General features: G+C 29.8%; 56 protein-coding genes (2 of these 56 only partly in view). 21 read left to right on the top strand and 35 right to left on the bottom strand.

Features of this window, described 5'->3' with window-relative positions; translation table 11 throughout:
• Positions 1-52, bottom strand: the 5' end (the start) of a protein-coding gene (locus H9W90_RS11100) for a GAF domain-containing protein (RefSeq protein ID WP_187481665.1). Its footprint begins 401 nt before the window's first position; only the first 52 of its 453 coding nucleotides appear in the window; its start codon is at positions 50-52; the stop codon falls past the left edge of the window.
• Between the two features lie 52 nt (positions 53-104).
• Here H9W90_RS11100 and xrtF point away from each other — a divergent pair, with 52 nt between their 5' ends.
• The 5 genes from xrtF to H9W90_RS11075 all read left to right on the top strand — a co-directional run bounded on the left by xrtF (position 105) and on the right by H9W90_RS11075 (position 4,262).
• Positions 105-644, top strand: a complete 540-nt coding sequence (xrtF, locus tag H9W90_RS11095) for an exosortase family protein XrtF (protein WP_187481664.1) — start codon at positions 105-107, stop codon at positions 642-644.
• Positions 641-1,072, top strand: a complete 432-nt coding sequence (locus H9W90_RS11090) for an exosortase F system-associated membrane protein (protein ID WP_187481663.1) — start codon at positions 641-643, stop codon at positions 1,070-1,072. The genes xrtF and H9W90_RS11090 overlap by 4 nt, the downstream gene beginning before the upstream one ends.
• A gap of 44 nt (positions 1,073-1,116) precedes the next feature.
• On the top strand, positions 1,117-1,521 hold the full coding sequence (locus tag H9W90_RS11085) for an HYC_CC_PP family protein (RefSeq protein WP_187481662.1): 405 nt from the start codon (positions 1,117-1,119) through the stop codon (positions 1,519-1,521).
• A 73-nt stretch (positions 1,522-1,594) separates the two neighbouring features.
• Complete coding sequence (locus H9W90_RS11080) at positions 1,595-3,838, top strand: TonB-dependent receptor (protein ID WP_187481661.1); 2,244 nt, start codon at positions 1,595-1,597, stop codon at positions 3,836-3,838.
• A 16-nt stretch (positions 3,839-3,854) separates the two neighbouring features.
• Positions 3,855-4,262, top strand: a complete 408-nt coding sequence (locus H9W90_RS11075) for a heavy-metal-associated domain-containing protein (protein WP_187481660.1) — start codon at positions 3,855-3,857, stop codon at positions 4,260-4,262.
• Between the two features lie 50 nt (positions 4,263-4,312).
• Here the strand turns inward: H9W90_RS11075 and H9W90_RS11070 are convergent, their stop codons facing one another.
• The 6 genes from H9W90_RS11070 to H9W90_RS11045 form a co-directional block, all read right to left on the bottom strand.
• A complete protein-coding gene (locus H9W90_RS11070) occupies positions 4,313-5,425 on the bottom strand; it encodes a CNNM domain-containing protein (RefSeq protein ID WP_187481659.1) in 1,113 nt (370 codons plus the stop codon).
• A gap of 86 nt (positions 5,426-5,511) precedes the next feature.
• The gene (locus H9W90_RS11065) at positions 5,512-6,450 is read right to left on the bottom strand and encodes a DUF3078 domain-containing protein (protein ID WP_187481658.1); all 939 of its coding nucleotides are present in this window, start codon (positions 6,448-6,450) and stop codon (positions 5,512-5,514) included.
• Between the two features lie 44 nt (positions 6,451-6,494).
• Positions 6,495-7,373, bottom strand: coding sequence for a DUF3078 domain-containing protein (locus H9W90_RS11060; protein ID WP_187481657.1), 879 nt, complete (start codon positions 7,371-7,373; stop codon positions 6,495-6,497).
• A 53-nt stretch (positions 7,374-7,426) separates the two neighbouring features.
• Entirely contained in the window at positions 7,427-7,936 is a 510-nt protein-coding gene (locus H9W90_RS11055; RefSeq protein WP_187481656.1) for a DUF2480 family protein, read from the bottom strand.
• Between the two features lie 61 nt (positions 7,937-7,997).
• A complete protein-coding gene (locus H9W90_RS11050; protein WP_187481655.1) occupies positions 7,998-8,318 on the bottom strand; it encodes an SUF system Fe-S cluster assembly protein in 321 nt (106 codons plus the stop codon).
• 17 nt (positions 8,319-8,335) lie between these two features.
• A complete protein-coding gene (locus H9W90_RS11045) occupies positions 8,336-8,755 on the bottom strand; it encodes a SufE family protein (protein ID WP_187481654.1) in 420 nt (139 codons plus the stop codon).
• A 72-nt stretch (positions 8,756-8,827) separates the two neighbouring features.
• On the opposite strand from H9W90_RS11045, the gene H9W90_RS11040 reads away from it, so the two are divergent.
• The 3 genes from H9W90_RS11040 (at position 8,828) to H9W90_RS11030 (ending at position 14,779) form a co-directional block, all read left to right on the top strand.
• Entirely contained in the window at positions 8,828-9,754 is a 927-nt protein-coding gene (locus H9W90_RS11040) for a PfkB family carbohydrate kinase (protein WP_187481653.1), read from the top strand.
• An 82-nt stretch (positions 9,755-9,836) separates the two neighbouring features.
• Positions 9,837-11,735, top strand: coding sequence for an amidophosphoribosyltransferase (locus H9W90_RS11035; RefSeq protein ID WP_187481652.1), 1,899 nt, complete (start codon positions 9,837-9,839; stop codon positions 11,733-11,735).
• 74 nt (positions 11,736-11,809) lie between these two features.
• Positions 11,810-14,779 carry a DUF8693 domain-containing protein gene (locus H9W90_RS11030; RefSeq protein WP_187481651.1) on the top strand — a complete coding sequence of 990 codons (2,970 nt, stop codon included), beginning with the start codon at positions 11,810-11,812 and terminating at the stop codon, positions 14,777-14,779.
• Positions 14,780-14,887: 108 nt separating this feature from the next.
• Here H9W90_RS11030 and H9W90_RS11025 read toward each other — a convergent pair whose 3' ends face one another.
• The 4 genes from H9W90_RS11025 to H9W90_RS11010 all read right to left on the bottom strand — a co-directional run bounded on the left by H9W90_RS11025 (position 14,888) and on the right by H9W90_RS11010 (position 18,617).
• A complete protein-coding gene (locus tag H9W90_RS11025; RefSeq protein ID WP_187481650.1) occupies positions 14,888-15,751 on the bottom strand; it encodes a sigma-70 family RNA polymerase sigma factor in 864 nt (287 codons plus the stop codon).
• 306 nt (positions 15,752-16,057) lie between these two features.
• Positions 16,058-17,170 (bottom strand): alkene reductase, encoded by a 1,113-nt coding sequence (locus H9W90_RS11020; RefSeq protein WP_187481649.1) that lies wholly within the window; start codon positions 17,168-17,170, stop codon positions 16,058-16,060.
• A 5-nt stretch (positions 17,171-17,175) separates the two neighbouring features.
• A complete protein-coding gene (locus tag H9W90_RS11015) occupies positions 17,176-17,562 on the bottom strand; it encodes a cupin domain-containing protein (protein WP_187481648.1) in 387 nt (128 codons plus the stop codon).
• A 98-nt stretch (positions 17,563-17,660) separates the two neighbouring features.
• Positions 17,661-18,617 (bottom strand): polysaccharide deacetylase family protein, encoded by a 957-nt coding sequence (locus H9W90_RS11010; RefSeq protein WP_187481647.1) that lies wholly within the window; start codon positions 18,615-18,617, stop codon positions 17,661-17,663.
• 103 nt (positions 18,618-18,720) lie between these two features.
• Between H9W90_RS11010 and H9W90_RS11005 the strand changes: the two genes are divergently transcribed.
• Positions 18,721-19,572, top strand: coding sequence for an AraC family transcriptional regulator (locus H9W90_RS11005; RefSeq protein ID WP_187481646.1), 852 nt, complete (start codon positions 18,721-18,723; stop codon positions 19,570-19,572).
• Between the two features lie 38 nt (positions 19,573-19,610).
• On the opposite strand, the gene H9W90_RS11000 is transcribed toward H9W90_RS11005, so the two are convergent.
• Positions 19,611-21,959, bottom strand: a complete 2,349-nt coding sequence (locus H9W90_RS11000; protein WP_187481645.1) for a TonB-dependent receptor — start codon at positions 21,957-21,959, stop codon at positions 19,611-19,613.
• Positions 21,960-22,204: 245 nt separating this feature from the next.
• On the opposite strand from H9W90_RS11000, the gene H9W90_RS10995 reads away from it, so the two are divergent.
• On the top strand, positions 22,205-22,600 hold the full coding sequence (locus tag H9W90_RS10995; RefSeq protein ID WP_187481644.1) for a nuclear transport factor 2 family protein: 396 nt from the start codon (positions 22,205-22,207) through the stop codon (positions 22,598-22,600).
• A gap of 120 nt (positions 22,601-22,720) precedes the next feature.
• Here H9W90_RS10995 and arfB read toward each other — a convergent pair whose 3' ends face one another.
• From arfB to H9W90_RS10970, 5 genes are all read right to left on the bottom strand, one after another.
• Positions 22,721-23,125: an alternative ribosome rescue aminoacyl-tRNA hydrolase ArfB gene (gene arfB, locus H9W90_RS10990; protein ID WP_187481643.1), complete on the bottom strand. Its 405-nt coding sequence runs from the start codon at positions 23,123-23,125 to the stop codon at positions 22,721-22,723.
• A gap of 135 nt (positions 23,126-23,260) precedes the next feature.
• Positions 23,261-23,920, bottom strand: a complete 660-nt coding sequence (locus H9W90_RS10985) for an AAA family ATPase (RefSeq protein WP_187481642.1) — start codon at positions 23,918-23,920, stop codon at positions 23,261-23,263.
• Positions 23,881-24,513 carry a nicotinamide riboside transporter PnuC gene (pnuC, locus tag H9W90_RS10980; RefSeq protein ID WP_187481641.1) on the bottom strand — a complete coding sequence of 211 codons (633 nt, stop codon included), beginning with the start codon at positions 24,511-24,513 and terminating at the stop codon, positions 23,881-23,883. The genes H9W90_RS10985 and pnuC overlap by 40 nt, the downstream gene beginning before the upstream one ends.
• Positions 24,514-25,239: a phosphoglycerol geranylgeranyltransferase gene (locus tag H9W90_RS10975; protein ID WP_437440061.1), complete on the bottom strand. Its 726-nt coding sequence runs from the start codon at positions 25,237-25,239 to the stop codon at positions 24,514-24,516.
• A gap of 54 nt (positions 25,240-25,293) precedes the next feature.
• The gene (locus H9W90_RS10970; protein ID WP_187481640.1) at positions 25,294-25,920 is read right to left on the bottom strand and encodes a 4'-phosphopantetheinyl transferase family protein; all 627 of its coding nucleotides are present in this window, start codon (positions 25,918-25,920) and stop codon (positions 25,294-25,296) included.
• A gap of 62 nt (positions 25,921-25,982) precedes the next feature.
• Between H9W90_RS10970 and ahcY the strand changes: the two genes are divergently transcribed.
• The 4 genes from ahcY to H9W90_RS10950 all read left to right on the top strand — a co-directional run bounded on the left by ahcY (position 25,983) and on the right by H9W90_RS10950 (position 30,652).
• On the top strand, positions 25,983-27,296 hold the full coding sequence (gene ahcY / locus H9W90_RS10965) for an adenosylhomocysteinase (RefSeq protein ID WP_187481639.1): 1,314 nt from the start codon (positions 25,983-25,985) through the stop codon (positions 27,294-27,296).
• A gap of 236 nt (positions 27,297-27,532) precedes the next feature.
• Entirely contained in the window at positions 27,533-28,003 is a 471-nt protein-coding gene (locus H9W90_RS10960) for a DUF1569 domain-containing protein (protein ID WP_187481638.1), read from the top strand.
• A gap of 28 nt (positions 28,004-28,031) precedes the next feature.
• Positions 28,032-29,462, top strand: coding sequence for an SLC13 family permease (locus H9W90_RS10955; RefSeq protein ID WP_187481637.1), 1,431 nt, complete (start codon positions 28,032-28,034; stop codon positions 29,460-29,462).
• Positions 29,463-29,650: 188 nt separating this feature from the next.
• Positions 29,651-30,652 carry a prolyl hydroxylase family protein gene (locus tag H9W90_RS10950; RefSeq protein WP_187481636.1) on the top strand — a complete coding sequence of 334 codons (1,002 nt, stop codon included), beginning with the start codon at positions 29,651-29,653 and terminating at the stop codon, positions 30,650-30,652.
• A gap of 5 nt (positions 30,653-30,657) precedes the next feature.
• On the opposite strand, the gene H9W90_RS10945 is transcribed toward H9W90_RS10950, so the two are convergent.
• The 11 genes from H9W90_RS10945 to lpdA form a co-directional block, all read right to left on the bottom strand.
• Positions 30,658-33,459, bottom strand: coding sequence for an FIDD domain-containing protein (locus H9W90_RS10945; protein WP_187481635.1), 2,802 nt, complete (start codon positions 33,457-33,459; stop codon positions 30,658-30,660).
• Positions 33,460-33,479: 20 nt separating this feature from the next.
• Complete coding sequence (locus tag H9W90_RS10940; RefSeq protein WP_187481634.1) at positions 33,480-35,015, bottom strand: YifB family Mg chelatase-like AAA ATPase; 1,536 nt, start codon at positions 35,013-35,015, stop codon at positions 33,480-33,482.
• A 58-nt stretch (positions 35,016-35,073) separates the two neighbouring features.
• Entirely contained in the window at positions 35,074-37,653 is a 2,580-nt protein-coding gene (locus H9W90_RS10935; protein ID WP_187481633.1) for a phosphoenolpyruvate carboxylase, read from the bottom strand.
• 152 nt (positions 37,654-37,805) lie between these two features.
• A complete protein-coding gene (locus H9W90_RS10930) occupies positions 37,806-38,189 on the bottom strand; it encodes a hypothetical protein (RefSeq protein ID WP_187481632.1) in 384 nt (127 codons plus the stop codon).
• 53 nt (positions 38,190-38,242) lie between these two features.
• On the bottom strand, positions 38,243-39,556 hold the full coding sequence (gene tilS, locus H9W90_RS10925) for a tRNA lysidine(34) synthetase TilS (RefSeq protein WP_187481631.1): 1,314 nt from the start codon (positions 39,554-39,556) through the stop codon (positions 38,243-38,245).
• A 22-nt stretch (positions 39,557-39,578) separates the two neighbouring features.
• On the bottom strand, positions 39,579-40,070 hold the full coding sequence (locus tag H9W90_RS15460) for a serine aminopeptidase domain-containing protein (protein ID WP_254712479.1): 492 nt from the start codon (positions 40,068-40,070) through the stop codon (positions 39,579-39,581).
• On the bottom strand, positions 40,049-40,402 hold the full coding sequence (locus tag H9W90_RS15455; RefSeq protein ID WP_254712478.1) for an alpha/beta fold hydrolase: 354 nt from the start codon (positions 40,400-40,402) through the stop codon (positions 40,049-40,051). The genes H9W90_RS15460 and H9W90_RS15455 overlap by 22 nt, the downstream gene beginning before the upstream one ends.
• The gene (locus H9W90_RS10915) at positions 40,399-40,641 is read right to left on the bottom strand and encodes a hypothetical protein (RefSeq protein ID WP_187481630.1); all 243 of its coding nucleotides are present in this window, start codon (positions 40,639-40,641) and stop codon (positions 40,399-40,401) included. Before H9W90_RS10915 ends, H9W90_RS15455 begins: the two co-directional genes overlap by 4 nt.
• Positions 40,642-40,751: 110 nt before the next feature.
• Positions 40,752-42,053: an anthranilate synthase component I family protein gene (locus H9W90_RS10910; RefSeq protein WP_187481629.1), complete on the bottom strand. Its 1,302-nt coding sequence runs from the start codon at positions 42,051-42,053 to the stop codon at positions 40,752-40,754.
• A 32-nt stretch (positions 42,054-42,085) separates the two neighbouring features.
• Complete coding sequence (locus H9W90_RS10905) at positions 42,086-43,309, bottom strand: acyloxyacyl hydrolase (RefSeq protein ID WP_187481628.1); 1,224 nt, start codon at positions 43,307-43,309, stop codon at positions 42,086-42,088.
• A 107-nt stretch (positions 43,310-43,416) separates the two neighbouring features.
• Complete coding sequence (gene lpdA, locus H9W90_RS10900; RefSeq protein WP_187481627.1) at positions 43,417-44,817, bottom strand: dihydrolipoyl dehydrogenase; 1,401 nt, start codon at positions 44,815-44,817, stop codon at positions 43,417-43,419.
• Between the two features lie 134 nt (positions 44,818-44,951).
• On the opposite strand from lpdA, the gene H9W90_RS10895 reads away from it, so the two are divergent.
• Positions 44,952-45,425, top strand: a complete 474-nt coding sequence (locus tag H9W90_RS10895) for a heme-binding domain-containing protein (RefSeq protein WP_187481626.1) — start codon at positions 44,952-44,954, stop codon at positions 45,423-45,425.
• Positions 45,426-46,664, top strand: a complete 1,239-nt coding sequence (locus H9W90_RS10890) for a glycosyltransferase (protein WP_254712477.1) — start codon at positions 45,426-45,428, stop codon at positions 46,662-46,664. It begins immediately after the preceding gene.
• Between the two features lie 62 nt (positions 46,665-46,726).
• Here the strand turns inward: H9W90_RS10890 and H9W90_RS10885 are convergent, their stop codons facing one another.
• A complete protein-coding gene (locus tag H9W90_RS10885; RefSeq protein ID WP_187481625.1) occupies positions 46,727-48,742 on the bottom strand; it encodes a M3 family metallopeptidase in 2,016 nt (671 codons plus the stop codon).
• A gap of 179 nt (positions 48,743-48,921) precedes the next feature.
• On the opposite strand from H9W90_RS10885, the gene H9W90_RS10880 reads away from it, so the two are divergent.
• Positions 48,922-51,399: a DUF8693 domain-containing protein gene (locus H9W90_RS10880; protein WP_187481624.1), complete on the top strand. Its 2,478-nt coding sequence runs from the start codon at positions 48,922-48,924 to the stop codon at positions 51,397-51,399.
• A gap of 33 nt (positions 51,400-51,432) precedes the next feature.
• Here H9W90_RS10880 and purE read toward each other — a convergent pair whose 3' ends face one another.
• Genes purE through H9W90_RS10865 form a run of 3 tightly spaced genes read right to left on the bottom strand, consistent with a single transcriptional unit; the run spans position 51,433 to position 53,547 of the window.
• Positions 51,433-51,912: a 5-(carboxyamino)imidazole ribonucleotide mutase gene (gene purE / locus H9W90_RS10875; protein WP_187481623.1), complete on the bottom strand. Its 480-nt coding sequence runs from the start codon at positions 51,910-51,912 to the stop codon at positions 51,433-51,435.
• Between the two features lie 2 nt (positions 51,913-51,914).
• Positions 51,915-53,072 (bottom strand): 5-(carboxyamino)imidazole ribonucleotide synthase, encoded by a 1,158-nt coding sequence (locus H9W90_RS10870; protein WP_187481622.1) that lies wholly within the window; start codon positions 53,070-53,072, stop codon positions 51,915-51,917.
• Between the two features lie 58 nt (positions 53,073-53,130).
• Positions 53,131-53,547 (bottom strand): Rieske 2Fe-2S domain-containing protein, encoded by a 417-nt coding sequence (locus H9W90_RS10865; RefSeq protein ID WP_187481621.1) that lies wholly within the window; start codon positions 53,545-53,547, stop codon positions 53,131-53,133.
• Positions 53,548-53,655: 108 nt separating this feature from the next.
• On the opposite strand from H9W90_RS10865, the gene greA reads away from it, so the two are divergent.
• A complete protein-coding gene (gene greA, locus H9W90_RS10860; protein ID WP_187481620.1) occupies positions 53,656-54,129 on the top strand; it encodes a transcription elongation factor GreA in 474 nt (157 codons plus the stop codon).
• A 105-nt stretch (positions 54,130-54,234) separates the two neighbouring features.
• Entirely contained in the window at positions 54,235-54,621 is a 387-nt protein-coding gene (locus tag H9W90_RS10855) for an HIT family protein (RefSeq protein ID WP_187481619.1), read from the top strand.
• A 187-nt stretch (positions 54,622-54,808) separates the two neighbouring features.
• On the opposite strand, the gene H9W90_RS10850 is transcribed toward H9W90_RS10855, so the two are convergent.
• A complete protein-coding gene (locus H9W90_RS10850; protein ID WP_187481618.1) occupies positions 54,809-55,957 on the bottom strand; it encodes a sensor histidine kinase in 1,149 nt (382 codons plus the stop codon).
• A 78-nt stretch (positions 55,958-56,035) separates the two neighbouring features.
• Here H9W90_RS10850 and H9W90_RS10845 point away from each other — a divergent pair, with 78 nt between their 5' ends.
• Both H9W90_RS10845 and H9W90_RS10840 read left to right on the top strand, forming a co-directional pair.
• On the top strand, positions 56,036-56,896 hold the full coding sequence (locus H9W90_RS10845; protein ID WP_187481617.1) for a flavin reductase family protein: 861 nt from the start codon (positions 56,036-56,038) through the stop codon (positions 56,894-56,896).
• A 13-nt stretch (positions 56,897-56,909) separates the two neighbouring features.
• A complete protein-coding gene (locus tag H9W90_RS10840) occupies positions 56,910-57,281 on the top strand; it encodes a DUF3127 domain-containing protein (protein ID WP_187481616.1) in 372 nt (123 codons plus the stop codon).
• A gap of 82 nt (positions 57,282-57,363) precedes the next feature.
• On the opposite strand, the gene H9W90_RS10835 is transcribed toward H9W90_RS10840, so the two are convergent.
• Together H9W90_RS10835 and H9W90_RS10830 are read right to left on the bottom strand one after the other, a co-directional pair.
• The gene (locus H9W90_RS10835) at positions 57,364-57,609 is read right to left on the bottom strand and encodes a DUF1456 family protein (RefSeq protein ID WP_187481615.1); all 246 of its coding nucleotides are present in this window, start codon (positions 57,607-57,609) and stop codon (positions 57,364-57,366) included.
• Positions 57,610-57,628: 19 nt separating this feature from the next.
• Positions 57,629-57,671: the 3' end of a YqaA family protein gene (locus tag H9W90_RS10830; RefSeq protein ID WP_187481614.1), read on the bottom strand. The gene runs 587 nt beyond the window's last position; 43 of the gene's 630 nt are visible here — the last part of the coding sequence; the start codon falls outside the window, past its right edge; its stop codon occupies positions 57,629-57,631.

Below are 57,671 nucleotides of genomic sequence, written 5' to 3'. Positions count from 1 at the left end.
TTTCAGCAATAATAATCTTATCTATATTTTGTTGTAAAACTTTTATATTCATTTTTGTATATTGGTCTTGTAAAATAGTGCGCTAAAATAAATTAAAATTTGTTGTGAAAAAACATAAAAACATTGTCATTTTTCTAATTAAATTTTTTGTGGTCTACTTTGCCTTGGTCACAATTTATAATTCATACTTACAAACTTCTCAACAAAAAATAGGTGGCTTTAAAGCGTCTTCTATCACAACTATTGTAGCAGAACAAACTGAAACTTTATTAGAGTTTTTTGGTTACCATGCAGATGCTTTGCAGCATGAAGAAGAATTATCTGTTAAGCTTTTAATAGATAATCTATTTGTAGCAAAAGTTATAGAAGGTTGCAATTCTATAAGTATCATTATCTTATTTATTTCCTTTATTGTTGCCTTTTCCGGTTCTATTAAAGCTACAATTATATTTTCAGTTTTAGGAAGTATCTTTATATACATCATTAATGTTTTTAGAATTGCATTTTTAACGGTAATGATTTTTAAATACCCAAAACAACAAGAGTTTTTACACAATTTAGTTTTTCCAGCAATTATTTATGGTACTATATTTTTACTTTGGGTGTTGTGGGTAAATAAGTTTTCTAACCATAAGAAAAGATGAATAAAGTAATTAAAATAATATTATTATCATTTCTTTTATTCTTGTTTTTTATAATAAGAGGTTATTCTGATGAGCTTTTTTACGATCCATTAATTGGGTATTTTAAAAACGATTATTTATACACAAATATGCCAGAAATTAGTGTTTGGCGCTTAATGATAGATATGCTTTTTAGATATGCTTTAAACTCACTAATATCTTTAGCTATTATTTGGGTACTGTTTCAGCGAAAAGACTACATTAAATTTTCTGGATTTTTTCTGATGTTTGCATTTATGGTGCTCATAGTTGTTTTTATACTCTTATTAAGAGATAGGTTCGAGTCTGGTTACCTATTACCTTTTTATATTAGAAGATTCATCATTCATCCATTATTTTTATTGTTGCTTTTACCTGCTTTTTATTATCAAAAATTAAGCAATAGATAATTTAACATCATTTTAAAGTTTCTTATTGTAAATTTGCAATTAGAATGAAACAAGTTTCAACAAAAATAGCATCCACTTTATTAGCATTTTTAGTGCTTTTTTCTACCTTTTCTTTTACGGTAGAAAAACATTATTGTGGAGATTTTTTGGTTGATGTTTCTTTTGTAGGTGAAGCAAATTCTTGCGCTATGGAAATGGACGCTGCTGCAAAAACTATAAAAAAGAAATGTTGTAAAGATGAAGTTCATAAAATTGAAGGTCAAGATGAATTGCAACACAATTCTATTGATAAATTAGACTTTCAGAAAAAACAGTTTTTAACAGCCTTTTTTGTCTCTTATAAAAACTTATTTATAGAAATTGACACAAAAACTAATTTCTACAAAGACTTTTCTCCACCAGATATTCCTCTAGATTATCAGGTTTTATACCAATCTTTTTTAATTTGATTTAATTTTTAACATCTAAAATTCATCTTTTATAGATGATAAAGTTCTTGTTATTAAATAAAAATCAAACAAAATGAAAAAACATATTTTAAGTAGTATTTTACTATTTATACCGTTTATAATTTTCGCTCAAACAAATTTGAAGGGAATGATTATGGACAAAAATAATCCAGAAAATAATTTAGGCGTTTCTGGCGCAAGTGTACATTGGTTAGATACAAATGTTGGTGCAGTTACCAACGAAAAAGGATGGTTTACAATTCCGTATAAAACCGAATATAAAAAATTAGTAGTTAGTTATATTGGTTACAAAACGGATACAATTACTATTAAAAATTTAAAACCAATTCATCATTTTATAACTCCTGAAGGCGATTTAGAGGAAATTACAATCAAAAGTAAAAAGAGTGCAACATTTAAATCGTTTTTAACAACTGCCAATGTTTTTACTGTAAATGCAGAAGAATTGTTAAAAGCAGCTTGCTGTAATTTGGCAGAAAGTTTCGAAACAAATCCTTCTATAGATGTAAGTTTTTCTGATGCTTTAACAGGAACTAAACAGATACAAATGTTAGGTTTAACAAGTCCGTATTTGTTAATTACACAAGAAAATATTCCTTCAGTAAGAGGAGCATCTCAAGCTTTTGGTTTGACTTTTACGCCAGGAACTTGGGTAGAAAGTATTCAAATTACAAAAGGCGCAGGTTCTGTTGTAAATGGTTATGAAAGTATTTCCGGACAAATAAATGCAGAATTGGTAAAACCAGGTTCAGATGCTAAATTCTTTTTAAATGCATATTCTTCTATAAACGGAAGATTAGAATTAAACACACATTTTAATCAAAAAGTTACTGATAAATGGCAAACAGGTTTGTATGTTCATGGAAATTACAGAGGAGAAAAGTTTGATAAAAATGGAGACAATTTTTTAGATGCTCCATTGTCAAATCAAATAAATGTGATGAATCGTTGGCAATATACAGATGCCGAAAAAGGTTGGGTAAGTTTTATAAATGTTCGTTATTTAAATGATGAAAAACAGACTGGAGAAATCAATTTTAATCCAGAAACAGACAAAGGAACTACAAATGCTTGGGGTAGTGAAATTGACACAAAGCGTTTTGAAACTTCGGCAAAATTAGGCTACGTTTTTCCAGAACTACCTTTTCAAAGTATCGGTTTTCAGTTAGCGTACAGCAATCATCAACAAGACTCTTATTTTGGGTTGAATGGGTATGATATTACTCATGAAAGCGTGTATTCTAATATTATTTTCAATTCGATTATTGGTGATACTAGAAACAAATTTAAAACAGGAATAAGTTACACTTATGATAATTATGATGAATTAGTAAATACCAACGATTATAGTAGAGTAGAGAATTCAGTCGGCGCTTTTTTCGAATATGCGTTCGATAATTTAGAGAATTTTAGTTTAACAGCAGGTTTAAGAATAGATACACATAATTTACTAGGCACATTTGTAACACCAAGATTACATTTAAGATATGTTCCTTGGGAAAAAGGAGTTTTTAGAGCTTCTGTTGGAAGAGGAAAAAGAAGTGCAAATATTTTTGCTGAAAACCAACAATTATTTGCAAGTTCTAGACAAATTAATATTGATAATGTAGGTGGTAATATTTATGGTTTAAATCCAGAAATAGCTTGGAATTATGGAGTTTCTTATCTTCAGAAATTTAATTTTTTAGAAAAAAAAGGAGATATTACTTTCGATTTTTACAGAACTGATTTTAGCAACCAAGTTGTAGTAGATTGGGAAGACCCACAAGCAGTTTCTTTTTACGATTTAGATGGAAAAAGTGTTGCAAATAGTTTTCAAGTTGAAGTAAATTATGAGCTTGCAGAACGTTTTAATTTAAGAACAGCTTACAAATATTTTGATGTTTCTACAGATTTTAAAAGTGGGAATTTGCAGAAGCCAATTCAACCTAAAAATAGGTTTTTTGCCAATCTTTCTTTTGATACTGAAGCAAAAGAAAACGGTTCTCAATGGAAGTTTGATGTCACTTTTAATAACATAGGAAAACAACGTTTGCCAAATACAGCAAGTAATCCTACTCAATATCAATTACAAGCTTTTTCAGACAGTTATCAATTGTTGAATTCACAAATTACAAAGGTGTTTTCAGACAAGTTTGAGATGTACGCAGGAGCAGAAAACTTAACAAACGTTCAACAAAAAAATCCTATTTTAGCAAGTGATAATCCTTTTGGCTCAAATTTTGATACTACAATTGTGTATTCGCCAATTTTTGGACGTGCAGTTTATGCGGGATTAAGATTTAAAATTCAGTAAAATAAAATTATAAAAAATGAAAAAAATAATATTTGTATTCAGTTTATTTTTGATTGGTTTTTCAACACAATCACAAGAAGTAAAAAAGAATAAAAACGCTAGAGTTTCTTTTGAGGTAGATGGTATTTGTGGTATGTGTAAAAAACGAATAGAAACGGCAGCTTTAAAAACAAAAGGTGTAAAGTTTGCAATTTGGAGCGTGGAAACTCATCAATTAAGTGTAATAATGGACGAACGCAAAACAGATGTTTCTAAAATTCAGAAAAAGATTTTAGAAGTTGGGCATGATGTTGTGTTAGAAAAGGATAAAAAACTTATTGCAACTACAGAAGCCTATAATTCTGTACATCCATGTTGTAAATACAGAGATGAGGAAATTATTTTAGACCATCAAGGTGAATTAAAAAAAGTAAAGAAGAACTAAATAAGCTCTTCTTTAAACTAATTGAAATAGGGATTCTGTAAAAAGGATTCCTATTTTTTTTCGTCTTCTATAATTCCCATTCTTTTTGCACGATTTTCCCAAGATTTTCTTGCCAAAGCCTGTAAATCTGCAACATTATCGGTTTCATCCATAATTTCTAAACCAAGTAATGTTTCAATTACATCTTCTTGAGAAACAATACCGCTAACAGAACCGTATTCATCTACCACAAGTGCAATATGTTCTTTTTCTTTAATTAATTTATCAAACAAATCTGGTATAGATAATTCTCTATCAGTAACCAAAATATTTCTTTTTATTGAAGCTAAAGTTTCCTTTCCATTTCCATTTATCATTGCCTCTAATAAATTATCTTTTAGAAAATAGCCAGTAACTGCATCTGGATTTTCAGAAAAAACAGGAATTCTAGAAAAACGCAACTTTTTATGTTCATTGTAAAAAGCTTCTATGGTTTGTGTTTCATCTGCAATTTCTAAAACAACTCTTGGCGTCATTACATCATTTACTTTAATTTCTTTAAAACCAAGTAAATTTCTAATTACTTTACTTTCATTTTCTTTAAAAACACCTTCTTTTTCAGCCATATCAGCCATAACTAAAAAGCTTTCTCTGCTTAAAATACTTCCATGACCTTTTCCTCCAATTAGTTTTGTAGTTAATTGTAAAAGCCATAAAATACCTGTGTATTTTAGTGGGAAAATCATCACTTTTAAAGCTTTCGAAGTAAAGTTAGCCAACTGTTTCCAATAAGTTGCACCAATAGTTTTTGGTATAATTTCTGAAGCAACTAGAATTAAAATCGTCATAATTGTAGAAACGATTCCAACCATTACATCTTCAGTAATTTTAATTCCTAAAATTGTTTTTATTTCTGTACCATACATTTCTGCATAGGCAACTTTTGCTTGTACACCAACTAAAATTGCACCAACTGTGTGTGCAATTGTATTTATAGTTAAAATGGCAATTAATGGTTTGTCTACATCTTTTTTGAAAATTTCTAATTGATTAGCATACTCTAAACCTTCACTTTTTTTAAGATTGATAAAAGTGGGAGTAATACTTAACAAAACGGCTTCTAAAATAGAACACAGAAAAGAGAAAAATATAGAAATTGTAGCGAAAATTATCAGTAATGTCATTTATATAAATTTTGAATGGCAAAGTTACAAAATAAAAAACCTCAAAAATTTCTTTTTGAGGTTTCATTAATTCTTAATTTATATTTTTAGAAAGAATAATTCATTCCAAATAAGTAATAAGATTGTAATTTGTTGTCTACAGTATCGAAAGTTGGAGTTGTTCCAGGAACAGTTAATTCTTCATTTACTGCAATAGCATTGCTTAAAGCTTCTTGTTTGTTTTTACGTAAACCAACTTCGAAACCAACACCAATTCCTTTCCAGATTGTATAACCGAAAGAGTTTGTCCAGGTCCAGTTAGATAAGTCAGAAGATTTATAACTTTGGAAAACAGATAAGTTAGATTTTACACTTAATTTACCATATTTCTTGTTATAATCAGCAACAATTTTAGCACCTAAAGAAGATTCGAAAACTGTATCTCCACTACTAAAAACAAAATTGTAGTTTCCTGGGTGCATAACCACAACAAGGTTGTTAGTTGGTGTCCAAGTTAAACCAGCACCAAAATCTAAATATCCAGGATCGTTAAAGTTGTCTATAATAGTTGTTCTGTATTCAGCTAAAGCAGAAAGTGCCCATTTTTTGTTTAGTCTTTTACCATATAAAGAACTAATTGTAAAAACGTCTGTAGCAGTATCAAAACCTTCATCACCAGCAACACCTTTTTCGTCTAATTTTACCCAACCTAAATTAACAGCAGCAGAATTTCTCCAAAAGAAATCTTCTTCTATTAAATTAGCAAAACCATTAACAGTAATACCAATGTTTCCTGCAGATGCAGTTGGAGCTGTTCTAGAATACCAGTTGTTAAAACCAGAAATACTTCCACCAATTGTACCAAAAGCACCTTTTTTCCAACCTGGAAGTGCATCTATTTTAGCTTGTATAGATTTTGCTTCTTTGTCTAGTTTAGAAATTTCAGCTTTTTTAGTGCTTAATTCTTTTTTTAATTCATCAGCAGTTTGTGCAGTTGCAGAAAAACTAATGCAAACCAATAAAAGTAAGATTGATAATTTTTTCATTTTGTTTAATTTTTATTTTTTAAGCGTGCAAAAGTACACTTTTTCTATTTAGACAACATTATTTTTTGATAAGTCACTTTTTTATGAAAAGAATAACTAACACCTAGCCCAAATTCTTCTCTAAATTGGACTCTTTTAGATGCATTAGAATCTATAATTGTATGAAAAGTAATATTCATATGTATGAATTTATTTACTTTAAAAAATAAATTCATTTGGTATTCTATATCTACGTTTTGTGGTTTGTCTAAATAATCTGAATAAACAGCCAAAATATTTTCAATATCTATATTGTCCATAGCTTCAAATTTGTAATAACCAGAAAAGTTAAAACCTAAACCAAAAGCAGTATTTCTGCCTTCTTCTACACCGAATTTTCCTGAAAATTCATCACTTACAAAAGTATACCTTACTGTTGCGGGCGCAATATTGAAACGAAAATCATCCGATTTTTTCCATAAAATACCAGGTCCAATACTTAAATAAGCTGGTGAGAAAATGTCTGAAACAGGTAAAGCAGGAGTTTGTTTGTAATCGTAACCGCGAGAATATTGGGTTTTAAAGTTGGTGAAAAAAGAGAAAAACCAAAAACCTTCAGACTTTATACCTAAAAGTGAATTGTACTCGATTCTATCGTTTGTTTTTCTGTATCCTTTACCACTTAAATGGCTTAATCCGTAAGCTGTAATTAATTTGTTATCCCAGTTCCATTTTCCTTTTTTGTAGTTAAAATCGTAGTTTACATTTAGACTTCCAGCTACATTGTCTTGTCCACCAGAAACCCAGTTAGAAAAATTAGCTTGATTAAAAAGGAATTTAAATCTACCATGAATTTTCCATTTAGGAATACTATCCTTTTTTTTCTCTTGAGAAAAGAAAATTGTTGAAGAAAGCAATAGTAAAATAAGTAATATTTTTTTCATGAAGCCTTAAAAAGCAAGCTACAAAAATAGTAGTATCAATTATAAAATAAAAATTATTTTTTTGATTTATATAGAGGAACTGTAGAGCAAGCTTCACCAAACATTATAGATTTGGTAATTGGTTGCAGTTTTTCAATCAAAAATGCATAAGCAGAATTAGGAATTGGTTTCTCTGCACAACCTTTTATAATTACAGGTGAATCTGCAAAATCTTTGTAATCTACAAATTGTAACAATTCTTGATAAATAACAGTTTCTAGCAATTCTAAATCTCCAATAACCACTTTATTTGCAAAAGGTGTAATTTCTGCAGCAACTAACATAAATGCCCAAGAAGGAATAATTGCATCTACAGAACAAGATACAGCAACAAAAGTATTTTTATATTGAGACCAATCATGGTTTTTTACGGATGCTCTAAAGTCCGTTTCTTTTAAAATTAATTCTTGAAATAACCAGTCTTTTATATCAAACAAAACTCTTTTCCCTTCAGGATAAATTTCTTCTAAATCGAAGGTTTTTAGCTTGCTATTTGCAACTCTGTTTATAATTTCTTCTTGCATTTTTTACTTTTTAGTCTTAAAGTTTTAACTCATCACTCAAAACTTAACGTTCACAACAATATTATAACATTCCCAATTCTAACTTTGCTTCTTCGCTCATCATTTCTTGAGTCCAAGTTGGGTCGAAAGTAATTTCTACTTCACACTCGTTAATTTGCTTTAAAGACTTTACTTTTTCTTCAACATCTCTTGGTAAAGACTCTGCAACTGGGCAATTTGGCGATGTTAAGGTCATTAATATTTTTGCATTGTTTTCATCAGAAACAAAAACATCGTAAATTAAACCTAATTCGTAGATGTCTACAGGTATTTCTGGATCGTAAATTGTTTTTAAAACATTTACAATTTTATCTCCTATTTCTTCTAATTCTTTATCTGTCATTCTGTATGTTCTTAATTTTATAATTTTGTTTGCTGTGCAATTGCATACATTTTAATTTGCTTAATCATAGAAACTAAACCATTTGCTCTTGTTGGACTTAAATGTTCTTTTAAACCAATTTCATCAATAAAATTAGTTTCGGCAGTTAAGATATCTCCTGGTTTTTGTTCTGAATAAACTCGCAATAATAATGCGGCTATACCTTTTGTTAAAATAGCATCACTATCTGCAGAATACTTTATTTTATCTCCATCTAATTCAGAATACAACCAAACTTTAGATTGGCAACCTTTTATTAAATTTTCATCTAATTTATATTTGTCTTCAATAATTGGTAAAGATTTACCAAGTTCAATTATATATTCATAGCGTTCCATCCAATCATCGAACATCGAAAACTCATCAATAATTTCTTCTTGTATTTCTTTGATAGTCATTTTTAAAACTTATTTTTGCACCTTTAAAAGGTATTTTTTGTAAAGTGCAAAATTACGTATAAAATATAAGAAATGAGTAAATTATTAGCAGTTGGTACAGTAGCTTTTGATGCAATTGAAACACCTTTTGGTAAAACAGATAAAATTTTAGGAGGATCAGGAACTTTTGTAGGATTGGCGGCAAGTCAATTTGGAGTAAAAACAGGCGTTGTTTCTGTTGTTGGTGGAGATTTCCCTCAATCATATATAGATATGATGAATTCTAAAGGAATTAATACTGATGGAATTGAGATTGATAAAAATGGAAAAACATTTTTCTGGAGTGGAAAATATCATAATGATATGAATTCACGTGATACTTTAATTACAGAATTAAATGTTTTAGAAACTTTTACACCAGTTGTACCTGAAAGTTTTAAAGACGCAGGTATTGTAATGTTAGGTAATTTACATCCATTAACACAAGCATCTGTTTTAGACCAAATGTCTAAAAGACCAAAATTAGTAGTTTTAGATACTATGAATTTTTGGATGGACATTGCTTTAGAAGATTTACATACTGTTTTAAAAAGAGTAGATGTTGTTACCATTAATGATGAAGAGGCAAGACAATTATCTGGAGAATATTCTTTAGTAAATGCTGCAAAGAAAATTCATACAATGGGACCAAAATATGTGGTGATTAAAAAAGGAGAACATGGAGCTTTATTATTTAATGAAGGAAAAATGTTTTACGCACCAGCATTACCTTTAGCAGAGGTTTTCGATCCAACAGGAGCAGGAGATACATTTGCAGGAGGTTTTTGTGGGTATTTAGCAAAAACAGAAGACGTTTCTTTCGAGAATATGAAGAACGCAATTATTTACGGCTCTAATTTAGCTTCTTTCTGTGTAGAGAAATTTGGTACAGAACGTATGCAAGAGCTTACAGCAGACGAAGTGAAAAATCGCTTACAAGCGTTTAAAGAATTAACACAATTTGATATAGAGTTATCATAAAAAAAATCCGCGTTTAAAAACGCGGATTTTTATTTTTACAACAGCAAAAAACATAACAACACACAACTAAAAATAAATACCAATGAGTGACGCTATTAAACATGAATGTGGAATTGCACTTGTTCGATTAAAAAAGCCTTTACAATTTTATAAAGATAAATACGGTTCTGCTTTTTACGGAATTAACAAAATGTATTTATTAATGGAAAAACAACACAATCGTGGTCAAGATGGTGCTGGTTTTGCAAGTATAAAGTTCAATATGGAACCTGGTACAAGATACATTAGTAGAGTTCGTTCTAACCAATCGCAACCAATACAAGATATTTTTGCGCAAATAAATGAGCGTTTAAATAATGTTTTAGAAGAAAACCCAGACAAAAAAGACGATGTAGATTGGCAAGAAAAGAATATGCCTTACATAGGAAACTTGTTTTTAGGTCATGTTCGTTATGGAACTTTTGGTAAAAATAGTATCGAAAGTGTGCACCCTTTTTTGCGTCAAAGTAATTGGAAACATCAAAATTTAATAGTTGCTGGTAATTTTAACATGACCAATTCTAAACAATTATTAGAAGAATTAGTAGAATTAGGTCAGCACCCAAAAGAGTTTACAGATACTGTAACTGTAATGGAAAAAATTGGACATTTTTTAGAAGAAGAAGTGTCAAGTTTATATCAACAAGCAAAAATAAAAGGATTTAGCAAGAAAAATGCTTCACCTTTTATTGAAGAAAAATTAGATCTACAGAATGTATTAAAAAGATCTGCAAAAAATTGGGATGGAGGTTATGCAATGGCTGGTTTAGTTGGTCATGGAGATGCTTTTGTTTTAAGAGATCCAAACGGAATTAGACCAACTTATTTTTATGAAGATGAAGAGGTTGTTGTTGTAGCATCGGAAAGACCAGTTATACAAACTGTTTTTAATGTTAAGATTGATGATGTAAAAGAATTAGAAAGAGGACATGCGTTAATTATTAAAAAAAATGGAAAAACTTCTATAGAACCAGTTTTAGATCAAAAAGAAAAAAAATCTTGTTCTTTTGAACGTATTTATTTCTCAAGAGGAAGTGATGCAAGTATATATGAAGAACGTAAAAATTTAGGAAAATTAGTTTTTCCGAAGATTTTAAAATCGATAGATTCAGATATTTCAAATACAGTATTTTCTTACATTCCAAATACTGCAGAAACTTCATTTTATGGAATGACAGAAGCTGCTGAAGATTTATTGAATCAACAAAAAACAGCAAAAATTTTAGCTGGAGGAACAAAATTATCAGCTAAAAAAGTTACAGAAATTTTATCTGAAAGACCGCGTTTCGAGAAAATTGCGATTAAAGATGCAAAATTAAGAACCTTTATTGCAGATGATAGTAGTAGAGATGATTTGGTAGAACATGTTTACGATATTACTTATGGAGTTGTAAAACCAACAGATAATTTAGTAATTATAGACGATAGTATTGTTCGTGGAACAACACTTAAAAAGAGTATAATCAAGATTTTAGATAGATTAAGCCCTAAAAAAATAGTGGTTGTTTCTTCTGCTCCGCAAATTCGTTATCCAGATTGTTATGGAATTGACATGGCAAGAATAGATGCTTTTATTGCATTTAAAGCAGCAATTGAGTTGTTAAAAGATACAAAACAAGAACATATTATAGACGAAGTTTATAAGAAATCTAAAGCTCAACAATCCAAAACAGATGATGATATTGTAAATTTTGTAAAAGAAATTTATAAACCATTTTCTGCGGAAGAAATTTCATCCAAAATAGCAGAAATGCTAAAAACGGAAGATATAAAGGCAGAAGTTGAGGTTATTTATCAATCTATAGAAGGTTTGCATGAAGCCTGTCCAGATAATTTAGGAGATTGGTATTTTACAGGAAATTATCCAACTCCTGGAGGTCATAGAGTAGTAAATCAAGCTTTCATAAATTTCTATGAAGGAAATGATAAGAGAGCTTATTAATTTGTAAAGGAGAGAAATTTTTTATATTTTAGTGAATAAGTGTTTTTAAAGTGTAAGATTAACAAATACATCGTATGTTAAAACAACCGCAAAGAGTTTTATATATTGTTTTATTCTTTGTAACAATATTTACATTTTCACAAACAGGACCAGGTGGAGTGGGTCTAAATGATGGCTCTTCGTCGTTGAAGTTTTGGATAAGAACAGATGCTGGTGTTAGCACTACAGGTTCATTAATTAATGGAATTACAAACTCTGCTGGCGTAACTGCTTTAGATATAAGTGAAACAGGAACTCAAAGACCAACTCTAGTGCCTTCTGCAATAAATGGTTATGATGAAATAAGTTTTTCTGGTTCAAACAGATTAAGAACTGGACTTACCTTAACTACAAGTAATTTTGTTACTAATCAAGCATCTTCCTTTATGGTGGCAAGAGCAGATAATACTACACAAACGTCATCAGTTTATACTACAGATCCTTTGGTTGGAAGTACACGTTTTTCAAATCATATTCCTTGGTCTAATACTGTTTATTATGATTTTGGTACTTGTTGCGGGACAACTGCAAGAATTCAAGTTGGTTCACTTGGTGGGCTAACATCTTATTCTTTATGGACTTATGATGTAAATTCTTCCACAGGTAAACAACTTTATAGAAATGGAACTTTGTTACAAAATAGAGCAGGAGTATCAAGCTATACAAATCACGCAACTCAAAGATTTAATATAGGTGCAAATACCTCTGGTACTAATGGCTTTGTAGGTGATGTTGCAGAAGTAATTGTGTTCAGAGAAAAAATAAATACAGCACAACGTATTATAGTAGATAATTATTTAAGCGCAAAGTTTGGCTTAACTTTAAATGTAAACGATTTTTATAATGAAGATACCTCAGGAGGTAACTTCGATCATAAAGTGGCAGGAATTGGTCAAGCAACAGATGGTACAAATCACACAGATTCTCAAGGAACAGGAATTATTAGAATAAACACACCATCTGCATTAAGTAACGACGATTTTTTATTTTGGGGAGAAGATGTAAAAGATGCCGATTATGATTTTTCTACATCAATACAATACACAGAAAGAATAGATACAAAATGGCGAGTAAGCAAACGTAATAATCTAGGAACAGTTACTGTGTCAGTTGCTGCTACAGATATAGATGTAACAGGAAAAGAATCTTGTGCACCATTAAGGTTAGTAGTAGATAATGACAGCGATTTTTCTAGCATTACAAACACCTATACTTTAACCTTAAGTTCTGGTATTTATTCAGCTACAGGAGTTTCTTTTACAGATAATGATTATTTTACTTTAGAATATACAGATCAAATAGTTTTAGATGGCACTACTGCATACAATGGAGCAGGAACATTAAACAAACCAAATAGAACAGATGATTGTTATAAATTATTAGTAAAAACCAATACATTAACACTGTCAGAAGATGCAGATGTAAGAGAAGTAGAAGTAGAAGCAAGTAGTATTTTAGCAGTAGATTCTGGTTTAAGATTACAAGTAACAAATGGTATAAATAATAGTGGAGATATTAGATTGGTTGGTAATTCTCAATTAGTACAAACACATACTGGTACAAATTTAAATACAGGTTCTGGTAATTTATATGTAGATCAAACTGCAACTACATCTTCAGTTTATCACTCTGGTTATTGGTCATCTCCAGTAAGTGCAACAACTGGTGCACCTTTTTCAATAGATGATGTTTTAAAAGATGGTAATGTGCCAACAGCAGCAACGCCAACTGCAGGAGAAGCAGGTAATATAAATTTTAATGGAGCACATGATGGAAATGCATCAAGTCCCATTCAAATTAGCACAAGATGGTTGGCTACTTTTAATAATGCTGCAGATTGGACACGTTTTGTAAGTCCAACAGCAAACGTTTTAACACCAGGTTTAGGTTGGAATATGAAAAGCGTAGGAGCAAAATTTACCTTTAAAGGAAAACCTAATGATGGAGATTATAGCTATTCTATAACCAAAGATAATTTTAGTTTAATAGGAAACCCATATCCTTCTGCTTTAGATTCACAAGCGTTTATAGATGATAATTCTTCTCAATTTAATGGCATTCTATACATTTATGATAGCTCATCAGATAACACACATGTTAGAGGTGCTTATACAGGAACTTACACCACAATTGTTTCTGGAGTTTCTGTTGGCGGTGGTAGATACTTACCAATAGGGCAAGCATTTTTTATAACAAGAGAAGCCGCAGGTACAGGTTCCTTAACTTTTAAAAATTCTCAAAGAACTTTAGTTAATTTAGGAGATACAGCTGGTTTAGTTGCTAGGAGCTCAATAGAAAACGAGCAAATAGAAAGCAAAGAAATGTCAATTTTAAAAATAGGTTTTAATTTCGATTTATCAAGCACAGAAAAACGTACAAGACAACTTGCAATTGCTTTTAGAGGATTAACAGATAATTACGAAAGTGGCTTTGATGCAGAGATGTGGAGTTTACAACCTACAGATGTTTATTTAACTGTAAAAGACAGAGACAACCCGTTTATAATTACTGGAGTAGAAAATTTTAAAAGCTCATTAGCAGTTCCTTTAGTAGTTCAGTTAGACCAACAAAGAAATGTTACTTTTTCGCTTGATGAAATAAATAATATAAATGCTTCAGTTTATTTGTTAGATAATGATTTGCAAAAATTATATAGTCTAGATAATGGACCACAAGTTTTAAATTTACCTGAAGGAAAATATACAGATCGATTCTCTATTGTTTTTTCGAAAAAAATATTAAGCAATGTTAATAGTGAAGTAAATGAAAATTTGATAACTATTTTCGAAAGTGCTAAAGGTCAATTAACTATTAAAAATACTTCTAACTTAAATATTGAAACAATTAAATTGTACAATTTATTAGGAGTTGAGGTAAAAAGTTATGATATAAAAACAAATGTAGAAGAATTAAATTTAGACATAAGCAAAATTTCTAAAGCACTTTACATTGTTACTTTAAAAACAGATAAAGGAATTATTAATAAAAAAATAATTCTAAAATAATTTCTTAAGAAGAATTTTTAATTAACATTTTAAATGTAAAAAGCATCCAATTTATTCTGAATTTATTTCAGTAATTGGATGCTTTTAATATTTTGTATAACCTTTTTTCTAACCTAAATAAGTTCTTAACATTTGTGTTTTAGATTTTGTTTGCAACCTTCTTATAGCTTTTTGTTTTAATTGTCTCACTCTTTCTCTAGATAAATCGAATTCTTCACCAATTTCAGTTAAACTAGAAGCAACTTCATTTCCAATACCATAGTACATTTTAATTACTTTAGCTTCTTTAAAAGTTAAGGTATTTAATGCTCTGTCAATTTCAATACTTAAAGATTGTTTCATTAATTCTTTGTCTGGTTTAGGAGACTCATCAAACTGCAAAACGTTGTATAAATTAGAATCTTCACCATCTTTAAAAGGAGCATCCATAGAAACGTGTCTTCCAGAATTTTTTAAAGACTGCGCAACTTCAGTTTCTGTCATGTCTAATTGCTTTGCAATTTCTTTATTTGTAGGAAAACGTTGTTCATTTTGCTCTAATCTAGCATACACTTTCTTTATTTTACTAATACTACCAATTTTATTTAAAGGTAAACGTACAATTCTAGATTGCTCTGCTAATGCAGACATTATAGACTGACGAATCCACCAAACAGCATAAGAAATAAACTTAAAACCTCTAGTTTCATCAAAGCGTTTTGCTGCTTTTACCAAACCTAAATTCCCTTCATTTATTAAATCGGATAATTTTAAACCTTGTCCTTGGTATTGTTTAGCTACAGAAACAACAAATCTTAAATTTGCGCTAACAAGTGCATCCAAAGCTCTACCATCTCCTTTTTTAATTTTCAAAGCTAATTCTACTTCTTCATCAGCAGTAATAAGCCCAATTTTACTAATTTCTTGAAAATATTTTTCTAAAGATTTTGCGTCACGATTGGTTACTTGTTTTACAATTTTAAGTTGTCTCATATATAAATTTTGATTTTAGGATTATTAAAAAAATACAATAGTTTTTTTGAAAGAAGAATTCTTTTCAAAAAATAATGCGAGCTAAAAAGCAATGAATAAAAATTTACTAGAAAACAGAAATATTAAAATGATAAGATTGATTCTTTGTAACTATTAAACCAATATTATTTCTGAAGTAAATTGAAGTGTTTTGCATGAACTTACAATATACGAAAAAACGAACGGTTTTAAGCATAAATCGTTCGTTTTCTTTTGATTTTGTTCAAAATTGAATAAAAAAGTCAATTTTATTGAATTTTTTACTTTTTACTTTCCTTCATTTAAAAAAGGATAATCTGTATAGCCTCTAGCAGTTCCACCACCAAATAAAGTGTGGTTGTCGCTAATTTCATTCATTTCAGCATTTAATTCTACACGTTTTGGATAATCTGGATTTGTTAAAAATTTTCTACCAAAACCAACCAAATCAACTGAATTATTACCTAATAAATCGTTTGCTTGTTCTGGAGTTTTATTTCCTGTTGCAATAATAGTTTTGCTGAAATTTTCTCTTAATTGAACTCTAAAATCATTCGGAATTTCAGGAGCATCCGCCCAATCTGCTTCACATAAATGAATATAAGTTACACCAATTCTTTCTAATTTTTTTGCTGCAATTTGTATGGTTTCTAAAATTTCAGGATCGGTCATGTCTTTAAAACTGATAAAAGGAGATAAACGAACACCTGTTTTTTCTGTGCCTACTTCTTTAGCAACTGCTTCTGTAATTTTAGTTAAAATGCAGACTCTGTTTTCTTTGCTTCCTCCATAATTGTCAGTTCTTTCGTTAGAATTACTTCGTAAAAATTGGTCTATTAAATAGCCATTTGCACCATGAATTTCTACACCATCAAAACCTGCTTCAATGGCATTTTTTGCACCAATTCTAAATTCTTCAATCACTTGGTTAATGTCTTCCTGCGTCATTTCTCTTGGTTCTTCCACAGGAACAAAAGTTGCATCTCCATTTGGAGAGCCATCAAAAATATAAACAGTTGTTTCTTTTGCAATTTTTGCTGATGGCGCAATTGGTTGTAAACCATTTACTTTAGAACTCGAAACACGACCAACATGCCATAATTGTAAAAAGATTTTACTTCCTTTTTTATGAACTTCGTCAGTTACTAATCTCCAACCATCAATTTGTTCTTGTGTGTAAATTCCTGGTGTTTTTGCATAGCCCATTCCTTGCATAGAAACTTGTGTTGCTTCTGTAATTATAATTCCTGCAGATGCTCTTTGTCCATAATATTCTGCCATTAATTTATTAGGAACATCACCAGGTTGAGATGCTCTAGAACGTGTCATTGGCGCCATTAAAAAACGGTTTTCTAAAGAAATTCCGTTCATGTTATAAGGAGTAAAAAGTGTATTTTTCATAATTATTATTTTTTAAATTCTACAGTGGTAAATAGTAATGTAGATGTACCAATGTTTTCTAAATTGTGTATAAAGTAATTACTTTCGTTTAAATCGTTAAAGTAACTAACGTCGTTTTTTTTATATTCTGTTTCATCTATTCTTCCATCACTATAAAAAGATCTTGATTTTCCAGCAGTAATTGCTGTATAAAAATACGGTTTGGAATGTTTGTGAAAAGGTAAAGATTTTCCTGCCAATAATTGAATATTCCAAACTTTAAAAGTATCGGTTTCTAATAATAATTGTTCGCCAACAACTTCGTTATTTTCTGCAATTTTTAGCGCTTCTTTTAATTCATCTGTCCAAAAAGAACTCCAATTTCCTTTTTTATTAATTTCTATAGTTTTCATTATTATTCCTGATTTTTAGCCCTGATTGAGCGGTTTGTCTGAAATCCTTTTTGCTATTTCTGCAAAAAGATTGAGTAGCGAAAGCAGGTTCCTGGCTTCTAATTATTAAACTTGAATTCAGAATTATCTTCAGGCGTATTTGGGTCGTCTTTTACCATATTTGCAATTTCATCTTTACGCATAAACACAACTCCTGTGTGCTCTTTTGCGTATTTTATAAATTGATCTACTGCATTTACAACTGCTGGAGCTCCACCAATTCTATCGTGCATACTTATAGACATCATGCGTCTTTTTGTTGCGCCTTCTTTGTATAATTGATCAAATTCCATTTTTAATTGTGCTAAATGTTGGTCTGGACTCCAATTTTTTCCTTCGATATTTACAATGTCGTTATTTCTTAAAGTGTAAGGCATTACCACAAAGTTTTTGCCTCTAACTTTTGTCACGAAAGGCTCGTCTCTACTTAAATCGTCTATATGATATAAGAAATCTAATTCCTGCAAAACTTTTAATGTATTTACACCTCTTCGCAACCAATTTGCATTATAACCACGACCTCTTTGGCCTGTGATTGCTTCTACTGTGTCAATTCCTTTTTTGATGAAATCTAGTTCGTCTTTATAACTTAAATTCCATTGATCTTTCCAAGCAATACCATGTGCAGCAATTTCATGACCACCATTTGCAATGGCTTTTGCAACATCTGGATATTTTATAGCAGCTTCACCAACGACATGTGAAGTAACATGAATGTCGTGTTTTTTCCAAAGGTTTAACATTCTGTAAACTCCTTCTTTTGCTCCATAACGAAACCAACTTTCTGCTGGCATATCTACGTTTCCCAATGGTAATGGATTTCCAGAAAAAGGACTTTCTGCACCTTCTGGTTGTCCACCAGTTTCAAACTGCATAGATACTGAAATAACCAATTGCGCTCCATTTGGCCAATAGCTTTTTCCGTTCTTAATTTGATTACTTAATTCCTTTTTAGCATCACAAGCAGAAAATGTTATGAGTATAATAGCAGCTACTGTTTTGTATAATGTTTTCATTTTTTAAATTTATTTCCTTTATAATTACAGTACAAAATTAGAGTAGAAGAACACAAAGGGTGTTGTATAAATACATTGTATATTTGTATAAAACCATTAAAGTGTGATTAAAAGATTTACAATTTTAAAATCTATTGATATTGTTGAGTTTGAAGCTGAAAAAACTTGGGGATATCCAAAGCACAAACACAATTTTTTTGAACTTACCTTTATCTTAAAAGGAAAGGGAAAGCATGTGTTTAACGATAGTGATGTTACTTACGAAAAAGGAGATGTTTTCTTTTTAACACCTAAAGACGAACACGAATTTCTGGTGGAAGAACCTTCTAAATTTGGAATTTTAAAATTTACAGAACAACTTTTTTTAGAAAACACAAGCTTTAATACAGATAAAGATTTAAAGGCACAAGTTGAAGAAATTATTTTTAATGCTTCAATTTCAGATAAAAGTATAAACGCCTATAAAGAAGATAAAAAGCAATTATTGTATTTGTATAAAATGATTAAAACGGAATTAGAAAACCCTAATTTACGTAGTAGAAATATAATATTAGAACTCTTTGGAGCGCTTTTATTAATTATTTCTAGAAATTTAATTTCGAATGTAGATTATTTATCGAACCCAATTTTATCAGAAAAAGAAAAAATTGAAAACATTTTAGGATACATAAGATTGCATCTTTTTGATGCTGATAAAATGAAAATTAAAGCGTTGGCAGATACCTTTAATATGTCTGCAAATTACATTAGCATTTACGTAAAAAAGCAGACAGGAATTTCCATTAAAGACTATATTATAAAATCGAAATTAAAATTAGCGGAAAGACTTTTAAAAGAAAGTAATTTGAATATTACCCAAATTGCCGCAAAAACTGGTTTTGTAGATGTGAGTCATTTTAGTAAAATATTTAAAAATAAATACGGAAAAAGACCAAGCGAATATTACAAAAAATAAAAACCCTTTAAGAAAATCTTAAAGGGTTTTATGTGAATTTAAAACTTTAAAGTAACTCCAACTAAGAAGTTTCTTGTGGCTTGTGGGTAATAACCTGCACCATCTACTGTTGTTGTAGTTCCTGGTGAAGACCAAGTATCATCATAAGTATAATAGTAACCTCTGTCTACATATTCTTTGTTAAAAATATTATTTACCAAAGCAGAGAATACAATTGATTTAAAAATCTTGTTTGGTTCTATCTCATAAACAATATTTAAATCTGAAGTGAAAAATCCGTCTAAAACATCATTATCGGAAATTGCACTGTTAAAATTACTCATGTATTGTTTGCCAACATATTTAGATAAAAATGTAAACTGTAAATTCTCGATAGGTTTAAATACAAACATGTTTCCAACAACAACATCTGGTGAAAATGAAAGGTTTGTATTTCCTAAAGATTCTGGAGTTGTATTGCCATCTCTAGTAATAAAGAAGTCTCTATTTTTATTTGAACTAAATGCCGCATTTGGTTTTATAGAGAATTTTTCTGAAAGTGTAATATCTGCATCAATTTCCAAACCTAATCTGTAACTGCTACCAGAAGTTGCTCTAATTGGTGCGCCAACATCATCTAAAGCACCTGTTAAAACTAACTGATTCTTATAATCCATATAATAGATATTGGTGTTTAATTTAATGTTTTCACTTTTTAAACGCCAACCAAATTCTAAATCGTTTAGAGTTTCAGGAGTTGTAACTCCACCCTCGAAATCGTTTCTATTTGGCTCTCTATTAGCAACTGCAAAAGAAGTATATAAATTATTATTTGGGTTAATTTTATAGGTAAGCCCAAATTTAGGATTAAAGAAACTAAAATCTGTGTTTACATCAATTGCAGCATTTTTAGAAGTAATTCCTTTAGTTTGATAACCAACAAATCTTCCTTGTAAATCTGCGTAAGCAGCTAATTTATCAGAAATATCAAAAGTTGCTTTTGCAAAGATTGAAAAGTCCGTTTTCTTTGCATCAGAAAAATAATAGCGATCTCTAATATTGGTATTTGGTGCTAAATCTTCTCCCCAAATTACTTCTCCAAAATGATCTCCAGAATAATTAGAATACGAAATTCCTGATATAAAATTTAGTTTATCAGTTTTATAATTTGTGTTGAAATTTACCACGTAAAAATCATTATCTAACCAACGTCTTACAATTACATCTGTTCCATCAACAATTAAATTATTAAAATCTGCTGCATCTTCATCTTCTTTATATTGCTCGAAAAATCCAGATCCTTTTGTGTAATTCAAACCAAGGTTTGTAGACCAATTTTTGTTCAATTTTTCATTCCAATGTAATTGATAATGATTCTGATTGTAATCATCAACTTCATTTTCATAAGTATAAGGATTCTGTCTTCTATTTTCTTTTAATTGTGTTGCAGTTAAACCTTCCCAAGCTTGGTAAGTTTTCTCTTTTCCACCAAAGGTTATTGCTTTTATCAACGTATTTTCATCAGAATAACTTCCTTGTAAATAATAAGATTTTAAGTCGGCAAAAGCTCTGTCTACATAACCATCTGAATAAATATTAGACAAACGTCCTGCAACTTCTATGTTGTTGTTCAGTTTTCCAGTACTAAATTTTACAGTATGTTTTCTAGTTCCAAAAGAACCAAAAGAGTTCGAAATTTCTGCAGAAGGTTCTTCTGAAACTGCATCTGTTAAAATATTTAAACTTGCTCCAAAAGCACCAGAACCATTTGTAGAGGTTCCAACACCACGTTGCAGTTGTAAATTTTGAGTTGAGGAAGCAAAATCACCTAAATTCACCCAAAAAGAACCATGACTTTCTGCGTCGTTATAAGGAATTCCGTTTACAGTAACATTAATTCGTTCTCCGTTAGAACCACGAACGCTCATGTACGTATAACCAACTCCAGCTCCAGCATCTGAAGAAGAAACCACAGAAGGCATATAGTTTAGTAATACAGGAATATCCTGACCTAAATTACGTTTTGCAATTTCCTTTTTAGAAAGGTTCGAAAAAGTTACAGGAACATCTGCATTTACACGAACTGCAGAAACCAAAACTTCTTCTAAAACAGTTGCATCTGGATTTAATTGAATTACATATTCTTCATTTTTAGAAATTGTAATTTTTTCAGAAATTGTTTTGTAACCAATAAACGAAACTTCAATTGTGTAAACTCCTTTAGAAAGTTCTAAAGTAAATTTACCCTCAAAATCGGTGGAAGTTCCTTTTTTAGTTTCTTTAACTAAAATTGTTGCTCCTGGCAAAGGTTGTTTGTCTTCATCTACTACTTTTCCTGTGAGTGTAAATGACTGGGCGTTTACAAGTATACTTGTAAACAAGAATAAAAAAAAGATATTTTTTTTCATTTTAAAAATTTTAAAACGAATAAAAAGAGGTAATTATTCTTGTAATTAATATTGAATAATTAGTTATTACAACTTAAAAAAAGTTGCTTTTTTCCTAAACAGCATTACCTGTTCTAGGTTCAATGGGTATGATCTCAGCCGATTAAAGCACCCCTTTATGAGAACGTGGCAAAGGTAATTTGGTTTTTTGAATTACAAAACAACTAAATCATTTTTTTGTAGATTTGATTGTAATAAAAAATAACATGAAGACTTTAGACGGATTAGAAACTTGGCATGCATTTGTAAAAAATAAAAATCATGAAAATTTAAGTGATTTTATAGCAGATGATGCAGTTTTGTATTCGCCTGTAGTTTTTAAACCAATTGAAGGCGGTTTTATGGTTGGTATGTATTTAATGGCGGCTGCAGAAATTATTGCAAATAATAAATTTAAATATGTAAGAGAATTGTGCGATGATGAGAACGCTTTTTTAGAGTTCAAAACAGAAATAAACGGAATTACAGTAGAAGGAATTGACATGATTAAATTTACCAAAGAAGGGAAATTAAAAGAAATTAAAGTAATGATTCGTCCTTTAAAAGCCGTGAATATTGTGCATCAAAAAATGGGGGAATATTTACAAAAAATGAATTCTTAATTTTATTTGAAGCTATTTCCAGCTTTCACTACTCGCTTTTTTTATTCAGAAAAAGAATTAAAAAGAGCTCAAACAAACCGTTCAATCTGGGCTAAACCTGTTTGCCAGGGTATTAGAACCTTAATCTAATTTAGGTTTTTTACGAAGTATTTTTTTAAGAGAAGTCCTTTTATTGTTTTCAATACCTTTTTTAACAGAAGCTTTGCTTGGTTTTGTTTTGCGCCTTTTTTTTGGACGAATTAAATTCGTTTTAATCAATTCTAAAAAACGTTTAATTGCAATTTCTTTATTTCTGTGTTGCGAGCGCGTTTCTTCGCAAAAGAGAATAAGCGAGTTATCTTTCGTTAATTTAGACGAAAGTTTGTTTTTTAAAATCTCTTTTTCATTATCGTTTAAGGATTCAGAATTCTCTAAATCAAAAGTCAATTCAATTTTAGAAGACGTTTTATTTACGTGTTGTCCTCCTGCGCCAGAACTTCTAATGGCTTTAAAATTTAACTCTTTTATGATGTTTTCTGAGTTCATTTTTTTGACTTATAGAGAGAAAAAATAAAGAAAACAGAGAGCTTCTTATATTTTTTCTAAATCTTTTTTTTTAAATAACAACAAACAAGTCTTGTTTCTTGATTCTAAGAGCGAAAGCGGTCTTGTATCTTTTACCTAATAATCATAGGAGTTTCCAAAATCACCCGAGTTTTGATGTAAAAAATGCATATCTAAATCTTGTAAAGTATCAGAAAAAGAATGTAAATTTTTCTTTTCGTTTAAGATTTTATCAATAGCTTTTGTAGCTTTATTAAAACGAGTTTCTTTATCACCTTTTAATAGAATATAGTTTTTATTATGGCTTTTTAAAGCATTTTCGAAAGCAGTAAACATTTCTAAACGTAATTCTGGTCTGTCTCGTAAATCGTCTTCTTCCCAAGGCGTATCTATGTATGTCAATAAATATAAATCGTACTGATTCTCTTTGGCAGCTTCATCTAATTCTTTTTCAACAAATCCGCCGTAATATTCTTCTGAATACACTTTAGTTTCTAATAAATCTGTGTCGCAAATTAAAATTTTATCGGCTTTTTTTGCCAACGAATTTTCTAATTTCATTTGCCCAATAGCAATTGGTAACAAATCATCTTTTTCACAAGTTTTACGCTCGTTATTCCATTTGTCTTGTAAATATTCACGTGCAAATTCTGGAGCCCAAACTGTGTTGTAATGACGAGATAGTTGTTTAGAAAGTGTTGTTTTTCCTGTAGATTCTGGCCCAAATAAAACAATCTTTACGAGATTGATTGGCTCTTGTTTAAGTTCTTTTTCCATGCTAAATAACCAAATATTGCTATAAATGTAAATCCGAAATATTGCAGACTTGTAAATGTAAAACCTTTATAGAAATATAAAGGTACAGAAATGATGTCTCCTAGAATCCAAAACAACCAATTTTCTATTTTACGTTTTGCCATTAACCACATTCCAACAAAGAAAATTGCGGTTGTAATGGTGTCTGCATATGCTACCCAACTTGTCCATTTATCAAAATAATTATAAACAGCATAAACAAAAATTAAGGTAGCAATAAATATAAATACAGATGTTTTTTTCTCTTTAGTAGTTGTCCAAGAAATTGGTGTAACATGGGTTTCATCAACTTTACGAGTCCAAATATACCAACCATAAACACTCATAATAAAATAGTACCCATTAATCATCATGTCTCCTAAAAGTTCCCATTTAAAAAGCAGATATACAAAAATTGCTGTACTAATCATTCCTGTAGGAAAAACCCAAATTTTGTTCTGTTTAGAAAACCATACAGATAAAAAACCAAAAATAACGGCAACAATTTCTAATGTAGTTTCTGTGGTAGAATAGGTTTTATATTGTCCAAAAAGGAAATCGAAAATTTCTTGCATTTAGTTTAATTTAATATGATTAAAAAAGCTTTCATCATTTTCAAAAGCAGTTCCAATAACTACTAAATCTGCGCCAGCATTAAAAGCTTTATCTAATTGTTTTTTAGAACGAATTCCACCGCCAATAATTAATGGAATTGATAATTCATCAGAAATTGTCTTAATAATTTCTTCATTCACAGGAACTTTTGCACCACTTCCAGCTTCTAGATAAATGAGTTTTTTTCCAGAAAATTCACCAGCTAAAGCAGTGTTTAAAATGAGTTCAATATTTTTTTGAGCAATTGGTTTTGTGTTGCTTACTTTTTGAGTTGCTGTTTCTTTTTCGCCATCAATTAAAATATAACCTGTTGGTAAAATTTCTAAAGATGAGTTCTTTAAAATAGGCGCAGCAGCAATTTGTTGTTCTATTAAATATTCAGGATTTCTACCAGAAATCAAACTTAAAAAAAGAATTGCGTCTGCTTTATTAGTGATTTGTTTTACATCACCAGGAAATAAAATAACAGGTAATTTTGTTACTTTTTTAATTGCTAAAACAACTTTTTCAGTATCGTTATTTATATCCGTACTTCCACCAACAAAAATATGTGTTGTAATTGATTGATGTACTTTCTTAAAAAAAGAAGGAATATTTTCCACATCAATTTTTTCAGGATCAATTAAAACTGCGAGCAGTTTTTGTCCTTCTTGTTTAGCGTGTATAATGTTTTGGTAGAGATTCACAATTGCGAAAATACAAACTTTGCTACTTTGTTACTTTTAACTTTGTAACTTATTTTAAAAAGCAAAAACACAAGTAAAACCTTCAAACTCTAAAAAATGAATCTCATAACTAGCTATTTCTCCTTCATATCTAATTTCTCCAGAGGTTTTTTTATCAGCAAACTTAAAATCTTCTATATAGATATGATGTAAAAAAAGGAGTTTTTTCTTTCCGTAAATTTTATACAAACTCTCTTTTGCTCCCCAAACAATGGTTAATTTACTAACCAAAGCATCATGATTTGCAATGGTTTTGTATTCTTCAAAAGGAGTAAATTTATGCGCTATTTTTAAGATTTTATCTCGTTGTTTTTCAATGTCAATTCCAACAGGAACTTCATTAGAAATAATAATTCCAGAAAAAATAAAAGAATGTGTAATAGAAATGTGTTTGCCGTCTTTTAAATGCGGTTTTCCAAATTCATCATACACTAAATCCATATCAGAATAACCAGCTTCTTTCAATAAATGGCGTACACTTAAAAATCCTCTTTGGTGTAGTTCAGATTTCATTGAGTGGAAGCGAGTTGAACTATTTTTAGAAAGAGAGATTCCTTCAGCTAAATCAGCTACAGATTCTTCAATCTTCCAAATCAGTACTTTAGTTGTTTCGTTAACCGTTAATCTTTTGTAAAGAGCCATATTTTTTAATTTCTATGTCGTAACTTTGCAGTCGCAAAAAATAGAATATAAATATACACAATATGAGCAAAACAACAGCTTACGTACCAAACAAAGTTAAAGATATTTCTTTAGCAGCTTGGGGAAGAAAAGAAATAAACTTGGCGGAAGCAGAAATGCCAGGCTTAATGTCTTTAAGAGAAGAATATAAAAACGAGCAACCTCTAAAAGGTGCAAGAATTGCAGGATGTCTTCACATGACTATTCAAACTGCAGTTTTAATTGAAACTTTACAAGCTTTAGGAGCAGAAGTTACTTGGAGTTCTTGTAATATTTTCTCTACACAAGATCAAGCTGCAGCTGCAATTGCTGAAGCTGGAACTGCTGTGTATGCATGGAAAGATATGACAGAAGAAGAATTCGACTGGTGTATAGAGCAGACTTTATTTTTTGGAGAAGACAAAAAACCATTAAATATGATTTTAGATGATGGTGGAGATTTAACAAACATGGTTTTAGATAAATATCCAGAATTAGCAGCAGGAATTAATGGTTTATCAGAAGAAACTACAACAGGAGTTCACAGACTTTACGAAAGAGTAAAAAACGGAACTTTACCAATGCCTGCAATTAATGTAAACGATTCTGTAACAAAATCTAAATTCGATAACAAATATGGTTGTAAAGAATCTGCTGTAGATGCAATTCGTAGAGCAACAGATATTATGTTAGCAGGAAAACGTGTTACAGTTTGTGGTTACGGAGATGTTGGTAAAGGTACAGCAGCTTCTTTTAAAGGAGCAGGTTCTATTGTAACTGTTACAGAAATAGACCCAATTTGTGCGTTACAAGCAGCAATGGATGGTTTTGAAGTGAAGCGTTTAGAAACTGTTGTTGGTAATTCAGACATTATTATTACAACTACAGGTAACAAAGATATTATACAAGGTCGTCATTTCGAAGCAATGAAAGACAAGGTTATTGTTTGTAATATTGGACATTTCGATAACGAAATTGATATGGCTTGGTTAAACGGAAACCACGGAAACACTAAAGATACTATCAAACCTCAAGTTGATAAATACAACATCGACGGAAAAGATATTATTATTCTTGCAGAAGGACGTTTGGTAAATTTAGGTTGTGCAACAGGTCACCCAAGTTTTGTAATGTCTAACTCATTTACAAACCAAACTTTGGCACAAATCGAACTTTGGAAAAACGCAGATGCTTATGGTAATGACGTTTATATGTTGCCAAAACATTTAGATGAAAAAGTAGCAAAATTACATTTAGCTAAAATAGGAGTAGAGCTTACAGAATTAAGAGATGAACAAGCTTCTTATATAGGTGTAACAGTAGATGGTCCTTATAAGCCAGAACACTACAGATACTAAAAATAGTTGTCATTGCAAGTTAGTAATGACGTGGTAATCTCATTTTAGATTGTAAAATATTATAAAAACCCTTGCATTCATTTGTAAGGGTTTTTTTTGGGCGTTTAAACAGTCTATCCATTATATCTTTTTTATAAAAAAATAAAAAAGGATGCCGTTTCTATCCTTAACGCGAGTTCGTATTAATTGAAAGAGTTTCATCAATTTTAATTATCTTTCAAAAAAACTAAATCTAAATGCAAAAACTAAATATTTCAGTGGTTGAAAACCAATTAGAAGAAATGGAAAGTTATCTTCCAAACTGTGAAAGTATAAACGCAAAAATTTCCAAAGCAAATGTAGCTTGGCATTTAGACCATAATTTAAAAGTTATAAATTCTGTTGTAAAAGTGATGCATGAATCTGACCCAAATTTATATAAAGATAATTTTAGTTTTTTAGGAAAAGTCTTATTAAAGTTCAACTTTTTTCCAAAAGGAAAAGCGAAAGCACCCAAACATGTAATGCCTCCTGAAATTGTTTCAAAAGAAGACATTATTTCTCAATTGGCTTTAGCAAAAAAGAATCTAAAAGAAATAGAAAATTTAGATAAAAATGCACATTTTAAACATCCACTTTTTGGCAATGTAAACAAAGCAAGAGTTTTAACATTCTTAAAAGCGCATACAAATCATCATTTAAAAATTGTAAAGAGTATTTTAAAATAGTTATTTTGCAACAGCTTAATCAACTAAAATGCAACCAACCAAAAAAATAGGATTACTTCTTGGTCCGCTTTTATTTTTCTTAATTCAGTTTTTACCAATAACATTAGTTACAGATAAAGCAGATGCAGTAATTGCAGTAGCTATTTGGATGGTAATTTGGTGGATTACTGAAACTGTAAATATTGCAGTTACAGCATTACTACCTTTAATACTTTTTCCGCTTTTAAAAGTGATGGAAATTGCAGATGTTGGCGCCAATTACGGAAGTCCGATTATCTTTTTATTTTTTGGTGGTTTTATTTTGGCTCTAGCTTTAGAAAAAGTTAGTTTACACAAAAGAATTGCATTAAATATTGTAAAACTTACAGGAACAACACCTAATAAAGTGGTATTAGGTTTTATGTTAGCCACTGCTTTTATGAGTATGTGGATTAGCAATACAGCCTCTACAGTTGTAATGTTACCAATTGCAATATCTGTAATTAGACTTTTAATAAAAGATGAAGATGGTTTTACAAAAGGCGATAAAAATTTTGCATTAAGCATTATGTTAGGTATCGCTTTTGCTGCAAATGCTGGTGGAATTGCAACAGTTATTGGAACACCTCCAAATTCTGTTTTAATTGGGCTTTTAGAAAATCAATACAACATTCAAATTTCCTTTTTAACATGGATGAGTTTTGGTTTGCCTTTCTCTTTATTAATGTTAACTGCAGTGTATTTTGTACTAGTAAAATGGATGTTTCCTTGTAAAGATATTTTATTTACAGCATCAGGTAATGTTATTGATGATGAAATTAAAAAACTAGGAAAGATATCTAATGAAGAAAAAAGAGTATTAACCATTTTTGCAATTACAGTCTCACTTTGGATTACAAGAACAATTATCAATAGTATATTTCCAGGGTTAAAATTATCAGATACTATTATCAGTTTAATTGGTGCAGTTTCTTTATTTGCAATTCCTATGAATTTTAAAAAAGGAAATTTTATTTTAGAATGGAAAGACACAGAAAAACTTGCCTGGGGAATTTTAATTTTATTTGGTGGAGGTTTAGCACTTGCAAAAGGAATGGCTTCAAGTGGTTTAGTTGATGTAATTACAGAAACAATTTCATCAGGAAATTTACCAGTTTTACTAACAGTTTCTTTATTAATTTTATTGATGTTGTTTATGACTGAATTAATGAGTAATGTGGCTTTGGTTGCAGTTTTAGCGCCAGTTGTTGCAGGAATTGCAATTGGGTTAAATATTCCTATTTTAAACTTATTAATTCCTGTTACAATGGCAAGTAGTTGCGCATTTATGTTGCCAATGGCAACACCGCCAAATGCCATTGTTTTTGCTAGTGGTTATGTAAAAGTAAATCAAATGGTAAGAGCAGGAATTTTCTTAAATTTAATAGCAGTTGGTTTGTTAATATTGTATTATCAGTTTGTTATTCCTTTATTTTTTTAAACTAATTTATCATTTTATGTAAACTTTAAAATTCTAAAATAGAAAAAGAAAGAATTTCTATTAAGTAGAATGAATATTGTTTATCTGTTTTAATTAAAATATGTCTAAATATTCGTTATTTTTACTTCAACCGAAAAAATAATGAAGAGAAACAGAAGAAGTTTCACTTTTTAAAATAATTACGTTGTATGTCTTCTAAACCCTCTTTATATTCTTTAATGAACCATTCTTACTATTTAACAGTAACAAGGTTTATAAGTGCAAACGGATTTAAAATTGCAAGATCTAGTGTAAGAAATGCATTACAAAAAGTTGAAGGAGTTTTAGATTTATCTAAATTTCATGAACTTTTAAGTATTTTTTTTTCAGATATATTGGTTATCCAAATTGATCCAGAAATAAATACTTTAGATTATGTAATTACACCTTGTTTTTTATTAAAAACAAATGGGAATGAATTTTTTATTTACGTTGTTTTAAAAATTGAAGGTGATAAAGTTTTTATTTTTGAACAAGACAAAAAAGATTTCACTATTTCTACGGATGAGTTTTTAACATTATTAAAAGGATCTATTGTAATTCTTAAAGAAGAGGAAACATATAAACCTTCAGAAAAAGTTTTAAAAGAATACTATGAAGAACAAGAAGAAGACAAAACTTATAAAAACAATATAAGAGTAATAGAAGATTTTATATCGGAAAAAGAATGTAAAGAAATTATAGACTTTTGTGAAAAAAGTAACTCGTTTCAACGAAGCAAAGTAAATAGTGGTTCTGGCACTAAAGTATCTGTAAACAGAACAAGTAGTTCTGCTATGATAGAAAAAGATGAAATTATGCCAATTATTTCAACTTTAAAGAAAAAAGTAGCTGATTTTTTAGAGTGTAGTATTGCTAATATTGAAAGTTTACAATGTGTACGTTATTATAAAACAGAATCATTTAATCCTCATTTTGATGCCTACGTTACAAAACGAAAACTAACTTGTCTTTTATACTTAAATGATGATTTTTCTGGAGGTGAAACTTACTTTCCTGAAATCGATTTTGGTGTTTCTCCAAAAGTAGGAAGGCTCTTAATATTCGAAAATTTAGATGAGAAAGACAACGTTATAATGCAGTCATTTCATCAAGGTTCATCAATAATAGATGGTGTAAAATATGCGTGTAATATTTGGATTGAAGATTAAGTATTTTACTTTCTTATAAGGCTAAAGTGTCCTTTTCTAATTCTTGTATTTCCATTTAAATCAACTAGTTCGGCAATAAACCAATAATCGTTTGTAGATGTTTTATTTCCATTATAATATCCGTCCCAACCTACATCATTTATAGAAAATGTTTTAATCAGTTTTCCGAATCTATCAAAAACACTTACTTTTCCGCTTTCATAAAAGGTTTTACTAATTCCTTTAATTTGCCAAAAGTCATTTTTTCCATCACCATTTGGTGTAAAAAAGTTTGAAAAACTTAATAAAGAAACATCAAAACTTACAGGGCTGCAACCATTTTTATCATTAACTTCAAGAGTATAAACACCACCATCTAGGTTATTAAAAAATGGTTCATCTTGGTAATCTCTAATAATGTTAGAAGTCTTATCTAAAAGCCTAAATTCATAATTTCCTAAACCCAAATCGCTTGTGTTAATTTCTATACTGTTGTTTTCAGAATCATCTACAACTTTTAGGTCGTTAAAGTTTATTGTTGATGGAGAAGATTCTTTAACGAGAATCTGTTTCTCTATTGATTCGCAACCATAAATAGATGTTGCAATTACTTTGTATAGACCACCTTTGGTAACTTCTAATGTTGGTTGTTTTCCTAAAATAGTATTGTTTTCATCTCTCCAAGTATAGCTATTTATACCATTTGGTTTTTCTATGCTTATTTTTAATTGAGGGTTATTATTCATACAAATAATGTCTTCATCAATTAAATCGAATGTAGGTTTTTCTCTAACAATAAAATCTATATCTGTTTCCTCATAACAAACATCGTAAACAGGGTTTTCTACACGTACTTTAATTTTTTGAGAAGAAGTATAAAATGGGTTTGGTAAAGGACTTGGTAATAAATTATTATTACTGTCAAAATATTTTACAACAAGACCTGTTTGTGTACCTAAAATTGTGTTTTCAATTGTAGAAGTATCAAAATTAACAATACCATCAGTATCATCATCACATCTTTCTTGCGCTACAACAGGGTTTGCTATAGGTACAGAATTTACAATAAAATTAATGCTAGTTTCATCATAACATTGTCCATCTTCATCTTTAGAAGCTGTGTTTATAATTTTGGCGCTAATAGTTTGTGATGCTGTTTTAAATGGGTTTGGTAATGGACTAGAGAGTTGCTTTCCTTTTTCATTAAAATAAGTTATGGCAACATCAGTTTGAGAACCTTTAATTTTAGCATCAATTGTAGAGGTGTCAAAAAGATAAAAGCCATCTCTGTCATTATCACACTCTGGGTTTATGGTTACAGGATTTGCTACAGGTACTTTTTCTACATTTAAAGAAATATGAGCGCCTAAACCTAAACAATCATTATCTACTTTGCTATCTACTCTAATATAAATATTTTGTTGATTTGGGTATCCTGTATTTTGATAGTTAGAAACATTCTCAATCTTATTTGCTTCTGATAAAGCATCGCCTTCATTTCTGTAATAGTTAATTATTAATTGCTGCCCAGAAGGAAAAATATTTACAATATCTTTTGTTACTGAACTAAAATTGAACGTTGCAATACCATCTGTTGTGTTTGTTCCATCATCACATTGATAAAAAGATTTTATTAGGGTAGATGGAATTTGAGTAGTAGAAACGAAAAGATTTATTTCACTAACCTCAAAACAACCATTACTGTTTTCTATCCTTGCCCAAACTTTATCACTACTTACTTTTTCATTTTTATAGTTTGTAAGATTTGGAATTACTGTTCCATTATTTTCTGCTTGTGTTCTCTCTTCATGAAAAGTAATGGTATAAATATCAGGATTCGTAATTATTTTGTTTTTTACTTCATTTAAGTTGAAGAAACTAAAGCCATTAATGTCGCTATTATCACATTGCTTTAGAGATACAGAATTATTGATATTTGGAGCATCTAAAATTTCTATTTCTTTAGGAATTGTATAACTTGTATTGTCTATATGAACAACATCTGCTGTAACATTATAAATTCCAGGGCTTGTAAATTGGTGAGAAATATCTATTGAAGTAGAAGTGTTATTTGCACCAGAAGTCGGGTCATTAAAATTCCAAACTACAGATTTTACTTCTGATTGATTTGTTAAACTAAAATTATTTATTTGATTTTCGCAGTTGTTATCGTTTGTAATTTCGAATGGGAGGATTGTTTTTGCTTCTCCATTTACGGTAATGTAGAAATTAAAATCTTCACTCCAATAAGCAATCCCTGCATCAGATAAATCTTTAGTAGTTTTATACTCATCAGGAGGGTTTCCATTACAACCTCTATACCAAGAGTCATCATTAGTCTTTTCAGTGCCGCCTATAAAAGCTCCACTACTACCCCAAAGAATACCTTTGTGAACTTCAACTAAAATCATTTCTACATCAGCAGGAATGACTACTGGTGTGTTAAAGTTTAACGTAATAATTTTAGATTTACCAAAATCAACATTAAAAGAATGAACAGGTTCAACTTGACTACTTCCTATTAAATCTTCTTCTTTAAATGTTGATGGAAAATTTGAATCTATTTTGTAAATATTAAATTGAATTGTTGGAGTTCCCCAAGTGTCAGAGATAGCTACGTTTCCGGTATTAATAATTAACTCTTCATTCTTATCAACTCCAAAATCAGCTAAAATAAATTTTCTTGCCCAATATTGATAAGAATATGAACAAGAAAACATTTGAGTTTTAACAGCATCATCGCCAATATTATGAGAAAGTTTAATTTGAGAATTCGTTTTTAAAGCAAAAAACACACAAATAATTATTAGAGGTAATATTTTTTTCATAGAATGCAAAAATATAAAATTTAACCCAACCAACCATCTCTGTCTAAACTTCTATATTGGATCGCCTCTGCAATATGGTCTGGAGAAATATCTTCAGTATTTGATAAATCAGCAATGGTTCTAGAAACTTTTAGAATCCTATCATAAGCCCTTGCAGAAAGGTTTAATTTCTCCATAGCAGTTTTTAATAATGTTAAACTTTCTGGTGATAATTTGCAGAATTTACGAATCTGTTTTACGTTCATTTGGGCATTGTAATGTATGTTTTCAAATTCCTTAAAACGATTAGATTGTATTTCTCTAGAAGCTGTAACTCGCTTTCTAATTTCTACTGAAGATTCACCTTTTCTTTCTTCGGATAATTTTTCAAAAGGAACAGGAGTAACTTCTATATGAATATCAATTCTGTCTAATAAAGGGCCTGAAATTTTGCTTAAATAACGTTGCATTTCTTGTGGAGTAGATGTCATTGGCGAATTTGGGTCGTTAAAAAATCCACTCGGACTTGGGTTCATGCTTGCCACCAACATAAAACTACAAGGATACGTAACAGTGAATTTTGCTCTAGAAATAGTAACATCTCTATCTTCTAAAGGTTGTCTCATTACTTCTAAAACTTCTCTTTTAAACTCTGGCAATTCATCTAAAAATAAGACGCCATTGTGTGACAAAGAAATTTCTCCAGGTCTTGGATATTGACCACCACCAACAAGTGCTACATTAGAAATTGTATGATGTGGGCTTCTAAAAGGACGTTGATATAATAATCCTTCATTTTTTGTTTTACCAACCACAGAATGGATTTTTGTTGTTTCTAAAGCTTCATGTAAAGTCATTGGAGGTAAAATACTTGGTAATCTTTTTGCTAACATGGTTTTTCCAGAACCTGGAGGACCAATTAAAATAATATTATGGCCACCTGCAGCAGCAATTTCCATACACCGTTTTATAGATTCTTGTCCTTTTACATCAGAAAAGTCAAATTCTGGAAAATCTATGTTTTTATAAAATTCAGCTCTAGTGTCTACAATGGTAGGATCAATTTTTTTATCATCATTAAAATGATCGATAACTTCCATAATATTTTCAACTCCTAAAACCACTAAATTATCTACAATAGCAGCTTCTTTTGCGTTTTCTTTTGGAAGAATAAAATATTTAAAGCCTTCTTCACGTGCTTTAATTGCCATTGGTAAAACACCTCTAATGGGTTGTAAACTTCCATCTAGAGAAAGTTCTCCCATTATAATATACTCATTAATATTGGTAGATTTTATTTGGTTGGAAGCTGTTAAGATTCCCATTGCTAAAGTTAAATCATACGCAGCACCTTCTTTACGAATGTCTGCAGGCGCCATATTTATTATGATTTTCTTACCAGGAAGTTTGTAGTTGTTGTTATTTAGTGCAGCAGAAATTCGATAAGAACTTTCACTAACTGCTTTATCTGGCAAACCTACCAAATGATAACCAATTCCTTTATCTATATTTACTTCAACAGTGATTGTGGTAGCTTCTATGCCAAAAACGGCGCTACCATATACTTTAACTAGCATACTTTTTCTTTTTCTGTTTTAAAGATAAAGAAAAAAAGTATGCTGTTAAAATTTTATTTTAAGCAGAATTCCTACTCGCATTTATATTTCCAAATAAAGAACGCATCACCATTTTTTCGAAAATAGCTAATTCTTTTTCATTTCCTTCGGTTTTTTGTAGTTCTTGTATTCTCTTTAAAGCAAACTGTTGTATTGTTAATAATGGTAATACAATATCTTCTCTAATTTCTATGGAAGCTTTACCAACTGGGTAGTTTTCCATTAATTCTTTATGTCCTGTAAGCTTTAATAATAACCTTTTTGTAGTTTGATATTCTGTGTGAATTAGGTTCCAGAATTCTCCATAAACAGGGTCAGTAGACATATAAGATGTTAATCCGAAGAAAGATTTAGACAAACTCATCATACTGTTTTCTAACAATGTTTTAAAGAAATCTGATGCATTGTAAAATTCAATAATTTCATCAAATCTACCAGCATCTTCGTACTTTTTTAATGCAGTTCCAACTCCAAAAAATCCAGGAACGTTTTGTTTTAATTGGCTCCAACTTCCCACAAAAGGAATGGCTCTTAAAGCAGAGAAATCTAAAGTATCTGAATTAGAACGTTTACTTGGTCTACTACCAATATTTGTTTTAGCATAGTATTTTAACGTACTCATTTTTTCTAAATACGGTAAAAACTGCGGATGATTTTTAAAATCTACATATGTCTGGTAACTTGTAGAAGCCATATCTTCTATAAATTCTCTGTGTTTATCATTTAATTGATCTTTTGTAAACACTTCATTTTTAATACCAGAACTTAATAATTGTTCTAAATTGTATTGAGATGAATTTTCTGTTCCGAAATTAGAGCTAATTGTTTGCCCTTGAATGGTTAACTGAATTTCTTTATCTTCAATAGTTGGTCCTAAAGAAGCGTAAAATTGATGCGTTTTTCCTCCACCTCTTGCTGGTGGTCCTCCACGTCCGTCAAAGAATATAACTTCAATATCAAATTCTCTAGAAATTCTTGTTAATGCTTCTTTCGCTTTAAAGATACCCCAGTTTGCCATTAAATATCCACCATCTTTTGTTCCATCAGAAAAACCTAACATAATAGTTTGCTTGTTTTTTCTTTTAGATAAATGATGTCTATAAACTTTATTAGAATATAACGTTCTCATAACATCTTCTGCATTTATTAAATCTTCTACAGTTTCAAAAAGCGGTATTACATCTACTGGTAATTCGTTTTCGAAGCCACATAAATTTAGCATTGCAAAAGTTTCCATTACGTTTAATGCAGTTTGGTTGTTACTAATAATGTAACGATTTGCACCACGTTCTCCGTTTCTTTGCTGAATTTCCTTTAAAGCATATATAGATTCTATTGTTTTAACAGACATTTCATCTGTTAAAATACTTGGGTCTATATTTCCTTTTACTACAGATAAAATTTCTACTTGTTCTTCTGGAGAAAGATGTGCATAGTTTTTTGGGAATGTGGTATCTCCAATATTTTGTAAATCTGCAACAATTTGAGTAAATGCTTTATGATGCACTCTACTATCTTGTCTAATATCTAATGTTGCAAAATGGAAACCGAAAATTCGAACTTTATTTATAAAATCATTCAATTCTTCAACAAATAAAGATTGATGATTATTTACTATAATTTCTCTAGCTTTTTCTAATTCTTCTAATAGTATTTTTTGAGAAAAGTTCACTTTAGAATAACTTCTAATAACATGTTTATATAATCTTTTTTCTACACGAGTTAAGATTTCTTGAACACCATCAAACGTATAACGTCTTTTTAAACGTCTTACATCTCTATAATAATTTCGTAAAATTGTTTGACGCAATCTTTCTGCAACATCTAATGTTATTTTTGTAGTTACAAAAGGATTTCCATCTCTATCTCCACCTGGCCAAAAACCAAGATCTATAATTTCGTTATCTATAGATTCGCCATCGTAAATATGATGTTGTACGTAGTTGTATATTTTAGGAATAGAATGGTAAAATACATTTTCTAAATACCAAATTAAACTTACGGCTTCATCAAAAGGAGATGGTTTAGATTTTTTGTAAAAAGGAGTTTTACCAAGTTGCGCTAACAATTTTTTTATTAAAAGTAAATCGTCATTTTGTATTGCGTTATCTAAATCTGTAATAATTCCTAATACAGAACCTGGGTAAAATTGTGTTGGATGCGCAGTTAAAACAATTCTAACTTTAAATTCTTCTAAATAGGCTTTTAACTCTTCTTTTTTATCACCTAAAATGGCAGTTTCTTCAGAATTACGAAGTGTACCAATACCATCCATATTGTTTACAATAGGAAAAGCAGCATCTTCAATAGCATCAAATAAAACAACCTGACGCTCTATATATTGAATAAAACGAAACAATAAATCTGTTTTGTCTTTTTCAGTTGGGTTTTCTTGGTATTTGTTAAAAAAAGCTTCAACAATTTCAGTAGGATTTTTGCCTTCCTGAAACCCTTTTTTACAAACCTTATGAAACAAAGGTAACATTACACCAGTATCATTAATGGTGTCAAAAGGCAATGTCATAAAAATACTGTTGTAAATTTGATATTTAGACAGTACGTTTTCATTGAATCTTGCTAATTTTGGAAGTGTAGTCATTTTTTCTGCTTTTTTACAAAGTAAATTTACAAAAAACAAAACCTACAGAACCTAGGTTTTTAAGAATAATCGGCTGTTTATTTATGAAAACAATATAAATTTAAATGCAATTTTGTTAAATATACAATTTCTGTAAATAAGGGTTATTTTAATTACAATTCTTTAATAAGTTGATTGTAAGTTTTAAAATTTGTTGGAGCCCATCTCGTTGGGTCATTTTTCAATATAAATCCCTTCAATAAATTTCTGTCTTGATATCTTTTGTAATCATCATAAATAAATTCTGTAGGTTGTTTACCAAAATTATTTGAGTCGATAGAAAAAGTGTTTAACTCTAAATCTATTTGATTTACATAGGCAAAGTTGAAATTAGTTAAATTCAGCTTTTTGTTCAATGGAAAAACATCATTAATATCATCCATAAGACTAAATGTATAAATACTAGGTGGTAATATTTTAGGGAATAAATCTTTTTGTTGAGCAGTTAAAGAGATACTTAAAAACAAAGTAAGAGTTAGTATGTATGTTTTTTTCATAACCATAGAATGATATAAGAGGATTAAAGTTATAAAATTTTTTTAACTTACAGTTATATTATAGACACTTTAACTATTTCTTTAGAGGTATCTTGAACTAAAAATCGATTGTCTTGTCTTTTACCAATAACCCAAATGATTTCATTTTTAGCATTACAAAGCAACCAAGTTTGTTCTTTTTCTAAAAGGGATAATTTTTCATCTTTAAAATATTTGCTTAACTTCTTTTTTCCTTGCATTCCTGCCGGAAAAAAATAGTCCCCATTTTCCCATTTTCTTACTATTAAAGGAAATTCTAGTAGCTCTTTAGAAACATAAATTATTTGTTTATTTCCTATAGATTTTTCATTAACTCTTTTAAAACTTAAATGAAGAGGTTCTGTAATTTCTAGAGTATTCTTTTCAATCTTAAATGTTATTTTAGGCGAAGTAGAAAAATCTCTTTTAGAAAGTAATAAAAAATCTCTATCTTTTAACAATCTATGCGTTTCAGAAATAATTTGTTTACCAGATTGTGAAGAAAGTAGATTGTAAATATCATTCCATTCTGTAAAATGATACTTTTTTAAAAGTTGATATAAATAAGCTTTCGGATTCGATAATTGCTGAATTTTAATAATATCGAATCTTAAAATTTCATTTTTTTTAGAAATAATTTTCTTTGAAATTTCCTCAATTCTATCTTCTATAATTTGTGCACTTTCTTTTAAATTTTCAATTGTGTTAGAAAATGTTTCTAATAAACTTGGGTTTATTTCTTTTAAAACAGGCAGTATTTGATGTCTAATCTTATTTCTAGTATATTTTGTAGATGCGTTACTTTTATCTTCTCTCCATTCAATATTATTTTCAGTAGCAAAATTGATGATTTCCTCACGAGAAAAAGCTAATAACGGACGAACAATATTTCCGTTTACAGAAGGAATTCCTGTAAAACCATCTAAACCAGAACCTCTTGTTAAATTAATTAAAAAAGTTTCTAGATTATCATCTGCATGATGTGCTGTTAAAACATAATCGAAATTGTGTGTTTCTACAAGTTCTTTAAACCATTTATATCGTAAATCTCTTGCAGCAATTTGTGTAGACAGTTTGTTTTTTTTAGCAAACTTATCTGTGTTAAAAATAATTGTAAAAATCTGATTAGACGTTTTTTGAGATAATTTAATCACAAATTCTTCGTCTAAATCACTTTCTTTTTCCCGCAATTTAAAATTGCAATGTGCTAAAGAAATATCGAAATTTAATTCAGAAAAAAGATGTGTTAAAACAACAGAATCTACACCGCCAGAAATGGCAATTAGAAGTTTTTTACCTTCTAAAAAAGGAAAATTTACAGCGATATGTTTTTTAAACTTTTGAAGCATATTTGCATCAAAAATAAGCTTTTTATAGTTGAGAGTTCAACCATTCTACAACATCCGTTAACATTTCTTCTTTGCAGATATCGTTATGCAATTCATGATAACCTCCTTTGTACAATTTTAAGGATGCTTTTTCTGTTTTATTGGCAAATTCTTTGGTTCCCTTATAATCGATAATTTTATCTTCAGTTCCATGTAAAAGTATCATTGGAATTTCTAATTTATGTGCATTTTCAATTGCCCATTTTCCTGTTTCTATAAAAGTTATAGAAAAATTCGGACTAATTTTATCATGTACCAAAGGATCATTAATGTATTTTTCTACTTCCTTTTTTTCTCTAGAAATATGGTTTGCATCTAACTCATTTCCCATGGTTATAGAAGGTGCAATTTTCTGCAATAATTTACCAACAGATAATTTTATTGCAGGTGGTTGAAAAGCCAATTTTAAAAACGGACTTGTAGCAATAATTCCCTTTAAATTATTTTCGATTTTTAAAGCATAATTAATAACCACATTTCCCCCCCCATAGAATGTCCGTATAAGAAAACAGGTTTGTTAGGAAACAATTCTTTTGCTTTATGAATAACTGTTGTTACACTTTCTAAAACAGCATTAAAATTAGGATTATGACCACGTTTTCCTTCCGTTTTACCGTGACCAAAATGATCGAAAGCAATCACAGAAATATTATTGGAAGTAAGTTCTTTTGCAACATGAACGTAACGTGTAGAATGTTCTCCCATTCCATGAACTAAAACCACAACAGCTTTTGTTTCTTTTGCTTTCCAATATTGCCCGAAAAACTTGGTTTTGTAAATGTTGAAATTGAATGTATCGTGTGTCATGATTGTTGTTTTTTCAACCAAACACGAATCTCTTTTCTTAAAGAAACTTCTGGTTTTGGTAAGGGTATTGTTTTCCCAAATTGTTTACTTCTATTAAATTTAGAAAACGTAATTTTTAATTGTTTCCATTCAGTTGGGTACATTTCTAAAAATTGATTGAACATATTTTGTTCATTCGGTTTTTCATCTAAACTTTCTGCTGCTTTATTAAATTTTTCTTCTTGTTCGTGGATAATCATAAAGTAAATATAGTTAAAATTAGGAGATTCATTCGTCATTGCGAGGCACGAAGCAATCTGTTACTTTAAACTGAAAGATTGCATCTTTCCTGGTAATGACCATTTATTCTTTACTTGGAATTCAGCAAAACATATTTCATTGCTTTCGCTTTCAGTAAACATTCTTCGTATTCTTTTTCTACGATTGATTTTGCAGTAATTGCACTACCTACAGAATAAGAAATGTATTTTTTTTCTTCATTATACAAAATACTTCTAATAATTACATTAAAGTCGAAATCGCCATTTGGCGTAAAATAACCAACAGTTCCAGAATACAAACCACGTTTTGTTTCTTCGAGATTTTCAATGATTTTCATCGCAGAAACTTTGGGTGCGCCAGTCATGCTTCCCATTGGGTAAGTGCTTCTTATAACTTCTACAGGATGCATTTTTTCTGCAACTTCAGAAACTACAGTAGAAATCATTTGATGTACTTGTTTAAAAGAATATACTTTGCATAATTCTTCTACTTTTACACTTCCTATTTTAGCAGTTTTAGACAAATCGTTTCTTACTAAATCTACGATCATTACATTTTCTGCACGCTCTTTTTCGTCTCTCGATAAATCGGATGCAATTTTAGAATCATCAAACTCACTAATTAATCTTTTTGCAGTTCCTTTTATAGGTTGAGAAATTATTTTAGAACCTTCTTTCTTTAGATATCTTTCTGGTGTTGCAGATAATAAATATTGATATTCTATTTTTAGAAAAGTAGCAAATGGAGGTTCAGAAATTTCGTTTAAATGTGTGTAAACTTCAACAGGATTTATGGTTGAATTCTCTGCATAAAATTCCTGACAAAAATTTGCTTCGTAAATATCTCCTCTATGAATATGTTCTAAAACTTTGGTAACTTTTGCATGATATTCATCTTTATGAATACGAAGTTTTATTTTAATATCTGGTTTAGATTTTTCTGTTTTTTGATAGTTGAATTTCTTAATTTCTTCAAAATCGCTTTCAATTTCATCATCAACCATTTTTAAATAATGAAACTCAATAGAATTTTCTTTTATAAAAATAAGTTTTTTAGGTTGAAAAAAATACAAATCTGCAAAGTCTAAACCATCAAAATTCTTCGAAGAAAGTTGTTCTACATCATTTTTAACATCATAAGAAATATAACCAAAAATATAGTCTTTTGTTATGGTTTGGTATTCTTTCAGCTTATCGAAAGCATTAAAATAATCTGTTTTAATAGAGGTGAATTCGTCTGTTGCCAAAGCACAATCGAAATTAGAATATTGTTGATTGTAATTATTAGAATCTAACCAAACAATGGTTTCGAATTGTTGAGACCAATTCAAAAGATTTTGTTTGAATCCCTCAATTTTATCAACAGAAAAAGTACGAAGTGTTCTTTGCATATTTTACACAAAAATACGAATCTTATTTATTCTTAAAACGTTTTTCCGAGTGTAAATTGAACAGGAATTGCAACTCCAGAATTATTAGTAAATATGTTTCCGTTAGAATAATGTATAATTCGAAGCTCGAAATTATATTTCCTTTTTTCACCAAAAAACACTCCTAATCCCATAGTATCTTGGTAAGTTATTTTTGGTCCGGTTTCTAGATTATCAATATTACTTTTTGTTAAAAATGTTGGTCCGATTATAGAGTAATTTGTGTACATATCAAACCCTTTGCTTCTCATTAAATAGAAACGCATGGTTGGAAAGATAGAGAAAGCGAATACATTTTCTCTAGTAGCTTCAGTTTGAAACGCAGTTGCACTAACTCCCCAATCTAAAGAAAATAATTTTTCCGTTCTAAAAGCTAAACGTTGGTAAGTAATAGAATATGTGTGTGCAGCCCTAACTTTTCCTAACCAAAATATAGGAATTCCAAAACTCTCGAAATTGCCAACTCTTAAATTCATACTAAAGAATTTATTTGCACCAAAACCAATTTTGCTTGTACCGTAACTAACTTGTAAAATATTATTCGGAAAAAAATAACGTTGGTCATTTTTATATTTTAAAGCTAACTCCTTTTCTACTGGCTGAATATGGTATTCAAAACCCAAAGAAGCTTGCGAAATTGCTGGTTGATTGTTCTTTTTAGATTTTGGCATAAATGTTCCGTTTAAAGCCAGTCTCCACCTTTCATTTAGTTTGTAATTAAAGCCAAAACCATAGAATAAACTAGCAAAATGAGCATCTGAATAAATAACTTCATCTTCAATAGAAAAACCAATTCTTGTAACATTTGCAGCGCCAAGTTCCCCATAAAAAGAGAGTTTTTTATGTAGGTTTATGTTTTTCTTTAATGATAAATACCAAGCATTAATCCAAACACTTCTTTCATAGCCAATATTATTTATATTGTCATACTTAAACCAAGCAGCAGGTCTAATAACGCCAAATTGTAGAGCTAAATCATCTTTTATTTTATAACCAAAACCTAGTTTGCCAGAAAAATAATTTTTACTATAAGTTTCAGTTTTAAATCCCTCTTTTAAATTATCATTTGAAAAAGGATAGAATATTCCTCCAAAATTTACACTATAATAAAAATTTTCTAAAAATTTAGAAGGCGCTGTTTTTAGTCTTTTGCTTTCTTGAGAATGCAGGTTTGCAATCATCATTAAAATAAAAAATAACAAAAGACATTTTTTCATTTGATAAAAGTAAGAAACTTTCTAAAAAGAAAAAGCAACCATATTTGGTTGCTTTTCTAATATATAATTATAAGAATTTCCTTATCATCTAAATGACAAAAAAGAAATTATGCATTTAAAGGTTTACCATCCCAAGCAGCTTTTGCAGCTTCTTTTACTGCTTCTGAATACGTTGGGTGACCATGACAAATTCTTGCCAAATCTTCTGCGGATGCTCTGTATTCCATTGCAACTGCAGCTTCCATAATTAAATCTGCAACACGTGCTCCAACCATGTGAACTCCTAAAATTTCATCGGTATTTTTATCTGCTAAAACTTTTACAAAACCATCTAAATCTCCACTTGCACGAGATCTACCTAAAGCTCTCATAGAAAATTTACCCGATTTATAATCGATTTTTGCTTCTTTTAATTCGTCTTCAGTTTTACCAACTGCAGCAACTTCTGGCCAAGTATAAATAATACCAGGAATTAAATTATAGTCAATATGTGGTTTTTCGCCAGCTAAATATTCTGCAACTACAACACCTTCTTCTTCAGCTTTGTGTGCTAACATTGCACCTTTAACAACATCACCAATTGCGTAAATATTATTAATGTTTGTTTGTAAATGATCGTTTACAGAAACTTGTCCACGTTCATTAACTTCAACTCCAACTTTTTCTAAACCTAAACCTGCTGTATATGCTTTTCTACCAACAGCAACCAAGCAATAATCTCCAGTAAAAGTAACTTCTTCACCTTTTTTATTATTTGCTTTAACAATAACTTCTTCACCATTTCTTTCTACTGAAGTAACACCATGACTAACTGCAAACTTAATTCCTTGCTTCTTTAAAACTTTTTGAAGTTCTTTAGAAACATCAGCATCCATAGTTGGTGTAATTTTTGGTGCGTATTCAATTACAGTAACATCTGCACCTAATCTCTTATACACAGAACCTAATTCTAAACCAATAACTCCACCACCAATAACTAATAAATGTTTTGGTACTTCTGGTAATTTTAAAGCTTCTGTAGAGGTAATTACTCTTTCTTTATCTAAAGTGATAAAAGGTAAAGTAGATGGTTTCGAACCTGTTGCAATAATGATATTAGTTCCTTCAATAATTTCTGAAGAACCATCGTTTTTTGTGATTTTTACATGAGTTTTATCTTCAAAAGAACCTAAACCTTCAAAAACATCAATATTGTTTTTGTCCATTAAGTACTTAATACCACCCGTTGTTGTTTCTACAATTTTAGCTTTTCTGTCAACCATTTTTCCAAAGTCGAAGCTTGGTTTTTCAACAGAAATACCATGCTCTTCAAAATGATTTACGGCATCATAATAATGGTGAGAAGAATCTAACAAAGCTTTGGATGGAATACAACCTACGTTTGTACAAGTTCCACCTAAAGTTGAATATTTTTCTATAATTGCTACTTTTTTACCTAATTGAGAAGCTCTAATTCCTGCAATATATCCTCCAGGACCTGAACCAATTACAATAATATCGTATTTCATGAGTGTTTTATTTTGCGTATTCTGTAACCTTTTGGGCTAAATTTTAATAATAGTTGACAAAAATACGGATATTTTCACAAAATAAAGTGAGAATTTAGTAGTTTTACAACATAAAATATTCTTAAAATTAAAAGATGAAAATTCTAAAAAAAATACTTGTTTTCTTATTAATACTTTTGGTTGTTGCGCAATTTTTTGGACCAGAAAAAAATGATGGAAACATAGAAACTGTAAATACATTTTTAGCGGAGACAAATCCTCCAGCAGATGTTAAAAAAATATTAGAAACTACTTGTTTCGATTGTCATTCAGACAAAACAATTTATCCTTGGTATAATTCTATTACCCCAGTTAATTATTGGTTAAACGATCATATTAAAGATGGAAAAAAACATTTAAACTTTTCTAAATGGAGCGAATATTCTCTTAAAAGAAAAGAGCATAAAATGGATGAATTACATGAAGAAGTAGAAAAAGGAGAAATGCCTTTAGAATCTTACACGTACACACATTCTGATGCAAATTTAACGCCAGAACAGATTGCTGCAGTTGTTGCTTGGGGAAAAAAAGTACAAGGAGATTATAAAATTCAAATGCAGGCTAAATAATTGCAAAAAAATAATCTTTTAATAATTGGTTATGTCTGGGTAGAACCCAATTCTTCTGCTGCAGGGAAGAGAATGTTGCAGTTAATAGATCAATTTTTAGAAAGAGATTACCAAATAACATTTGCTTCTCCATCTCTTAAAAGTGAAAAAGCGGCAGATTTACTTTCTTTAGGTATAAATGAGGTTTCTATTGAACTTAATAATACGTCTTTTGATGATTTTGTAGAAGAGTTGCAACCAAATATTGTGTTGTTCGATCGTTTTATGATGGAAGAACAATTTGGTTGGCGAGTTGCAGAAAATTGCCCAAAAGCAATTAGGATTTTAGATACAGAAGATTTACATTGTTTACGAAAAACAAGAGAATTGTGTTTAAAAAAGAACGAAGATTTCTCTGTTGAAGAACTATTAAAACAAGACATTACAAAAAGAGAAATTGCGTCTATTTTAAGATGCGATTTATCTCTAATTATTTCTACTTTTGAAATGGATTTGTTGAAAAACACATTCAAAATTGACGATTCTATTTTAATGTATTTACCTTTTTTGTTTGATGAAATTGATGAGGTTCACCAGAAAAAATGGAAAACTTTTGAAGAAAGAGAACATTTTATTTTTATAGGAAATTTCTTTCACAAACCCAATGTAGATGCTGTTCTCACACTAAAAAAAGAAGTTTGGAGTAAGATTAGAAAGCAATTACCAAAAACCGAAATTCATATTTATGGCGCTTACTTAAATCAACAGATTGAGCAATTGCATAATAAAAAAGAGGGATTTCTAATTAAGGGTTTTGCGGAAGATGCGAATGAAGTTGTAGAAAATGCAAGAGTTGTTTTAGCGCCAATAAATTTTGGAGCAGGAATTAAAGGAAAATTAACAGAAGCAATGCTTTGTGGAACACCAAGTGTAACAACAACTATTGGAGTAGAAGGTATGTGCGGAAACCTTCCATGGAATGGCTTTGTTGAAGATGATTTCTCTGATTTTGCATTGAAGGCAAATCATTTATTTACCAGTAAATCTGCGTGGAAAATTGCGCAAAAAAATGGAGTAAATATCATTAACAATATCTACAACAAAGAAAAAAACGGACAATTATTTTTCAGTACAATTGAAGAAATTCAACAAAATTTAGAAAAACACAGAACTCAGAATTTTTTGGGAAGTTTGTTGCAACATCAAACTTTACAAGCTACAAAATATATGAGTAAATGGATTGAAGCTAAAAATAAGTAAGCAATTTCTAGTCACAATATCTAGTTATTAACTAACTAAAAAATTTGACTAGAAACTGAAAACTAAATTAAACCAGCTCGTTTTAATAAAGCATCTGGTTTTGGTTCTTTTCCTCTAAAACGTTTGTACAAAATCATTGGTTTTTCTGTTCCGCCTTTTGAAAGTACATTTTCTCTAAATTTAGTAGCCACTTCTTTGTTGAAGATTCCTTTTTCTAAAAAGTATTCGAAAGCATCTGCATCTAAAACTTCTGCCCATTTATAAGAGTAATATCCAGCAGAGTATCCTCCTTGAAAAATATGAGAAAAAGCTGTGCTCATTACATTTTCTGCAACATCAGGGTATAATTTTGTGTTTGCAAAAGCTTCATTTTCAAAATCTTTTACACTTTTTATTTCTGATGGATTCTCTGAATGCCATTTCATATCTAACAACCCAAAACTTAATTGCCTTAACGTTTGCATTCCTTGATGAAAACTTGCCGATTCTTTAATTTTTTCTACATATTTCATCGGAATAATTTCTCCAGTTTCATAATGTTTAGCGAACAACTCTAATGCTTCTTTTTCATAACACCAATTCTCTAAAACCTGACTTGGTAATTCTACAAAATCCCAAGAAACAGACGTTCCTGATAAGCTGTTGTAAGTTGTATTTGCTAACATTCCGTGTAAAGCGTGCCCAAATTCATGAAACAACGTTGTAACTTCATTAAAAGTTAAAAGTGAAGGTTTTGTTGGAGTTGGTTTCGTAAAATTACAAACGATAGAAACATGAGGTCTTTCGTTTATTCCGTTTTTAACTTGCTGAGTTTTATATGAAGTCATCCAAGCACCATTTCTTTTTCCTTTTCTTGGATGAAAATCGGCATAAAAGACAGAAATAAAATTCCCTTCTGTATCAGTAACATTGTAGGTTTTTACATCTTCGTGATATTTGTCGATGTTAGAAACTTCTTCAAACTTTAAATCATATAAACGACTTGCAATTTCAAAAACACCATCAATTACATTTTCTAACTTAAAATATGGTTTTAACAATTCTTGGTCTAAATCAAAAATTTCTTTCTTTAATTTTTCTGAATAATAAGCACCATCCCATTTTTGAAGTTGATTAATTCCATCTAATTTTTTAGCATATTTCTCTAAATTTTGAAATTCTTTATTAGCTGCAGGTTTTGCTTTTTCTAACAATTCATTCGAAAAATCGATTACTTTTTCAGGAGTTTCTGCCATTCTTTCTTCTAAAACAAAATGTGCATGTGTTTTATAACCCAATAAATTGGCTCTTTTATGACGAAGATTAACAATGTCTAAAACTACTTGTTCATTATTATTTTTATTATTTTGAAATCCTTTTTTGCCAGCTGCAATTGCAAACTTTTTTCGAAGTTCTCTATTATCTGCATACGTCATAAAAGGAATGTAACTTGGATAGTCTAAAGTGAAAACCCAGCCATCTTTTTCCTTTTCTTTCGCCAATTGTTGTGCGGCTTCTTTTGCAGATTCTGGCAAACCAGAAACATCTTTTTCATCTGTTAAATGCATTTCAAAAGCATTGGTTTCTGCTAATACATTTTCACCAAACTTTAAAGATAATTTGGATAATTCTGAATCTATTTTTCTTAATTCCGTTTTATCAGTTTCGTTTAAATTAGCACCATTTCTTGCAAAACCTTTGTATTGTTTGTCCAATAACATTTCTTGTTCTGGAGTTAAATCTAATTGATCTTTAGAATCGAAAACATCTTTTACCCTTTTAAATAATGCTTCATTTAAAGTAATGTCATTTCTAAACTCACTTAACCAAGGAGAAACTTCTTGTGCTATTTTCTGAATTTCATCATTTGTTTCCGCAGAATTTAAATTGAAGAAAATACTTGTAATTCGGTTTAGTTTTTCGCCCGTAAAGTCTAAAGAAACTGTAGTGTTTTCAAAAGTTGCTTCTTCAGAATTTTTAACAATTGCATTTATTTCTTCTTTAGCAATTTCTATTGCTTTTTTAATTGCAGGTTTGTAGTGCTCGTTTGTAATTTTAGAAAAGGGAGCAGTATTAAAATTTTGTAAAAGTGGGTTCATCAACTTATTTTTTTTGAAATTCAAAGATAGAGAATCTATTAATTGTATCATTTATATAATAAAAAAATCCATTTAACTGTGTTTTATGTTAGTTCGACGAAGTTTTTAAAGAATTTAGAACATTTGGTCTTATTTTTGTTTACTAAATATTGCTATAGAGTATCACAAATTTTTTTAAAATGAAAAATATAAAAAACCATTTCCCAATTATATTAATTTTTATTTCGCATTTTGTCTTTTCACAAATTCCGTGTTCTTCGGGTTTTACAGCTAATGGAACTAATGATTTTATAGAAGTTCCTAGTACAACATTTATTAATAGCAATAATACAGCAGTTGCTAACAGGTCTTTTGAGTTCTGGTTTAAAACATCAGATATTACAACGAAACAACTTATCTATGAAGAAGGTGGTGGTGTTAATGCGTTTACAATTCATATAGAAGCTGGTAGAATATATTCAGGTCAATATATCGATAATGCAGCTTCAGCACCTGTAAGATTATATTTTAGAAGTGGTGCAGGAGAAATTTCAGTAGATAAATGGCATCACTTTGCATACACACTTAACTCTGGTTCTACTGCAAAATGGTATTTAGATGGAGTTGAACAAGATTCTCAAACGGCATTTGCTGTAAAAAAACACACTGGTGATATTAATTTTGCTAGATCTGGTGGTAATATGAAATATCCATCTAGTCTTGTTTCAGACTGGAATGCAAGTTCAATTGGCTCTTCTACGAGTGAGAATTATACAGCAGGATTTACTGGTAATATTACTTCACCTTTTTATTTTTCTGGAGATATTAGTTTGTTCAGAATTTGGAATGTTGCAAGAACCCAAACTGAAATTGACACAAATAAATCTACATATTTAACTTCAGGTACAAGTTTAGTGGCTTACCAAGATGGAGAAGAAATTAATTATCAAGCAACTGGTGCAGCAGCTCCTACATCTGTGCAAGCTTCAGATAATAGTGGAACAACATATACTTGGACAGGTGGTACATCATCAGATTTTACTAATGATGCAAATTTTACAGGAACATCTCTAGATGCTACTAAAATACAGACAGTAGTAATAAACAGTGGCTCTTTTGATCCTATTTTATCTTCAGAAACTAAAATAGGTAGATTAACAGTAGATAGTGGCGTAGAAATTATAGTACAAAGTGGTGCAACTCTTAATATTTTTTATGAGTTAACTAATAATGGTACTATAACTGTTGAAGATGGAGGTTCTTTAGTCTATCATTCTTGTAGTACAGCTATTATTGGTTCAGGTACTTTTAATATAAAAAGAACTACACCAACATATTCAGGGAGTGATTATTATTCTTATTGGAGTTCTCCAGTTATTAGTTCAGAATCTAATATTGCAACAGTTTTTTCTGAAGCAGAATTAATTTATAGGTTTGACGCAGCTAGTTCGAACTCTGATTGGGTTTTTCATGGAAAAGCAGATTTTAATACAGGAATTGGTTATGCAGTACAAAATGAAGGTTTTGGCGGTCAATCTAGAGATTTTACAGGAACAATAAACCAAGGGAAAATTGTAGTAACTGTTTATGATACATCTAATCTTACAGGTACAGATAATGATGGGAATGCATGGTCTACAAGTGGAGATAATTTAGTTGGAAATCCATATTCTTCTGCAATTGACTGGGGTTTAGTTGTTACTGATTCTGATAATGAAGATATTAATGGTACAATTTATCTTTGGGCTCAAAATTCGGCTGAAATAGGAGAAAATAATGTGAATGATTATGTTTCATATAATGGAACAGGAGGGTCTACAGCAGGAATTGATGGTAAAATTGCATCTGGGCAAGGTTTTTTTGTTAAAACTGAAGCCGGTGCTACAACCTCGATTACTTTTAAACCTACACATCAAATATCTGGATCTAATACACAATTTTTTAGAAGTAGTAACTCAAGTAATGAAAATAAAAAAGGACGTTCTTGGTTTACATTTAATCATAATAATAAAACGAATACTTTATTAGTTGGTTTTGTAGAAGGTGCAACAAACAGATTTGATAGATTATATGACGCTCCTTTTGATGTAAACCAAACATCAATGGGTTTTTATTCTCTTGTAAAAGGAGTGGATAAAGCTCAAATACAAGGATTGCCAGTTTTAAAAAGAAGTAAAAAAGTAGTAAAATTAGGTTATGTTGTTGATGAAATTGGAGACTATTCAATTGGTATTCAAGATGAATATATAGATAATGATTATTATATTTATTTAAGAGATACTGAAAAGAAAATAACAGTAGATTTAAGACAAAGAGAGTATCAATTTAACATAGATACAATTGGTGAAAACAATACGAGATTCAAAATTATTTACACAAAAAAGAAAAGAAATTCAGCAAAAAAATCTGAAGGTAAAGAGTCTTTAACTGTTGAGGAAATAGATTCAAAAGATTTTACTATTTATGTTGATAGTTCTAAAGAATTGATTGCAGAATATGATTTTGATGTAGATAATGTAAAAGAAGTTTCTATGTATAATATTCAAGGTAGAAAAATAACTTCTTTTTTAGGAGAACAAGTTAAAAATGTATCTAATTTAAAAACAGGTATTTATTTAGTAAACGCCACTTTACATGATGGTAGAACGTTAACAAAAAAAATACTGATTGCTAATTAGCAACCAGTATTTTTAAATTATTTTTCTTAATAATTATTTACGAACTCTTTCAGAAGCTTGTTCAACTTTTAGTTTTAAACCTTCTTTGTAAGCAATAATTTTATCTAAAACACATTTGTCTGAAGCTCCAATAATTTGTGCTGCTAAAATACCTGCATTTTTTGCTCCATCCAATGCAACTGTAGCTACGGGAACTCCACCTGGCATTTGTAAAATAGATAAAACAGAATCCCAACCATCTATAGAATTTCTACTTTTTACAGGAACTCCAATAATAGGTAAAGGACTCATAGAAGCAACCATTCCTGGTAAATGTGCTGCGCCTCCAGCACCAGCAATTATTACTTTTATACCACGTAAATGTGCATTTTTAGAATAGTCTACTAATTTTTCTGGAGTTCTGTGAGCAGAAACTATATCTACTTCTATTTGAATATCAAAACTTTCTAAAATATCTATTGCTTCTTGCATTATTGGAAGATCAGAATCGCTTCCCATTATTATTCCTACCATAATTATTTACTTATTACTCTAATTGTTTCTTTAACTTTTTGTGCAATTTCTCTCGCTTTATCTATATCAGAATTCACTATGGTAACATGTCCCATTTTACGAAATGGACGTGTTTCTTTTTTTCCATAAATATGAGGTGTAACTCCATCAATTTTTAAAATATCTTCTATGTTTTGGTAAACTACATCACCAGAAAAACCTTCTTCGCCAACTAAATTTACCATAATTCCGGCAACTTTACTTTCTGTATTTCCTAAAGGAAGATTTAAAATGCTGCGTAAATGTTGTTCAAATTGATTGGTGTAACTCGCTTCAATAGAATAATGACCAGAATTGTGTGGCCTTGGAGCAACTTCATTTACTAGAATTTTATCATCTACAGTTTGAAACATTTCCACTGCTAACAAACCAACAAAATCTAACTTGCTAACTACTTTTAAAGCAAGTTCTCTAGCTTTATCAGCAACTTTAAAGTCTATTCTTGCTGGGCAAATAACATATTCTACTTGGTTAGCTTCTGGGTGAAATTCCATTTCTACAACGGGATATGTAGTAGTTTCTCCACTTGCATTTCTTGTAACAATTACTGCCAATTCGTTTTTAAACGGAATTAATTTTTCAGTAATACATTCAACTTTTGGTAAGCTTTCTAAATCATCAATATTTCTAACGATTTTAACTCCATTACCATCATAACCAAAACGTGCAGCTTTCCAAACAAAAGGAAACTCAATAATATTGTTTTCGTAAGAATGTTTTAATTCTTCTAAATATGCATAATGAGAAAATTCTGCAGTAGGTATTTCATTATCTATGTAAAAATTCTTCTGTCTTGCTTTACTCTGTATAATGCGTAAATCTTTTGGTTTAGGGTAAATGGTTAAACCTTCCTCTTCTAATTTATCTAGAGCATCTAGGTTTACATTTTCTATTTCAATGGTTAATAAATCTACCGTTTTTCCGAAGTTATAAACTGCATCAAAATCTAATAAATCTCCAAGAACAAAAGTGTTACAAATCTCTGCACAAGGTGCATTTTTGTTACTTTCTAAAATAGAAGTATGAATATCGAATTTTTGAGTTTCTGCGAGCAGCATTCTTCCTAATTGACCACCACCAAGAACGCCTAATTTAAAGTTTGAAGAAAAATAATTTTTCACTTGTAAAGTTGTTGTGTTTCAGCAAAAATACACAACTCAATTTAACTATTCTATAAAATTAATTTCTTATTTGTACTGCATCACTACCAATTAAGTTTACAGAATACATTAGCATACCACAACCTTCTTCTCCAATTAGCCTTCCACCTTCAATATAATTGTACTTTTTATTATGACAAACACAGCTTATTGTAGGTAAATTAGAAATATCTAATGGTGTATTACAAGTTCTATCTGGACACTCTAAATCGAAAGCAACAAAATTTGAAGCATTATTTCTTATAATATGAATTTGACGACCACTAATAGAATATGTTTTACTAGAACCATTTATTGTTAAAGATTGGTAACTTGGTAGTCTAGTATTTAAAACTTCAGATACAATTATACCTTTAAAACAATCATTTATTATTGTGTTATCTTCACAAGATAGCATAATAGTTAAAATTACTAATAAAAATATTTTCTTAAGCATATTAATGTTTCGTTTCTTTTAAAACGATGGCAAGTTACAAATATTTTGTACATTTGTAATCTAATCTCATTCCTGTTTAAGGCAATGAGATTTTTAAATTTAGACAATATGAGCGATATATCTTACTATTCAGCAGAAGGATTAAAGAAATTGAAAGATGAATTGGTTCAACTAGAACAAGTTGAAAGACCAAGAGTAACCCAAGAAATTGCAGATGCAAGAGATAAAGGAGATTTAAGTGAAAATGCAGAATACCATGCAGCAAAGGAAGAACAATCTCATTTAGAGTTTAAAATTGCAAAATTAAAAAACGTAATATCTAACGCGCGAATTTTGGATGAAAGTCAATTAGATTTGTCTAAAATTTTAATTCATTCTAATGTGGTAATTAAAAATACTACAAACGGAATGGAAATGAAATACAGATTGGTTGCAGATTCTGAAACCGATGTTAGAAACGGAAAATTATCTGTAAACTCTCCAATAGGAAAAGGATTGTTAGGTAAAAAAGTTGGCGAAATTGCAGAAATTCAAGTTCCTAGTGGAATTATGAAATTTGAAATTATGGAGATTTCTAGGTAAATATTCTGTAATTGCAGAAACCAATAATTTATAAAATCGGATTTTGAGACTATCAAAATCCGATTTCTTTTTTATATTTACTAAAATCTTACTACAATTACATTCATGAGCATATTTACAAAAATAATTACAGGAGAAATACCAAGTTATAAAGTAGCAGAAAACGATAATTTTTTCGCTTTTTTAGATATCAACCCAAATGCTAAAGGACATACTTTAGTAGTCCCAAAAAAGGAAGAAAATAAGTTGTTCGATTTATCTAAAGAAGAATATAAAAACTTAATGGATTTCTCTTATGATGTTGCAAAAGCAATCGAAAAAACAATTCCTTGTAAACGAGTTGGAATGAGCGTAATTGGTTTAGAAGTGCCTCATGTACACGTACATTTAATCCCTTTAAATGAAATGGCAGATATTCAATTTGCTAAAAAAGTAAAATTAACAAATGATGAGTTTGTTGCTTTGGCAGAAAAGATTTCAAATAATTTTTAGTAGATTTTTTTGAAGCTATTTCCAGCTTTCACTACTCGCTTTTTTTGCCAGAAATTTGGCAAAAAAGAGCTCAAACAAACCGTTCAATCTGGGCTAAACCTGTTTGTTTTTTCTGTTATTATTTCAAAGTCAGTGTTTTTATAAAAGTATAGTTTAGGTTCTTGTCTTAGAAGGAATGATAGAATAATTAAAACCTATCCAACAAAATTTGAAAAGTAGTTCCTTTATCAATTTCCGATTTTTGAACAAATATTTTTCCTTTATGATAATCTTCTACAATACGTTTAGATAGCGATAACCCCAAACCCCAACCACGTTTTTTTGTTGTAAAACCAGGTTTAAAAATTTGTCTAAATAATTTTTTAGACATTCCTTTTCCAGTATCTGAAACTGTTATTTTTACTTTCTTATCTGTGTTTTCTATTTTTAAATTAAGACTACCTTTTCCTTGCATTGCATCAATGGCATTTTTGATGAGGTTTTCTATTACCCAACCAAATAATTCTGTATTTAAATTTGTGTAAATTTCTTCAGTAGAAGTAGAAAAAGAAAAGGAAATTTGTTTAGAACTTCTAGACTGCAAGTAATCATAAGCTGTTTTAGTAATAGCAACAATATTTTCTTTTTTCAATTCTGGAGTAGAACCAATTTTAGAAAAACGGTTTGCAATGGTGTTAAGTCTACTAACATCTTTTTCTATTTCTTCCACATATTTATCATCCACTTTTTCCATTTTTAAAATGGCAATCCAACCTAAAAGAGAAGACAAAGGTGTACCAATTTGATGCGCAGTTTCCTTTGCCATTCCTGTCCACAGTTTATTGGTCTCTGCAACTTTATTAGAACTGTAAAAGAGATAAATAACACTTAAAAAGAGAATTAAAATAAGAATTAATGCAATTGGGTAATATGTAAGTTTATTTAATAAATCCGAATTTTTGTAATAAATAAACTGTTTGTTACTGCCTTGATAACTTATTTCTATTGGCGCATTTTCAGATTTCATTATTGCCAATTGTTCTTTTAAAAATTCAGGATTTAAAGATTTTACAGAATCTAAATTCTGATTCGATATAATATTCCCATCAGAATCAACTAATATTAGTGGAATATTTGTATTAGTAGTTATAATTTTATCTGGTAAAGCAATGTTTGAATTCAAATCTGCATTTGCCAACTCTTTTTGTGCAATACCTAAAATTTCCATTTTAACCCTTTCTTCTTGTTTAAATTTCTGAAAGAAAGTATAAGTATTCCAAAGAATTAAAGAAACTATTATAAACGAAATTAAAATAGCAATTCGTCTAAAAAAAAAGGTGTTGGTTAGAAAATTCATCAAAACAAATATAAAGGTTTCCAGTATATAACTCATTTGTAATTTTGATAGTATCTTTACAAGACAAAATTTTTCAACATGATTTCTATAGACCCAAAAGAAATACCAACAGCAAAATTACACGGTTATTTATTAGGTGCAGTTGCGCCAAGACCCATTGCTTTTGCAAGTACAATTGATGAAAATGGGAACCCTAATTTGTCTCCTTTTAGTTTTTTTAATGTATTTGGTGCAAATCCGCCAATTATGATTTTTTCACCAGCAAGAAGAGTAAGAGATAATACCACAAAACATACGTTAGAAAATGCTTTGGCTACCAAAGAAGTGGTAATTAATGTGGTAAATTATGATATTGTACAACAAATGTCTTTAAGTTCTACAGAATACCCAGAAGGTGTAAATGAGTTTGAAAAAGCAGGATTTACAATGTTACCTTCAGACAAAATAAAACCTTTTAGAGTGGCAGAATCTCCTGTACAATTTGAGTGTAAGGTTAATGATGTAATTTTTACTGGTGATAAAGGTGGAGCAGGAAATTTAATAGTTTGCGAAGTTGTAAAAGTGCATATTTCTGAAGCAGTTTTAGATGAAAATGGCGCAATAGATCAATATAAAATAGATTTAGTTGCAAGAGCAGGAGGAAGTTATTATTCGAGAGCAAGAGATGGTTTTTTCGAAATACCGAAACCAATTTCTACTTTAGGAATTGGGGTTGATGCAATTTCATCAGAAATTAGAAATAGTACCATTTTAACAGGGAATAATTTAGGAATGTTAGGCAACGTAGAACAACTTCCAAATGAAAAAACTGTTGATAACTTTGCAAAAGAACATCCACAATTTATTGGGTTAGAAACCACAAAAAAACATACATTTGCGCAAGAGTTTTTAAAAGAAAATGATGTAGAAAGTGCTTGGAAAGTGCTTTTAATTAAATAGTTAAGAATATATTATGGAAGTTATTGGTAAAGTAAAGTTAATTGGAGAGGTTCAAACTTTTGGATCTAACGGTTTTAGAAAAAGAGAATTAGTAGTTACTACAGATGAGCAATATCCACAAATGATTATGGTGGAATTTGTACAAGATAAATGCGATTTGTTAAACAATTATGCTGTTGGACAAGATGTAAAAGTATCTATCAATTTAAGAGGTAGAGAATGGATCAATCCACAAGGTGAAGCTAAATACTTTAATTCAATTCAAGGTTGGAGAATAGAGAACTTATCTCAATCTGCTCCAAATCAAGGAAATTTGCCTCCAGTAGATCAATTCCAACCAGCATCTAACGTTTCTAGCGAAGAGCCAGACGATTTACCATTTTAGTAAATAGGTTAGATTTTAAATAAAAATAAAAGAGAGAATTCAAAACTGAATTCTCTCTTTTATTTTTATAAGGTTCTTTTTATTACTTTTTTTCGCCTTTTTTAGGCATTGGCCCACGTAAATGAATGACCAATCCGTTTAAGAAATTACGTAAAATTTGATCTTGGCATTCTACATATTTCGGGTGTTCCTCACTTCTAAATAAAGCACCTAATTCAGCTTTAGAAACTTTAAAGTCTACCAAAGCACATATTTCTACAATATCTGTATCGCGTAATTTGTGAGCTACACGTAATTTTTTTAAAATATCATTATTTGTTAATCCCATATTACAAATGTAAGTTTTTTTAGTCTACTACTTGAAAAATTGCCCATGCATACGCTGCAAAC

It is taken from the genome of Polaribacter pectinis, from assembly GCF_014352875.1.
In the GTDB taxonomy this organism is placed as follows: Bacteria; Bacteroidota; Bacteroidia; order Flavobacteriales; family Flavobacteriaceae; genus Polaribacter; species Polaribacter pectinis.
The sequence above is the reverse complement of the archived record's forward strand: the minus strand, read 5'-3'. Positions and strand labels throughout refer to the sequence as shown.

Bases quoted from the DNA above. Each gene is read 5' to 3' on its own strand.
- H9W90_RS11090 (WP_187481663.1), top strand. From the start codon at position 641: ATGAATAAAGTAATTAAAATAATATTATTATCATTTCTTTTATTCTTG.
- H9W90_RS11085 (WP_187481662.1), top strand. From the start codon at position 1,117: ATGAAACAAGTTTCAACAAAAATAGCATCCACTTTATTAGCATTTTTA.
- H9W90_RS11080 (WP_187481661.1), top strand. From the start codon at position 1,595: ATGAAAAAACATATTTTAAGTAGTATTTTACTATTTATACCGTTTATA.
- H9W90_RS11075 (WP_187481660.1), top strand. From the start codon at position 3,855: ATGAAAAAAATAATATTTGTATTCAGTTTATTTTTGATTGGTTTTTCA.
- H9W90_RS11070 (WP_187481659.1), bottom strand. From the start codon at position 5,425: ATGACATTACTGATAATTTTCGCTACAATTTCTATATTTTTCTCTTTT.
- H9W90_RS11065 (WP_187481658.1), bottom strand. From the start codon at position 6,450: ATGAAAAAATTATCAATCTTACTTTTATTGGTTTGCATTAGTTTTTCT.
- H9W90_RS11060 (WP_187481657.1), bottom strand. From the start codon at position 7,373: ATGAAAAAAATATTACTTATTTTACTATTGCTTTCTTCAACAATTTTC.
- H9W90_RS11055 (WP_187481656.1), bottom strand. From the start codon at position 7,936: ATGCAAGAAGAAATTATAAACAGAGTTGCAAATAGCAAGCTAAAAACC.
- H9W90_RS11050 (WP_187481655.1), bottom strand. From the start codon at position 8,318: ATGACAGATAAAGAATTAGAAGAAATAGGAGATAAAATTGTAAATGTT.
- H9W90_RS11045 (WP_187481654.1), bottom strand. From the start codon at position 8,755: ATGACTATCAAAGAAATACAAGAAGAAATTATTGATGAGTTTTCGATG.
- H9W90_RS11040 (WP_187481653.1), top strand. From the start codon at position 8,828: ATGAGTAAATTATTAGCAGTTGGTACAGTAGCTTTTGATGCAATTGAA.
- H9W90_RS11035 (WP_187481652.1), top strand. From the start codon at position 9,837: ATGAGTGACGCTATTAAACATGAATGTGGAATTGCACTTGTTCGATTA.
- H9W90_RS11030 (WP_187481651.1), top strand. From the start codon at position 11,810: ATGTTAAAACAACCGCAAAGAGTTTTATATATTGTTTTATTCTTTGTA.
- H9W90_RS11025 (WP_187481650.1), bottom strand. From the start codon at position 15,751: ATGAGACAACTTAAAATTGTAAAACAAGTAACCAATCGTGACGCAAAA.
- H9W90_RS11020 (WP_187481649.1), bottom strand. From the start codon at position 17,170: ATGAAAAATACACTTTTTACTCCTTATAACATGAACGGAATTTCTTTA.
- H9W90_RS11015 (WP_187481648.1), bottom strand. From the start codon at position 17,562: ATGAAAACTATAGAAATTAATAAAAAAGGAAATTGGAGTTCTTTTTGG.
- H9W90_RS11010 (WP_187481647.1), bottom strand. From the start codon at position 18,617: ATGAAAACATTATACAAAACAGTAGCTGCTATTATACTCATAACATTT.
- H9W90_RS11000 (WP_187481645.1), bottom strand. From the start codon at position 21,959: ATGAAAAAAAATATCTTTTTTTTATTCTTGTTTACAAGTATACTTGTA.
- H9W90_RS10995 (WP_187481644.1), top strand. From the start codon at position 22,205: ATGAAGACTTTAGACGGATTAGAAACTTGGCATGCATTTGTAAAAAAT.
- arfB (WP_187481643.1), bottom strand. From the start codon at position 23,125: ATGAACTCAGAAAACATCATAAAAGAGTTAAATTTTAAAGCCATTAGA.
- H9W90_RS10985 (WP_187481642.1), bottom strand. From the start codon at position 23,920: ATGGAAAAAGAACTTAAACAAGAGCCAATCAATCTCGTAAAGATTGTT.
- pnuC (WP_187481641.1), bottom strand. From the start codon at position 24,513: ATGCAAGAAATTTTCGATTTCCTTTTTGGACAATATAAAACCTATTCT.
- H9W90_RS10970 (WP_187481640.1), bottom strand. From the start codon at position 25,920: ATGGCTCTTTACAAAAGATTAACGGTTAACGAAACAACTAAAGTACTG.
- ahcY (WP_187481639.1), top strand. From the start codon at position 25,983: ATGAGCAAAACAACAGCTTACGTACCAAACAAAGTTAAAGATATTTCT.
- H9W90_RS10960 (WP_187481638.1), top strand. From the start codon at position 27,533: ATGCAAAAACTAAATATTTCAGTGGTTGAAAACCAATTAGAAGAAATG.
- H9W90_RS10955 (WP_187481637.1), top strand. From the start codon at position 28,032: ATGCAACCAACCAAAAAAATAGGATTACTTCTTGGTCCGCTTTTATTT.
- H9W90_RS10950 (WP_187481636.1), top strand. From the start codon at position 29,651: ATGTCTTCTAAACCCTCTTTATATTCTTTAATGAACCATTCTTACTAT.
- H9W90_RS10945 (WP_187481635.1), bottom strand. From the start codon at position 33,459: ATGAAAAAAATATTACCTCTAATAATTATTTGTGTGTTTTTTGCTTTA.
- H9W90_RS10940 (WP_187481634.1), bottom strand. From the start codon at position 35,015: ATGCTAGTTAAAGTATATGGTAGCGCCGTTTTTGGCATAGAAGCTACC.
- H9W90_RS10935 (WP_187481633.1), bottom strand. From the start codon at position 37,653: ATGACTACACTTCCAAAATTAGCAAGATTCAATGAAAACGTACTGTCT.
- H9W90_RS10930 (WP_187481632.1), bottom strand. From the start codon at position 38,189: ATGAAAAAAACATACATACTAACTCTTACTTTGTTTTTAAGTATCTCT.
- tilS (WP_187481631.1), bottom strand. From the start codon at position 39,556: ATGCTTCAAAAGTTTAAAAAACATATCGCTGTAAATTTTCCTTTTTTA.
- H9W90_RS15455 (WP_254712478.1), bottom strand. From the start codon at position 40,402: ATGACACACGATACATTCAATTTCAACATTTACAAAACCAAGTTTTTC.
- H9W90_RS10915 (WP_187481630.1), bottom strand. From the start codon at position 40,641: ATGATTATCCACGAACAAGAAGAAAAATTTAATAAAGCAGCAGAAAGT.
- H9W90_RS10910 (WP_187481629.1), bottom strand. From the start codon at position 42,053: ATGCAAAGAACACTTCGTACTTTTTCTGTTGATAAAATTGAGGGATTC.
- H9W90_RS10905 (WP_187481628.1), bottom strand. From the start codon at position 43,309: ATGAAAAAATGTCTTTTGTTATTTTTTATTTTAATGATGATTGCAAAC.
- lpdA (WP_187481627.1), bottom strand. From the start codon at position 44,817: ATGAAATACGATATTATTGTAATTGGTTCAGGTCCTGGAGGATATATT.
- H9W90_RS10895 (WP_187481626.1), top strand. From the start codon at position 44,952: ATGAAAATTCTAAAAAAAATACTTGTTTTCTTATTAATACTTTTGGTT.
- H9W90_RS10885 (WP_187481625.1), bottom strand. From the start codon at position 48,742: ATGAACCCACTTTTACAAAATTTTAATACTGCTCCCTTTTCTAAAATT.
- H9W90_RS10880 (WP_187481624.1), top strand. From the start codon at position 48,922: ATGAAAAATATAAAAAACCATTTCCCAATTATATTAATTTTTATTTCG.
- purE (WP_187481623.1), bottom strand. From the start codon at position 51,912: ATGGTAGGAATAATAATGGGAAGCGATTCTGATCTTCCAATAATGCAA.
- H9W90_RS10865 (WP_187481621.1), bottom strand. From the start codon at position 53,547: ATGCTTAAGAAAATATTTTTATTAGTAATTTTAACTATTATGCTATCT.
- greA (WP_187481620.1), top strand. From the start codon at position 53,656: ATGAGCGATATATCTTACTATTCAGCAGAAGGATTAAAGAAATTGAAA.
- H9W90_RS10855 (WP_187481619.1), top strand. From the start codon at position 54,235: ATGAGCATATTTACAAAAATAATTACAGGAGAAATACCAAGTTATAAA.
- H9W90_RS10850 (WP_187481618.1), bottom strand. From the start codon at position 55,957: ATGAATTTTCTAACCAACACCTTTTTTTTTAGACGAATTGCTATTTTA.
- H9W90_RS10845 (WP_187481617.1), top strand. From the start codon at position 56,036: ATGATTTCTATAGACCCAAAAGAAATACCAACAGCAAAATTACACGGT.
- H9W90_RS10840 (WP_187481616.1), top strand. From the start codon at position 56,910: ATGGAAGTTATTGGTAAAGTAAAGTTAATTGGAGAGGTTCAAACTTTT.
- H9W90_RS10835 (WP_187481615.1), bottom strand. From the start codon at position 57,609: ATGGGATTAACAAATAATGATATTTTAAAAAAATTACGTGTAGCTCAC.